Genomic DNA, 56545 nt, shown 5'->3' on the forward strand with positions numbered 1-56545 from the left:
GAACCAAAGAAGATGAACAAGGAGTACAATGACAATTGCACTTGGTAATGTCCCTGCTAAACTTTGTAGTGGTGATTGAATCGTATTAAAGATAAATTCATGAACACTTGTACCAGCTAATTTCACTGCTAATTGAATACCTGCAACTACTGTTAAGATAACAAATGCTGGAACTATAGCTGCGAAAGATCTTAAAACTGCTGGTGGTACTCCATCAGGCATTTTAAAAGTAATGTTTCTTTGTACAAAGAAACGGAATACTTCAGTAACAAGGAGTGCCACGATAATTGCTACAAATAACCCTTGTGCACCTGTCCAAGCTAAGTTCAATCCGCCTTCTTTCGGTGTTGTTGGCGTAAGAATAATTAACGCACCAAATGAAATAATACCTGCTGACAAACCATCAACGCCGTAAGATTTTGCTAAGTTATAACTTGTTGTAAATGCTATGATTAGTGCTAGAATCGCGAAAGAACCAGTCCACATTCCACCGCCGACTTGTTTCCACGTTTCACCAAACAAACCTTTCATGAAATCTTGGAAAGCTTCAGACGGAAAACCATTAATTAGTGATGCCAGTGCACCAACTAAAATAAGTGGCATAACTGCAATAAATCCGTCACGGATCGCAGCTAAGTGACGTTGCGATCCGATTTTACCAGCGACAGGAACAATATATTTCTCCATAAATGCAATAAACTTTTGCATTTCGCTTCCCCCCTAATTATTTTTTAAGTGTTAATGCGTGATCTAAAACTGCTTCTCCATTCATCATGCCGTAGTGCATTGGATTGATAACGTCGATTCCAACGTTTCTCTCGTCAGCAAGCGTTTTCATTGAAGAAAGCATGTAACGAACTTGTGGTCCTAGTAATAATACATCTGCTTGATCGATATTCGTTTTTACTGCATCCCCAGATACAGCCCAAATCTTTCCTTCTAGACCGCGAGCTTTTGCAGCCGCTTCCATTTTTGTAACTAGTAAACTTGTAGACATCCCTGCTGAGCAACATAATAAAATATTCATTTGAAAATCCCCCTTGTGTAGTATAAAAAATTTATGTTTATTTATTTTTCTTTACGCTATTTATTAATGCAATTTGCGTGCCAACTTTTTAAAACCACTAAAATCAGTGCTTTTTCGAGCATTTTCTTTGTGTGTTAACGCTTTCAATTAGTGTGTTACTCAAAAAACACACAGTGTGTTATAAAACAACACGCTTTTAACACATAACTGTATGAAAATAGATTAGTGTTTAGTTGTCTAGTTATGTTTAACATAAAAAAACACTAAAAAATTTTTTCATCGTAGAAATCTAGTAAAAAAACAACATACTCTTGAACATACTCTTCTATCTTTTGTCCAAGCAAACTCTACTAGATTACATAAAATAGAATAAAATCACACACTTTGAAAGGAGATTCCTATGCCAAAACATAGAAAAAAGAACCAAATGACGATTTATAAAATAACATGCTGTAAGAAAGATAAACGTTCTGAATTAAACTCTGACAAGTTTGAACTAGAAGCGCAGGAAATAGAAAATAAGCAGGACAAGCATGGTAAACAAGAAGAACAAGATGCACAGGATAAGCAAGTACAATCAGAAAATGTAATTATAGTACCCACAGATTCACACAGCTTAGATGTGTGGGATGAAATTTCTCTAAAGGAAATACAAGCTGGTGAGCATACGAAGTTATTTGAAGAAAAGAGTAATTATCAAAATATTAATTTAGTCCAAGTAAATGATGTTCGCTTATACTTGGACAAGCAACTACAATTTAGTTCCGTTGATGAGCAAATTTATCATGAAGCGCTTGTACATCCGATTATGGCAAAAGTCATTGATCCAAAACGTGTTCTCATATTAGGTGGTGGCGATGGTCTTGCCTTACGAGAAGTTTTGAAATATGAAACTGTGCTACATGTAGACCTCGTTGACCTAGACGAAGCAATGATTAATATGGCACGTAATGTCCCAGAAATAGTATCTTTAAACAAAAACGCTTTTTTTGATAATCGAGTGAACGTGCACGTATGCGATGCAAAAGAATTTCTAAATTCACCTTCATCTTTATATGATGTAATCATTATTGATTTTCCAGACCCAGCGACAGAGTTGTTAAGTACTTTATATACAAGCGAACTATTTGCTCGTATAGCTACATTCTTAACAAAAGATGGTGCTTTTGTCTGTCAATCTAATTCACCTGCTGATGCACCTCTAGTATATTGGAGTATCGGTAATACAATTGAACACGCTGGATTAACTGTGAAGAGTTATCATACAATAGTCCCTTCTTTCGGAACTGATTGGGGATTTCATATCGCTGCTAATTCTGCCTATGTACTCGATCAAATTGAACAATTATATGTAGTACCAACTCCTCGAACATTGCCTGCTATTCTTTTTCCTTTATTTCAATTTAAAGAAGAACATCTAGAACAACGTAACCATGCTCTTTTAAATTCAGAATCGAACCTTATCCTACATCAATGCTACAAACAAGAAATGGAGTTTTGACGATATTATAGTAAGGAGTGCTACCCTATGGAATATTCTACTTTTGGCAAGCATATAATAGTAGATTTGTGGGGAGTGGACTTTTCCCTATTAGATGATATTCACTTTTTAGAATACCATTTAGTTAACGCTGCAAATTGCTCTGGTGCTCATGTTTTAAACGTAAGTACAAAAGAATTCCATCCGCATGGCGTTACTGTTTTGGTTTTACTATCGGAAAGCCATCTTTCCATTCACACTTACCCGGAACAAAATTTTGCAGCTATTGACTGTTATACTTGCGGTACAACCGTTGAACCACAAATAGCGATTGATTATATCGTAAATATATTAAAACCGGAACGGATGCATATAAAAAGATTAATTCGTGGTATAGGAGAAATTGTTACTGCCGATTAATTATAACTCTTACTCATCCGAAAAAAGGAGGATTGTAAATACCATCAGTGGGATGAACATTCCACTGATGGTACAGGCACATACATAAAATGAAATTTTAATTAGTGGGAGTTTTACTGCCCGTTAATTCGAGATAAAAAAACCTTGCATAAGCAAGGTTCATTCATCCACCGACATCTTCCTATATAACTCTACAAACTCACTCGCTAATTCTTTCACCGTAATTGCATTCATTAAATGATCTTGCGCGTGTACCATTAAAAGAGTAACTTCGGTCTTTTCGCCACCAGCTTCTTTCTGGATAAGCTCCGTTTGTACGCGGTGCGCCTCTTTTAATTCCTCTAGTGCTTCTTGTAATTTAGCTTCAGCTTCTGTAAACTCCCCACGCTTCGCACAATCAATTGCTTCCATTGAACAACTTCTCGCGTTTCCCCCATGCAAGATTAAATGAAAAGCTTTCGTCTCTATCGTATCCATTTTAGTTCTTTACTCCCCCTTTTCTTCCGCCAGTTTTTGTTTATCCCATATTTTTAAGAACGGTAAATAAATGAAGAATGCTAGCGCAAAGTTAACAAGTTGCAAAATAACACCTGAAATTTTCCCGCCCGATCCTAAATATCCACTAAAAAGAATAGGTGTCGTCCAAGGTACAGCGGCCCCACTTGGACGTGCGACCCATCCCCATTCCATTGCAAAGTAAGAAACAATTGTTAACACAACTGGAACTAATATAAATGGAATTAGTAAAAGTGGGTTCATCACAATCGGCATACCAAAAGTTACCATCTCATTAATATTAAATATACCAGGTGCAATTGACAATCTCCCTAAACTTTTTAATTGTTGACTTCGTGCAAATAGTAACATTCCGACAACTAGAGCAAGCGTTGCACCAGAACCGCCCATATAAATCCATAAGTCAAAAAACTGTGCCGTAATGGTATTTGGTACATCTTGCCCAGCTTGAAAAGCAACTCGGTTTTGATCCATTAACGACAACCAAACAGGGCTCATTACACCACCAACAATAGTAGCACCATGAATTCCACAAGACCAAAGAACATGAACTAGAATAACTGCTATTATTGCGCCCCAAAGACTAGCACCAAGTACACTAAGTGGTTCCTGTAAAATTTGTCCTACGATATTATGGATACTGCCAAAAGAAGTGTTTTCTATAATTAAGCGCAAAATCCAAATAACCGTTACAACAATAAATCCTGGAACAAGTGCTGCAAATGAACGTGTCACAGCTGGTGGAACAGTCTCTGGCATCTTTATAATCATCTTTTTTTGTACAATAAACCGATAAAGTTCAGTAGATATAAGTGCAATAATCATTGCCACAAATAACCCTTGGCTTCCCATTAATGCAGCTGGGATTGCACCTTCTACAAGTACGCTTTCTTTTGTACTTGGTATAATATATGCAACTTGAAATGGAGTCGCAAGTAAAAACGTCACAAGCGACAATGCCCCGGATGCTAAAGCATCCACTTTATAATACTCACCAAGCCTGTAAGCGATTCCAAAAACAGCTATTAAAGCCATTATATTAAAAGTTGCACTAACTGGATACCCTAAAGCTCTCTGCCAATTCTCACCAAACAAACCTGCCATAAACTCGTTATATCCCGGTATCGGCAGTGCACTAATAATGAGGAAAAACGATCCAATAATTAAGAAAGGCATCGTTAAAATAATTCCATCTCGAATTGCTTGTAAATGCCTCTGCTCTGCAACCTTCCCTGCTACCGGCATTACATACTTCTCTAAAAACCGTATCATCTATCCCACTCTCCTCATGGTTTCATTGACAAAGCTGCTTGCAAGATAGCTTCTCCATTACAAAGTCCGTAATGAACGGATTGAATGACATCAACAGGTATCCCTTTCTCTTTACATAATTCTTTCATTTTCGGTAATAAATAACGTACTTGCGGTCCAAGTAAAAGGACATCAGCTTTATCAATGTGACTATTTACTTCAGAACCTGATACTGCCCAGATTTTTACCTCTATCCCTCTTGCCTCTGCTGCTTTCTCCATCTTTGTAACAATCAAACTGGAAGACATTCCCGCTGCACAGCAAAGTAAAATATTCATCCCGCTTCCCTCCCCCTTTTTCTAAACCTAACTTACGGTGCACCCCTTGCCACCACTAGGTTACAAATATATATGTCTAGATTTCCTGCTGTATGCCGAGCTTAAAAACAAAAATTTCTTCGTTTTCACGCTATTCCATTTATCCGTATTCTCCTAGTAAAGAGGACTCTAACTCGCTATAATGATTCAGTATGATTTTTTTAATTGATAGGAGGATATATTTATGAAGGCATATCGCTTTCCACTTATTTTATTATCTTCTATCCTAATTGGTGGTTTCATTGGTTATTTCATGGGTGCCGATGCAGTTGCTTTAAAGCCGCTTGGTGACATTTTCTTAAACTTAATGTTTACGATTGTTGTACCTCTAGTGTTCTTTAGCATCGCATCGTCTATTGCTAATATGGATGGATTAAAACGTTTCGGTAAAATTATGTCTAGTATGGCTGGGACTTTCTTATTTACAAGTATTTTAGCTGCTATTTTTATGATTATTGTCGTGAAAGTATTCCCGCCAGCACAAGGTGTTGTACTAGAACTAACACAACCTGACAAAGCCGGCAAAGCTGTTAGTGTTGCAGATCAAATCGTCGGTATTTTAACAGTATCTGACTTCTCGAAGTTACTATCTCGTGAAAATATGTTAGCTCTTATTTTCTTCTCTATCTTAATGGGGATTGCAACTTCAGCAGTTGGCGAAAAAGGAAAGCCATTCGCTACATTCCTACAAGCTGGTGCAGAGATTTCAATGAAGGTTGTATCTTTCATTATGTACTACGCTCCAATCGGACTTGCTGCTTACTTTGCAGCATTAGTTGGTGAATTCGGACCACAACTTCTTGGAACTTACTTCCGAGCAGCAATGGTATACTATCCAGCTTCTCTAATTTATTTCTTTGTATTTTTCACATTCTATGCATACCTTGCAGGTCGCAAACAAGGTGTACAAGTATTTTGGAAAAACATGGTCTCTCCTACAGTTACATCACTTGCAACTTGTAGTAGTGCCGCAAGTATTCCAGCGAACTTAGAAGCAACGAAGAAAATGGGTATTTCTTCAGACGTTCGTGAAACAGTTGTCCTTCTTGGTTCTACACTTCATAAAGACGGCTCTGTTTTAGGTGGCGTATTAAAAATTGCTTTCTTATTCGGTATTTTCAATATGGAATTCGAAGGACCGAAAACATTAGCAATCGCACTTGTTGTTTCTTTATTAGTAGGAACAGTAATGGGTGCTATTCCAGGCGGTGGTATGATTGGTGAAATGTTAATCGTATCTCTATACGGTTTCCCGCCAGAAGCACTGCCAATTATCGCAGCAATTAGTACAATCATTGATCCTCCTGCAACGATGTTAAACGTAACAGCAGATAACGCTTGTGCGGTAATGACAGCTCGCCTTGTAGAAGGTAAGAATTGGATCAAAAACAAATTTGCTTAATAGCTAAAAAGAGGATGCTCTAAACGAGCATCCTCTTTTTGTCGTTATTTGTTGATAAGTTGATATCTCCTCTCGCCACAAATTTGTTAAAATCTTCACAAATATTCCACATCCATTATCCATTCTCCGTACTATAATCATGTATGGAAAAGGAGATGGACACGATGACACAAAGCGCACCTGAATTTAAAGTTTTGCAAAGCATTGCATTTCTCGCTGTCGTTTTGCAAAGTTCCTTATTATATACAATGAATCAAGGAAATGTCTTACTTGAGCAATCCCTCATTATGGGCATGCTATTTAATCTTGCAAAATTCTCAGCACCAGCATTCATATTTATCGTTGGATTTCACTTAATTCGTCACTATACGAAACAATTAGTATATAAAGAATATATTGCTGAAAAAGCGACACACTTACTCATTCCTTATTTCTTTTGGTCTATTCTTTACTTATTAACAACAAACGATCTTATTACGTTACAAAGTGGAATAAAAAGTTTATTACTCGGAACAGCCGCGCCCCATCTTTGGTACGTTATTATGATGTTCCAAATTCACTTATTGTTCCCTTTACTATGCACACTTTTTTATTGGTTTCAAAAACGAACAGAAAATAAAAAAGACATATATAAATATATGACCTTTTTCGCGTGCCTATATTTTCTATTAATGTGGTTCTCTTCTCACTATATTTTTAATGGAGAAAAATTAACAAGTTCAACAATTTTACATTATACAGATCGATCATTTCTATTCTACTCATTCTATTTCGTTATGGGTGGCATTGCCGCTGTAGCACTAAAAACTTGGCGTCTATTCGTCATGAAACATATCCCGCTTATAACAATATTATTTTTCATCTTATTTTTATTCATCAATTATGAGTTGTTTAGTTTTTATGGAGCAAACTCTATTCATTTAACTGTTTCTACCTATTTAAAACCATCTATGTTTTTATATATCGTCTGCGAAATTATCATACTGTATGTGTTATCTATTATGATAGTACAGCGTCGTGGTTTCTTATATAAAACGTTACGTTTCATTGGAAATTACACGTATGGTGCTTATTTAGCTCACTTATTCTTCTTGCAACTATGTACAAAGTTTCTTTCTTTATTCACACTGCAAGAAAATACTATATTATATAGCCTATTACTATTTGTGTTGACGGCTATTATCTCTATTTCAACAATGGTCATTTGTAGCACAATACCATTTCATACTTGGATTACAGGGCCTTCTCCTACAACAAAGATGGAATGGACGAAGGTTGTATTCCGAAAAAATCATAAAAAACTATTCAAACCATATATTTGATATAATAATATGCATATAAAAAAGAAAGCGAGAGACACCTATGATTAATCAAGTTGGACAAATTATGCTATATGTAAATAACCAAGACGCAACAGTACAATTTTGGACAGAAAAAGTAGGGTTCCAAATCATTGCGGAAGAAAATAACGGAAACGGATTCCGCTGGATTGAAATTGCACCGGCGAAAGAAGCAGGAACAAGCATCGTCCTTCACGATAAAGCGTTAATCGCGAAGATGCAACCTGAACTAAACCTTAATACACCTTCACTTATGTTCTTCTCAAATGACTTAGACCGTCTATATAAAGATCTTTCTGAGAAAAATGTCACAGTTGGACAGGTTGTAGATTTACCTACTGGTAGAGCATTCAACTTTGCTGATAATGAAAATAATTACTTTGCAGTAATGGAACGTAAATAAAAAAGAAGCTATCCGAAAAAATCGGATAGCTTCTTTCATTTTAAGAAACTTGTTCTACATTCGTTTCTCTATGCTGTATATGGCTCGTGATCCAAGCAATTCCACCGGCAACAACGAGATAACATAACAATATTAAAATTTGCATTTGTAATTGCGACCAATCTCCTAAAGAGATAACATCTTGTAATCCTCTAAGAGAATGAGACATTGGGAGAAACTGTCCAATTTTGCTAAGAACAGCTATGTTTAATTCTCCTGGGAAAGTCCCCCCGCTTGTCGCTAATTGCAAGACAAGAAGCGTTACCGCTAAGAACTTTCCAACAAGACCAAATACTGTTACTAACATAAGAATAAATGTCATGAACGTAAAGGAAATAACAATACTTGATAAAACAAAGAGTGGCACACTTGCGACTTCTAATTTCATAACACCTAGCACAACTACATCTACGAGTAGCGCTTGAATAAGTCCAATTAAATATACCAATCCTAGTTTATTAATAAAATGTACCGTTCCGCTTACCTTCATATTTTGTCTGCGGCCAAGCGGTAAAATATTCGATGCCATAATTCCGCCAACATAAAATGCAAGTGATAAGAAATATGGCGCAATGCCTGAACCGTAGTTAGGAACGTCAGAAACTGTTGACTTCACTAACTGAACTGGCTCTGAGAACATCGTATTACGTGCATCATCATTACGAACATCCGCTATCTTCTCTGCGCCCTCTCCCAATTTCGTAGAAAGTTCTTTCGCACCATCATCAAGTTTAACAAGTCCATTTGTTAATTTACTAGCACCGTTATTCAGCTCCGTTCCACCACTTGCAAGCTGATTTACACCTTCTTGCAATGATGTAAATCCATTTCCCCACTTCGTAAATCCATCAGCCAAATTCGATGCACCATCTGCTATCTTTTTCGTTCCAGCAGTAGCTTCATTTAACTTAACTCCGAATGTATTTATGCCTTCTTCAATCTTATGTTGACCGTCAGTAAGCTTCTTCGCTCCTTGTGTCAATTGTTGTTGGCTATTATTTAAAGTACTTGTTGCTTTAGCTAGTCCATCAGACGTAGCAACAATTTTTTGAAAAGCGGGATCTTGCTGCACTTCTGGATGATTTTTCACGTACTCTTCTAATTGTTGTTTCACATTATTTGCCGCATTGTCCGCTTTCGCTTGCCCTTCAGCAAGTTTTTCATTTCCATTCACCCATTCATTTGTACCAGCACTTAATTCACTAACTCCTGATTGTAACGTTTTTTCACCTTGTGCTAATAACTCCATACCACTATGAAGTGATGTCGCTCCTTGACTCAGCTCATTTGCTCCCCCAGTTAAAGCAGCTTGACTGCTGGATGCAAGCTTGTCACTTCCTTCTTTCAATTTCGATGTCCCATTACTTAAACGATCAATACCATCCGCAAGCTGATTCGCTCCATTTTTTGCATCGGTCGTTCCTTCATGTAACTTCCCAGCACCATTACTTGCATCACTCAATCCTTGTGCCAAATCTTGAAACTTTGAAAAGACACCTTCTGTATAAGATTTCGTAATACTGTTTGAGATTTTTGTTTTCATATTTTCAACAGCTGTCGTTCCAATTTGAGCTGCTACAAAGTTTTTACCTGGATTTACTTTGTACTGCAACTTTGCCGGCTCTGGTTTCTCATCCATAAGTGTACTTACCTTTTTAGAGAAATCTTCCGGAATCGTAACAACCATATAATATTTATCTTCTTTTAACCCTTCATCTGCATTTTTTTCTGATACGAAATGAAAAGCCAGTTCCTTATTCTCTTTTAAATTTTTAACAAAATCGTCTCCTGCATGAATTATTTTTTCATCCATCACAGCACCCTTATCTAAGTTCACAACTGCAACAGGTAATTTATCTAATTTCCCGTACGGATCCCAATATCCAGCTAAAAAGAATCCTGAATAAATTAACGGAACGATTAACAAAAAAATTAAAGCGATACGTCCATGTTTATGGTGCCACATCGCTTTCCAATCTTTAAATATAAGTTTAATTCCCTTCATGAAACATACTCCTTCTCCGAATTTAACACCATTAGAATGGTTTAACAGATTTACTATACACGTCACTTTCCATACTGTATAATACATCTTTAATTATCAATTCATTCCTTTTGGTCTATAGAAAGGGGATTCGAAATGGAACTGCTCCAGTTAAAATACTTTCAGACAGTCGCACGACTAGAACATATGACAAAGGCAGCTGAAGAATTGCATATCGCGCAACCTTCACTCAGCAAAACAATTGCTAGACTTGAAAAGGATTTAGGCGTCCCTTTATTTGATCGCCAAGGCCGACAGATTACTTTAAATTCTTTCGGAAAAGTATTTTTAAAACGGGTAGAACGTATTTTTCATGAATTAAGTGAAGGGGAACGAGAAATTAAAGATTTAGCCGAATTACAACAAAGCTCTATTACACTGGCCGTTTCTATTCCAAGAATATTACCGGAACTACTTGGCTCTTTTTTACTAGAACATCCTAACGTTAGATTCCAACAATTTCTTGCATCTACTCCTTCTATGAAACGACAACTAGATAATATAGAAATTGACTTTTGTATCTCCTCTGTGCCAATTGCAGGTGAGGAGATTGTTTGGGAACCACTTATTACAGAAGAAATTTTCTTAGTCGTCCCTTCAGGCCACCGTTTATCCGGCCGAGAAAATATCCACCTGCATGAAGTAAAAGACGAACCGTTTATTAGTATGAATACTGGCTATGGATTTCGGCACTTAACGGATGAATTTTGTAAAGAAGCTGGTTTCACTCCGCATATTGCTTTTGAAGTAGATGAACCGACAGTGATTAGCGACCTCATTAAGCAAGGGCTCGGCATCGCTTTTGTTCCAAGTTTAACTTTATTAAAAAACTCTACTTTAGCATCAAGCAAGTTGCGTATTATTGAACCCAATTGTCAGCGAACCATCGGATTAAGTTGGTCCAAAAAACGTTACTTATCAAAAACAGCTCAGCAATTCCGTGAATTCGTAATTGACTACTTTTCTAATATTAGGACGTAAAATTATATGAACAATAAAAGGTGCCACCCTCATATGGTGGCACCTTTTATTGTTCACTCTTTTTTAATTCCATTTCAGCTAAAAGTGGTAGTACATTATCAAAAATATGCGTATTATTATTTTCACCTGTTACATATCCACCGTAATATCTACTAAATACGTTGTCATTTCGGAATGTGGACATATGATCATACAATTCCTTCGCAAACTTTGTATCACCTGTTTGTAGTACGTACAAAATCGTTAATCCGTACGCGGCCGGCGATTCATAATTCACAGTTTGTTTTCCCGTTTCTAAATTGTAACGACCGTATAGCTTTCCATCCTCTTGGAACTTCTTCTTTATAAATTCCAAATAAGCATCTGATGAAAGACCTCCTAAACTCCGATGATATGCAACGTATGATTGGTCAATAAGATTCACTTCTTTATCGTACGTAAATGTACCATCTTCTTTATACTCTTTTGGGAATGCCCAGCCATGCCTTGGATAATCAGCTAAAAATTGAACGACCTCCTGATATTGCTGAACAGAAACTTTGCCGTACTTCTTCATATAGGAGAATGCACGCGGATTTATGTATGATGTTGTTACAAAATTATTTTGTTTCCCTGCATCTGCATCATAATAATCAACATAATAATTATCTTTTTTATTATAACGAAGTACAGCATCACTTAATTGATCAGCAAGGTTTTTATAACGCTCTTCCTTATACATTTCATAAGAACGATATAATTGTTCTATAATACGAAGATCATCTATAAGTGCATTTGTAGCTGACTGCCTCTCTCCCTTTTCAGAGAGTTTCCATAAAACGATATGATTCTTATATACGAAATTATCTTGAATAACCTTTACTTGCTCATCAAATAACGCCTGGTCATCTTTATCAAGTGTATATTGTAACCATAATCCCGCCGATTCTGATAAAGCTTCACGTCCCTTTGCTTCACCCGTACCTGCCTTAGTATCTACTAAACGATACGTGGCAAGCGTTCCATTTTCATTCACCATATGTCTTAAAATAAAATTTTCTGTACGGTTTCCTTGTAAAGCTGACCAAAATACAATTCCACCTAAAGCGATTAAGAAGATAACTCCAATCCCTATATATAAACGTTTCCGCAATCTTTTCACCTCCCTAGTAAGGCTAACCTTAATTTTATCAGAACATACATAAATTTAAAAAAGACAATCTATTAGATTGTCTCCCACATTTCTATCCCCCGCAAACCTCTTTAGAAGGTTTATATAGCGATTGTACAAGTCGATCATATTCACGACGTGTAATCTCTTTATTATATAGCTTCAATAATAAATCTCTATGCTCTTTTGAAAATGCCATCTTTTTAATGACTTCAGGATACATAAAACACCCTCTCCATTTCACATAAACTTCTTCATTCCGAAAACAGAACTTATGTTCGCATAAAAGATTATAAAATATTCCTGCGCAAAAAACAAACAAAACATGAGCAACTATTCATTTCTTTCTATTCAAAATATTACAACATTATATTATCATATTCACTTTTTAAATACATATATATTTTTGGTAGTTTTTTTGAATAAATCTTCCAATTCAATCAGAAAATAATGGCAAAAAAGAAGAGGAGTTTACATATGGATACGGTAACATTAGCAAGAGCATTTTTTGGTTCTTCATTAGCATTCCACATTATCTTTGCAACACTTGGTGTCGGACTTTCATTGATGATTTTTATAAGCGAAGTACTCTATCACTGGAAGAAAGACTCCGACTATGCCATTATGGCGAAAAGATGGACAAAGGCGTTTGCTATTCTTCTCGGTGTAGCAATTCCAACTGGAACAATTGTTGGTGTACAAATCTCACTTCTTTGGCCTGGTTTTGCCAAAATTGTCGGGCAAGTTATTTCTGTTCCCTTCCAAATTGAGATTTTCGCCTTCTTTTTGGAGGCTTTATTCATGTCGATTTACGTATATGCAGCTGATAAACTTCCTCCATTTATGAGATTAATCTCGCTATTTTTCGTCATGCTTGGTGCCACGGCATCCGCCGTGCTCATTACATCAGCAAATACATGGATGAATACACCCGCAGGCTTTTCAATGAATCCAGATGGATCTGTTTTTAACGTTGATCCGTGGAAAGCTTTCTTTAATCCGAGTTTTGGCACAAGTGCATTCCATGTCGTTATTACGGCTTATGCAACTGGTGCGGCTGTCATTGTTTCTATCGCTGGATTTAAATTATTGAAGAAAAATTTAAGTACACGTGAAATTGCTTATCATAAAAAAGGGCTACTATTAGGGCTTGTCGTTACATTTATTACAGGCGCTACGATGTGGCTTTCAGGACATGAATCAGCGATTGCCTTACATAAACACTCACCTGAAAAACTTGCATCTGCTGAAGCTTTATTTGAAACGACATCACACGCACCGCTATCCATTGGCGGAGTTGTGGATCCTAATACACTTGAACTAAACTATGCACTTGAAATTCCAAACATGCTTAGCTTATTAGTGGGACTAGACCCTAACACTGTCGTAAAAGGTTTAAAGGAATTCCCACAAGAAACATGGCCACCATTTTATACACATACACTGTTCAACTTAATGGTCGGCACTGCTGCGTTTACCTTTGCAGTTGCAGCAATTGCGCTCTTATATTGGTACTTCGTTTACCGAAAAAAGGGAACAGAACTACCGAAGTGGCTACTTTTGGGGGCTGCCGCATGCGGACCAATTATGATGCTCGGTATTGAATTCGGATGGATTTTCAGTTGTAGCGGTCGTCAACCATGGACAATTTATGGTATGCAGCGTACCGTCGATGCATCTACACGCGCTGATTTCGTCGGTCCTTTATTTATTTTGTTCATCATTTTATATATTGGACTCGCTATTTTAACAGTCTTTGTTCTACGGACATTCTTTAGAAGACATCCATTAAAGAATGATTTACAACACCAAGGAGGCGATTCTCATGCATGAGGAAAGTATTGCAATCATCATCTTATGGGCCCTTATTTTCGTATACAGTATATTAGGGTCCATCGATTTTGGCGCTGGTTTTTGGGGCATGGTATACGCAAAACATCCAACGCTCGCTGCCAAACTTGCGAATCGGTACTTATCACCTACTTGGGAAGTAACAAATACGTTTCTTGTTTTCGTCGTTGTCGCATTTCTCGGCTTCTTTCCGAAAGCGGCCTTTACCCTTGCGACAGTAATGTTCGTACCAGTTATGTTAATTTTAGTGCTCGTTGCAGTACGTAGTACATTTATGGTGTTTGCTTACTCCTTGCCGAAATATCAGTACCTTCTTCGGGTTATTTCAGGTATTACTGGTCTCTTAATTCCAGCACTATTAATTACCGTTTTACCCGTTACAGAGGGAGCCTATATTACAATGTCTGAAGGGAAAGAAGTACTCCTGTATGGAAAACTTCTTTCTAGCCCGGTTATCTATTGCTATATGCTCTTCGGAATAACGTCTGAACTATTTCTCTCCTCTCTCTTTCTCGCTGATTTTGCGAGAGAACAAAGTTCAGAAGATACGTATAGAATTTATAGAAGAAATGCCATCATCCTTGGTCCTGCAACGCTCGTTACGGCGATCATTGCCCTCGTTGTAATGGATCCAGAAACACATTGGCTTATGCAAGGATTAATAAAGCAATTCCCGTGGTTTACAGTTTCTATTGTTTTATTCGTTATCGGATACTCGTCCCTTTGGTGGACAAACAAAAAGTACAATACACTAGGATACCCTCGCATTGCCGTTTTAGCTGTCGTCGCTCAATATGCATTTGCAAGCTACGCTTACGGCGTCGCGCATTTACCGTATATTATTTATCCTGACGTAACTGTATTTACAAGCTTTACAACGACAGAAACGTTCTATGCACTTCTCATTCTATACGCAATTGGGATTGCAATTTTATTACCAGGATTTATTTTCTTCTGGAATTTATTCTTGAAGGATCGTACTTTTTTGAAGGAAAAATAATATAGCCTTGGAGTCTGTTCCAAAAGGTATTTTGGGATAGACTCCTTTTTCATGTTTTGTCGGTAAATCGATATATTTTAATAATCGCTGATATATTTTCAGTTGCGCCGATATATTTCAATAATCGCTGATATATTTTCAGTTACACCGATATAAGTCTCATTTACTACCTTACCACCCAATCAATTTATAGACTCCTATCACAATAGTTATTTCACTACTAGTGACACTTGTCCTTTAGCTTGAAAAACACATATTCGCTTCATCTCGTTATACGTCTAGTTCTTCTTATTTTTTGCTGAATATACTACCAATATAAACTTGAGACAAGCTACATCTGTTCAAGGGGAAATAGAAAGGTAGGCAAAATATGAGCATTGAAATATGGATTACTATTATTGTATTCTTCTTAACGATGATTGTTATCTTTTGGCGGCCTCGTGGTTTAAATGAGGCATGGCCAGCAGCAATCGGTGCTGGCATTATCCTGATTACTGGACTTGTGTCAAAACCAGACGTCATGGACATTATAAGTAAAATTGGCGGTGCCTCCATAACAATATTAGCGACCATCGTTATGGCCGTTATATTAGAAAGCTTCGGCTTCTTCCATTGGTCCGCAGCAAAACTAGCAAATTTAGCAAAGGGTTCTGGTCACCGTTTATACTGGTATATTCAATTACTATGTTTTCTTATGACTCTTTTATTTAATAACGACGGTAGTATTTTAATTACAACTCCAATTTTAATTCTTCTTCTAAAAAATCTTCAATTAAAACCTCATCAGCAAATTCCTTATTTATTAAGTGGCGCTTTAATCGCTACGGCATCTAGTGCACCAATTGGTGTAAGTAATATCGTAAATTTAATCGCATTAAACATCGTCCATATGACTCTTTATATGCATACTGCTATGATGTTTGTACCTGCAACATTAGGCTTATTATTTATGTCATGGCTTATGTATACAGTTTTAAAGAAAAAACTTCCGAAAAAATTACCTGTTTCTTCATATGATATTGAAGAAATTTTCTTCACGAAAAACTTCCATCCACTAAAAGGAAATAATTCTGTTGATACGAAACAAAAGCGTACAAGATTCATGTTAAAAGTATTAGGTTTCGTCTTCCTTATGCGCTGCCTTTTATTCGTTGCATCCTTCTTATCGATTCCAATCGAAATTGTTGCTGTACTCGGTTCACTCGTTCTTCTCATCTGGAGATGGTACTACTTACGAACAAACCCTGTCGATATTTTGAAAAAGACACCGTGGCACATTTTAATTTTCGCTTTCTCTATGTACGTCATTATTTACGGGCTTCACAACGCAGGATTAACAGCGGCGCTTGTAAATTGGCTTGAACCAGTTGTAAGTCAACATCTACTCTATGCTAGCTTTGCAATGGGTGGACTCGTCTCCCTCCTCTCTAACGTCTTCAATAACCATCCTGCACTTATGATTGGTACAATCACATTAACAGAAATGGGACTAGACCCAGTCACATTAAAAACTATCTACCTCGCAAACATTATTGGTAGTGACATCGGTTCACTATTACTACCAATTGGTACACTAGCTTCACTCATTTGGATGTATATTCTGAAACAAAACAAAATTAAAGTAAAATGGAAAGACTATTTAAGTGTATCCCTTATCGTTATTCCTCTCACAACAGTCGTCACATTATTCCTCTTATACTACTGGGTACACCTCTTCTTCGCCTTATAAAGTGAAACTTTAATCAGTGCGGGTTTTGTTCATCCCCCACTGATTATTAGTTAAACCAATCGGGCTTTTACGGGCAGCCCGACCCCGACCTAACTTCTTTGCTTCCGCTGAATTTTGAGGAGGGGGTCTTACTGCCCGTTAATGCGGGATAAACGACAGAAGCCCGCTTTGCTACCGTCTTAGCAAAGCGGGCTTCTTCTATATTTAAGTTAGGTACTACAGTGTGATCAATCAAGTAAAGAGGTGTAACGTGTTATTGGTATAAATGACTACCAGTGTCTTTAAATTCTTTCGCTTTCTCTTTCATCCCTTTTTCAATTGCTTCTGTCGTTTCTAAATCATTTTCTTTCGCATATTCACGAATATCATGTGAAATTCTCATACTACAAAACTTCGGTCCACACATGGAGCAGAAATGAGCCGTTTTCGCACCTTCTGCTGGCAATGTTTCATCGTGATATTCCATCGCACGTTCAGGATCTAAAGATAAATTAAATTGATCGCGCCAACGAAATTCGAAACGTGCTTTTGAAAGTGCATCATCACGCTGATGAGCCGTTTTATGCCCTTTTGCAAGATCAGCCGCATGCGCTGCAATTTTGTACGTAATAACACCCGTGCGTACATCATCTTTATTCGGTAAACCTAAATGTTCTTTCGGCGTTACATAACAAAGCATCGCCGTTCCAAACCAACCGATCATCGCAGCTCCAATTGCCGATGTAATATGGTCATAACCTGGTGCAATATCTGTCGTTAGTGGCCCAAGTGTGTAAAACGGCGCGCCCTGACAAATATCAAGTTCTTTCTCCATATTCTCTTTAATTAAGTGCATCGGTACGTGTCCAGGTCCTTCGATCATAACTTGCACATCATGTTTCCAAGCAATTTTGGTTAATTCACCAAGTGTTTCAAGCTCAGAAAACTGTGCTTCGTCATTTGCATCTGCAATCGAACCTGGACGTAATCCATCTCCGAGAGAGAACGCAACATCATACTGCTTCATAATTTCACAAATCTCTTCAAAATGAGTGTATAGGAAGTTTTCTTTATGATGGAATAAACACCACTGTGCCATAATCGAACCACCACGTGAAACGATACCTGTCGTACGCTTTGCCGTGATTGGAATGTAACGAAGCAATACACCAGCGTGAATCGTAAAGTAATCCACGCCTTGCTCAGCTTGCTCAATTAACGTATCACGATATACTTCCCACGTTAAATCTTCTGCAATTCCGTTTACTTTTTCCAGCGCTTGATAGATCGGTACAGTCCCAACTGGTACAGGCGCGTTACGAATAATCCACTCACGCGTCGTATGAATGTTTTTACCTGTAGATAAATCCATAATCGTATCCGCACCCCAGCGCGTTGCCCACGTCATCTTCTCTACTTCTTCTGCAATAGAAGAAGATACAGCAGAGTTTCCGATATTTGCATTGACCTTCACGTGGAAGTTACGCCCAATAATCATCGGCTCTGCTTCCGGATGGTTAATATTCGCTGGTAAAATGGCACGGCCTTCCGCGATTTCCTTACGAACAAACTCCGGCTCTACACCTTCACGAATCGCAACATATTCCATCTCAGACGTAATAATGCCATTACGTGCATAGTGCATTTGCGTAACGTTTGCACCTTGCTTCGCTCTAAGCGGCTGGCGATCCATTTGCGGGAAAACAGATGTATGCTTCGAAGCCACTTTCACACCGTCATCCTCTGGTTTCACTTCGCGCCCTTCGTATGCTTCTACATCACCACGCCCCATAATCCAAGAGTGGCGCGGTGTTGGAATACCTTTTTCCAACTCGACCTTATACGCAGGATCTGTATAAGGACCGCTCGTATCATACACACGGATTGGCGGATTTGGAACGCCATTCGTTTCGCTTTGTTCAATCTCACGCATCGGCACTTTCATACCTTCTCGTGGTCCATTCACATATACTTTTTTACTCCCTGGTAAACTCGATTTCAATTCAATTTGCTCAGCTGAAACAGATTGTTTCATAAATTTTGTTGCCCCCCTGTTCGTGACAAGGACGAGATATGGCCAGCGCATGCCAAAATAAAAAGAGCCAGGTCCATAAAAAAATAAGGACCTGGCTCATAAAGACATCATTATGTAAAGCCATTAACTTCCCTACGCTGGTACGAGCCAGATCAGGTCCAAAGGGTTAAGAAGTTCACGCGCTTCTCTCTCAGCCTACGCATACGTTAGGCACCCCTAGTTTATCACTGATTTAATTTTCAATACTTTCCCATCATACACTATAATCTGAAAAATTCAAAGTTTATTTCTTTTGTTGTTTATGGAATCATCCACGTTAAATAATATGCCTGCACATACGTCATAATACCAACAATAATTACGAAGAACAAACTATGCTTCACTGTAAAACGGAACAAATCCGATTCTTTTCCAGCAAGACCAACTGCTGCACAAGCGATCGCAATCGACTGCGGGGAAATCATTTTCCCTGTTACACCGCCTGTTGTATTTGCTGCAACGAGAAGCACTTCAGATACGCCGACTTGCTGCGCTGTAATGGCTTGTAAATTCGAGAACAGTGCATTCGCAGACGTATCAGACCCTGTTAGGAATACGCCAATCCAGCCTAAGAATGGTGAGAAGAACGGGAATAGTCCGCCAGTTCCGGCTAATGCTAACGCTAACGTAGAAGATAGACCAGAATAGTTTGCGATAAATGCAAATCCTAGTACGAATCCGATAGATAGAATTGGCATTTTTAATTCGTTTAACGTTTCTTTAAATGTCACTACTGCATCTTTTACATTCATTTTCAAAATAAACATGGAAATGATACAAGCAATTAAAATTGCTGTTCCAGTTGCCGATAATACATCGAACTTCAGAATTGCCTCGTAAGGCGTTGGTTTATTTACAATTGGTTCTGCTTTCATTACTAGATTATGCAGACCTGGAATTTCAAACTTAAATACAAGACTTGCTAAAGCCCCTCCTGGAGCGAATAATGCCTTAAAGAAACTTTGGCTCCAAATGACTACCATAACCGTTAATACGATAAATGGAGACCATGCTTTTACTACTTTTCCAAACGTTAATTTCGGCATCGATGCTGCTGTCGTTGTTGCTGCTACTTCACTATTTGCTTGCTCGGATTGATAGATTTCTTTCGGCTGCCAAACTTTTAAGAACAGCGCTAAACTAATTAAACTTACAAGTGCCGATGTAATATCCGGAAGTTCCGGCCCTAAAAATGTCGCTGTAATGAACTGCGTAATTGCAAATGAACTACCCGCTACAAGTAACGCAGGCCACGTTTGTCTTATCCCTTTAAATCCATCCATTAAAAATACGATAAAGAATGGCACAAATAATGATAGGAACGGTAATTGATGTCCAGCCATTTGTCCAATTTTATGTGGATCAATACCTGTTACTTGTCCAGCAACTGTAATCGGAATTCCCATCGCTCCGAACGCCACTGGTGCAGTATTTGCAATCAAACAAAGACCTGCTGCGTATAAAGGATTTAACCCAAGACCCGCAAGAAGCGCTGCTGTAATCGCTACTGGTGCTCCAAATCCTGCCGCTCCTTCTAAAAATGCTCCAAATGAAAATCCAATTAAAATAACGAGTAGACGATGATCATTCGTAATCGATAATACCGATGCACGAATCACATCGAATTGACCTGTTTTCACAGAAATTTTATATAAAAATACCGACATAATGATAATCCAAGCAATCGGCCATAACCCGTACAAAAAACCGTACCCGGTTGCTGCCATTGCCATCGTGAACGGCATTTTATAAGCGAATAACGCTACTAAAACTGTAAGTACAACTGTAATAAATCCTGCCACATACCCCTTCATGCGAAAAATCGCTAAAGCTAAGAAAAAAAAGATAATCGGAATAAGTGCGACTGCTGCTGAAATCCAAATATTACCGAACGGATCATAAACTTGTGTCCATGTGTTCATTGTTCTCTCCCCCTAAAGAATCCCCTTTTAAATAGAATAACCTCATCAATAGACTATCAGGTCATCATACCTTTAAGCCTAAAATAAAAAAACGTTTAAGAAAACGTTTTCAACAACTTTCATTTATACTGTACCATAACAATTTCCATTAAAAAAGATTTTTTTGAAAATTTTATCATTTAACAAAAAAATCTTACAAAATCGTCATGTTCCTGTAATGTTCATCGATAGAAAGCTTGCAAAAATTATTGCATAATAATAGTATAACAACGGACATTATTTATGAGGTGATATATATGAATGGAAACAAAATATTAGCTGCTTTATCGTACTTTAGTGTACTATTTGCCCCTATCTTATTCCCAATTATCGTTTGGATTGTGGGGGACGCTGAAACAAAGCCACATGCAAAACGTGCTCTATGGACACACATCATTCCAAGTATCGCTACATTTATCGGCGTAGTCATTTTAGGAATTATGGGCATGGGATCTGACCAAGCAGATATAACACTTGGAATTGGATCAATGATTGTCTTAGCTATTTGCGGAATCATCAGCTTATACTACTTCATCTGGAACATTGTAAAAGGAATTAAAGTACTGAAAGCTTAATTTTAAACAAACGTTTGTTTAAAAAAGGACCCTTGCAAATTGCAAGGGTCCTTTTCCCGATTCGTTCACTTTATCTTCTGCGTTTCTTCTTTTTTCTCATCATTTTCTTTCGGCGCGTATTCACTTTATCCGCTATAATGTGAAGCGTACTTGCCACAACAATTCCCATTAAGAACGTTACAATTTCAACCTCATGTTTCTTCGCAATTTCTATTAAATTACCATCCAGTGCGATTACATTTAATAGGAATAAAAATGGAGAAAAGACGATTAACATGTACGCAATACGAATCACATCACCAAGTATAATCGTATGCGTAAAGAAAGATCGATGTGGCATTACTTTCTTATAAGGATACCAAAATATACGTAAGAAACCCCATTTGTTATAAGCATTACTGTACGTATCTAAATCTGGTGTTAAAAATGAAGTACCTACTAAAAAACCAATTGCAAAAGTTAATAAAAAATCAAAATTTGTTAATCCATACGAAAAGAGCAAAAACAAAACAACCGGAAGGGATATTAAGTTTATTTTCGTATGCGTTCTTCCTGATGGCATAATGCACTTCCTCGCTTACGTTCGTCCTGTCACCTTATGACAGGTTTCACCTATTGACCTAATTTCTGATCGATAAATGCTGTGTCTATATCCGAACCAAACCATTCTGCCAACTTCACTCGTGCCTTATCTTTCACATCTTCATTGACGTATAACGACACCTGTATTAGTGCGGCCGTTAACGCCCCTAAATCATCCGTATAGCCAATTCCAGCAATGAAATCTGGAATCGCATCAATCGGTGCAATAAAATAAGCAAGTGCTCCAATTACAATAATTTTCACTCGTTTTGGAACATCGGGTCTTTGCAAAACGTAAAACAGTAATAAACTTGTATAAATGACCGACTGCCCTGCTTGCTTTGCAACATGTTTTACTTTCTTCCAAAACGCTTCAACTGAAAATTTTTGTTTCATGAAAAAGCCTCCCTATTTTTAAAAAGAAATAAGCTACAATATGTTATCAGTAAAAGTTCATGGAAATTACACAAAACCTATCAATGAACTTTCATTGTAACAAACAAACCGAAAAAGAACAAGTGTTCGTTAATTTTTACACGATTTCCTTCATATAATAGATTTCTAGATAACCCTTACCCATCTTCGTTTCTTATTTCTCAACAAAGAAAATTTTCACTTCTACTTAACATTCTGCTCTATCTTTGTTATATTTTCTAGTTGACGGACATATAAACGAATGTTAAAGTTTTCTCTGGTAGTGACAAATCTTATACAAAAAATGTAAAATGTTATAGTGTTTCTCAGAAATGAATTTTGTTGTATAATACAGAAATGACGTTATGCTTATGAGCAACAAAAGAAACCAAAAGGGTATGCATAGTTATAGTCGTATATGGGTGAATATAGAACCTTTAATTATGGCCAAGAAAACTATGTATTTTTTATTTTAGCATTTTTCGCTCCAAAATCGACCAAGCCTGATAGAGAAAGGGTGGAAATGAATGAAAGAAACCTTGAAATCACAATTTCAAAATGTGCGTTTCACTGTATTCGTAGCTTTAGCCTTATGGCTGAAAACTTACATTATTACACGTACAAGCTTTGATTTAAAACTTGAATCTTTCATGCAAGAATTCATTTTATTCCTTAGCCCATTAGCAGCATCATTACTGCTTGTTGGTCTTGCATTATTTGCAAAAGGGAAAAAACGTAACTATATAGCACTAGGAATTAATTTTATCTTAACAATCGTTCTTGTTGGTAACGTAATGTTCTACGGATTCTACAATGACTTCGTTACTTTACCAGTACTCGGACAAACATCTAACTTCGGAAGTTTAGGTTCTAGTGTGAAAGAATTATTTAACTACAAAATTATTCTTGCATTTGCAGACATTATCATTTTCTTCGTTCTGTTGAAGAAAATGAAAAACTTTGCACCTACAGAGCGTGTAGCACGCCCGATGCGTTCTCTATACTTCGTATCAACAGTTGCTATTTTCTTCGCAAACTTAGGGCTTGCAGAAGCTGAACGTCCAGAACTATTAACACGTTCATTCGACCGCGTTATGCTTGTTAAAAACTTAGGATTATATGTACACCAAGTATACGATCTTGGCTTACAAGCGAAATCAAGTTCACAAAAAGCATTCGCTGACGGTAGTAAATTACAAGAAACAGAAAACTACGTGAAAACAACACAAAGTAAACCAGATCCAAATATGTTCGGTACTGCAAAAGGGAAAAACGTAATTGTTGTCTCTCTTGAGTCATTACAAACATTCTTAATTGGCGCAACAGTTAACGGACAAGAAGTTACACCATTCTTAAACCAATTTACGAAAGAAAGTTATTACTTTGATAACTTCTTCCATCAAACTGGGCAAGGTAAAACATCTGATGCTGAATTCCTAGTAGATACTTCTTTATATCCACTAGACCGCGGTGCTGTATTCTTCACACACGGTAACAATGAATATACAGCAACTCCAGAAATTTTACGTCAGCAAGGGTATCACACGTCGGTATTCCACGCAAACAACGCAACATTCTGGAACCGTAACATTATGTATCCAGCACTTGGTTATGATCGTTACTACAACGAGCTTGATTACAAGATTACGCCGGAAACAAAATTAAACTGGGGATTAAAAGATATCGAATACTTCGATCAATCTATTGATATGTTGAAAGAAGTGAAGCAACCATTCTATACTCGCTTCCTTACTTTAACGAACCATTACCCATTCACTTACGATGACAGTACAAAATTAATCGACGAATATAATTCTGGTGATGGCGTATTTGACCGTTACATGGTAACTGCTCGTTACTTAGACGAAGCAATGAAACACTTTATTGAGCGTCTAAAAGCAGAAGGTATTTACGACAACTCCGTAATCGTATTCTACGGTGACCACTACGGTATTTCTGAAAACCATAACCGTGCAATGGCACAGTTCTTAGGAAAAGAAGAAATCACTGCATTTGACCATATGAACTTACAAAAAACACCGATGTTTATTCACGTTCCAGGTCAAAAAGAAGGTAAAACAATTTCGAAACCAACTGGTGAAATTGATATTAAACCAACTATTCTAAACTTACTTGGTGTAGATTCTACGAATGACGTTCGATTCGGTCATGATGTATTCTCACCTGATAATAAAGGATTTGTTGTTCTTCGTGACGGTAGCTTCGTTACAGATAAATACATGTACACAAACAGTACATTCTACGACCGTGCTACTGGCGAAGTAGTACAATTACCGAAAGAAGAATCTCAACCACTAATTGATCGTGCCCAAAATGAATTGAACATGTCTGATAAAATCATTGAAGGTGACTTACTTCGCTTCTCTGAAAGTAATAAGATCAAAACTGGTGAAGTAAAAACAGCTATTAAAGAAGAAAAGAAGAGCGCTGAGTAATCTCAGCCTCTTTTTTTATTTTCTTCCATACAACTACTTATATTCATTAACTTTAAAATTACATAACCTTTACCAAATATTCACATAGTGTTAATGAAGAATCTCTATAATAAAATATGTAAACAAGGTTCTACATATTTCTTATCTCTCATCTTTCGTAAGATCCCTTAAAGAAATGTGTAAATCTTTTGTTTCTACTTTCTTATAATTGTCTTTCAACATGTTTTGTTTCCATACACAAAGCATTCAACGAGACAATGTCCCTATGAAAGATAGCTACCCTCCTTGTGCAGCATTCCATAAGAATGTTGCTTTTTTTTATTTAAAAGCAGGATTCTCATTTCTTATTTTCGAATTTGTATATACAAAATGCTGTAAAGTGAAACTTTAATCAGCCCTCACCAATCGGGCATTTACGGGCATATGTAGAGAATTACTTACATAAAAATTACTATAGTGATTCTTATCTCGCATGAATGAAAGTTTCACGTTACTTACGAAAGGATGGGACGGAAATTGGCATACGAAAAATTTGTACTTTGGAATGATGAAGTTATTGATACAACAAAACAACAAACGTACATAGAACTTGAAGAGAGAGGTTCGCAGTTCGGAGATGGTGTCTACGAGGTTATTCGCCTATATAAAGGAAACTTTCACTTATTAGATCCGCACATAACGAGATTATATCGATCCATGGAAGAAATAGAATTATCGCTCCCTTTCTCAAAAGCTGAACTCATCACTTTACTTTACAAATTAATTGAAAGAAACCATTTCCACGAAGATGGCACAATTTATTTGCAAGTATCTCGCGGTGTACAAGCTCGCACACATATATTTTCATATGACAACCCTCCGACGATTTATGCCTATATTACAAAAAAAGAAAGACCAGCGTTATGGATCGAATATGGTATACGCGCTATATCAGAACCCGATACTCGATGGCTACGCTGTGACATTAAATCATTAAATTTATTACCAAACGTACTAGCTGCTACGAAAGCTGAACGGAAAGGCTGTAAAGAGGCACTTCTCGTAAGGAATGGTATTGTAACGGAAGGAAGCCATTCCAACTTCTTTTTAATTAAAAACGGAACTCTTTACACACATCCAGCCAATCACCTTATTTTAAATGGCATTATTCGTCAATATGTCCTTTCTTTAGCGAATACTCTTCACATACCTGTACAGGAAGAACTTTTCAGCGTTCGTGACGTTTATCAAGCAGATGAATGTTTTTTCACAGGCACAACGATTGAAATTTTACCAATGACCCACCTTGATGGAACCGCGATTCAAGATGGGCAAGTTGGCCCTATCACCAAAAAACTGCAAAAATCTTTTAATAAAATCTTGTTACAATCCAATATGTCATCTTCTTAAACACGAATAATTTCTGTCCTTTCATATTCAATATATGCATTTAAATGGAAATCAAGGTGTAAATTTATGCCTTGATTTTTTCTTGTAATCTTTTTGTCATATTCAGATTCCCACATAAGCCTTGACAGTAATCGACATGCTCTTTAGAATTTTTAACAGTTGGTAAATATTTCTTCACTACATTACAGACAGAAAGGAATCGACAAATTATGAAAAAGTATCTTGCCGGTCTTGCGGCAGTGTCTGTAGCAGGAGGAGCAGCACCTACACTTGATAGTGTTCAAGCTGCACCTGAACAAAATACACAAAAAGCTGCTACAACTGTCCAAGCTTCTGCATCAAACAACTCATCTTATACGGTAAACGCGAGCGTATTACATGTTCGTGCGGGATCAAGCACTTCTCACGACATCATCTCACGCGTTTATAACGGTCAATCACTAAACGTGATTGGCGAAGAAAATGGTTGGTTCAAAATTAACATTAACGGAAAAACAGGCTTCGTTAGTGGCGAATTTGTATCAAAAAGTGGAGCAACAAACAACAATGTAAGCACAGGTGGAAACAATAAAGTTACTGCTGATGTATTACGTGTACGTACAGCTCCTAACACTTCTAGTTCTGTTTCTGGGCGTGTATATGCAGGACAAGCATTAAACGTAATTGGACAAGAAAATGGTTGGGTGAAAATTAACCATAATGGACAAGTAGGTTATGTAAGTGGCGAATTCGTATCTGGCGTTTCTTCTAATGCGGGTTCTTCAAACAACAACACGAATAATAACAATAACAACCAAGAAGTAAAACCAGCAAGCGGAAACTATACAGTAAATGTATCTTCCCTTCGTGTTCGTACAGGTCCTAGTACTTCTCACACAACTGTAGGTTCTGTTACAAAAGGACAAGTAGTACAAGTTGTTGGCGAAGTTCAAGATTGGTTCAAAATCAATTACGCAGGACAAACTGCTTATATAAGCAAAGACTACGTAACAAAAGGCGGTTCTAACGAAAACGTTACAGAAGGCAACAAACAAGAGCAAAACAATAATAATGGAACTATTCAAACTGGCGGTTCTTATGTAGTTAACGCTACATCTTTACGTGTTCGTACAGGCCCTGCTGCTTACCATAGTGTAATTGGTGGCGTTTTAAACGGTACAACATTAAACGTAGTTGGATCTGAAAACGGTTGGTTTAAAGTAAATTACCAAGGAAAAACAGGCTTTGTTAGTAGCGAATTTGTAAAATTCGTTAAAGGTGGCACTACTACTCCTGAGCAACCAAAACAACCTGAACAACCTAACCAAGGCGCAATTGGCGACTACTACATTAATGCTTCTGCACTAAATGTACGTAGCGGCGAAGGTACAAATTATAGAATCATAGGCGCACTTCCACAAGGTCAGAAGGTTCAAGTAATCTCTGAAAACTCTGGATGGAGCAAAATTAACTACAACGGTCAAAATGGTTATATCGGAACACGTTACCTATCTAAAACACCAGTTGGAGGCGCAGTAGATAATAAGCCTAACAATAACCAAAATAACAATCAAAACAATAATACAGGCAATAATAGTGGCGACAGTTCTTCCGTACTTGCATATGCAAAATCAATGCAAGGTGTACCATACGTTTGGGGCGGAACTTCTGCTAACGGCGTAGACTGCAGTGGCTACATCTACCACGTATTTAAGAAATTTGGTCATAACATTAGCCGTCAAAGTGTTGCGGGATATTGGAGTAGCCTACCACAAACTTCAAATCCACAACCAGGTGACTTAATTTATTTCCAAAACACTTATAAATCAGGTCCTTCTCACATGGGTATTTACCTTGGGGGCGGATCATTTATCCAAGCTGGAGATAAAGGTGTAGCAATCGCTTCATTAAGTAACTCTTATTGGAAGAGCCACTTCTTAGGATACACGAAAGCACCTTAATTTAATAGTTTCAAAGCCTTCTAGTTTACTAGAAGGCTTTTTGCTATAAGTTCAACATATTACTCCCTTTCTCCTACCTTCTCTCTATAAAAATAATGTATCTATTCTTCCATTTCATACACTTTATTCTGCAAAAATAATCCATAACGTTATCATAATGTATATATTCTCATAAAAAACATAACCTATTTCATGTCTATTTATTTCATATGTGTTTTTTTGAAGAATTTTCTTTTTATTTAAACTTTTCATTAGACGTTTGACCTCCGATGTCCATTATGATAAGTTACTTAAGATGTTATATTCGTAAACGTATAGACAACTGGTTTATACACTGTTTTTACTATGAGGAAGGAGCATACACTGCATGAATCTTTTATGGGGAATTGGCGGCGTGATTGGGGTATTAGCAATTGCTTTCTTACTATCTTCCAACCGCAAAGCTATTAATTGGCGCACAATTTTAATCGCGCTAGCATTACAAATGTCATTTTCATTTATCGTATTACGATGGGATGCTGGTAAAGCAGGTTTAAAACACGCTGCTGACGGCGTTCAAGGATTAATTAATTTTTCTTACGAGGGAATTAAGTTCGTTGCTGGGGATTTAGTCAACGCAAAAGGACCTTGGGGATTTGTATTCTTTATTCAAGCACTACTTCCAATCGTATTTATTAGTTCATTAGTAGCAATCTTATATCATTTTGGTATTATGCAGAAATTTGTTAGCGTCGTTGGTGGTGCATTAAGTAAACTTCTTGGCACTTCTAAAGCAGAAAGCTTAAACTCAGTAACGACTGTATTTTTAGGACAAACTGAAGCTCCAATCTTAATTAAACCTTACTTAGCACGCTTAACAAATAGTGAATTCTTCACTATTATGGTAAGCGGTATGACAGCTGTTGCCGGATCAGTTCTTGTCGGCTATGCAGCAATGGGTATTCCGTTAGAGCACTTATTAGCAGCTGCAATTATGGCAGCTCCATCAAGCTTATTAATTGCAAAACTAATCATGCCAGAGACAGAAAAAGTAGATAATAACGTTGAACTTTCTACAGAACGTGAAGATGCAAACGTTATCGATGCAGCTGCACGCGGTGCATCTGAAGGTATGCAACTTGTTATTAACGTAGCAGCAATGTTAATGGCTTTCATCGCATTAATCGCTTTATTAAATGGTCTATTAGGATTAGTTGGATCTTTATTCCATATTAAACTTAGCCTTGATTTAATCTTCGGTTACTTATTATCACCATTTGCAATCTTAATTGGAGTTTCTCCAGGTGAAGCTGTACAAGCAGCAAGCTTTATCGGTCAAAAACTTGCAATCAACGAATTCGTTGCATACGCAAACTTAGGACCACACATGGCAGAGTTCTCTGACAAAACAAATCTAATTTTAACATTCGCAATCTGTGGATTCGCAAACTTCTCTTCTATCGCAATTCAATTAGGTGTAACAGGAACGCTAGCTCCTACTCGCCGTAAACAAATTGCACAATTAGGGATTAAAGCAGTTATCGCTGGTACACTAGCGAACTTCTTAAATGCAGCAGTTGCAGGTATGATGTTCCTATAAACTTATATAGAGTCTTCTCTTTCTACAAGAGAAGACTTTTTTCATGCAATCAAAACGTCTTTTATGTATCTGTTAATCACTTTATCCCAAATATAAGTACATTATGATACAATAATGTTTAGGTCTTTTTATTTTTCTGATGAAACTAGAGATACTACTTGTGGTTGCCCTTCAAAAGAATTTAACGACATGGTCAATTTCTTAATAATTGCGCATACTACAAGTATCTATGGATGAAATAGCTTTAAGGAGGAAAGTTTTGTGAAAGATAAGTTCTATAAAATCCTCTCTATGTGGATTTTACAAATTGTATTTTATTTTACTACTGTACATGTGACGAATTATGAGCATGCGCTCATTTTTACAATAATATACGTAATGGTAAATGTACTATTCTTATTTTTAGCTGACAAAACAGCATTTATTTTCTTCATACTAGGAACCATCATTTCCGTATTTTATTTATTTTATCAAGCATGGCTTCATTTATGGAGTACATCAGTTCAATGGCAATATATGATTACCCACTTCCTGATGGCAGCTAACTTCTTCATTGTATACATAACAACTCACCTATTGAAAAAAGTGATTCATGAAAATAAAACTTTAACTGAGCGTGTGAGAACGTTGGAACAATATATTGGAGAATCAAAATTACTAACAAGACAAGAATTCGAGAGACGCCAAGCGCTATTAACGACTGCAATGAATCGTCGTAATGAAACAGGCTTTATTGTTTACTTTGATTTCACTTCCTTTAGTAAATATACGAAGGAAAGTGTTATGGACCGTGTAGCTTCCTTATTAGTTGAAACCGTAAGGAATGATTTTGACCTTGCTGCTGAATATGATAATAATACACTAGTTATTTTATTACAAAACACAAATGAAGCTGGTGCTGACATTGTAATGAACCGCCTAAAGCCAAAAATGGAGCAATGGCTTGCAGCTGAAGCAATCCGAGATATAAAAATTTCACGCGAGCAAATTGGAAACAAAGGACAGACATTGTTATGATGACTCTCGTTATACTTCTTTTATTTCTTCTGTTTTGCGTACTCGTTTTTTGGATCAGTATCACATTTTCAATTAAATATGTACTTATTTTTACGGCCTTTCTATTCTCTGGCTTACTCGTTTACTACTCTTTCTTAACAATCGCGGGCTTAATCCATCGAAATAGTAAACGAAAAGATCGTACGCTAGAACATTATCCGAGCGTCGATATTTTCATACCTGCTCATAATGAAGGGGTCGTTATTAAAGATACTTTAGAGGCAATGGCGAAGATTGAATATCCAGGAAAGCTAACCATTTATTTATTAAATGATAACTCTCAAGATGAAACACCTGAAATCGGCGATGATTTCGACAAAGCTTATGCCCACATTCGTCACATTCGTGTTCCGTCCGGTGAACCGAAGGGTAAATCACGCGTATTAAACTACGGCCTTAGTATTTCAGATGGTGAATACTTCTGTGTTTACGATGCAGATAACCAGCCTGAACCACACGCACTGCGAATGCTTGTAGAGCACGCTGAAACAACTGAAGATGCTGTTGGAGCTGTTGGACATGTTCGTACAGTAAACGAAAAAAGAAACTGGCTGACGCGAATGATTTCACTAGAATTTCAAATCTTCCAGCTCCTTATGCAATCTGGACGCTGGTTACTATTCCAAACGGGCTCACTGACAGGAACAAACATGCTTCTTCGTCGCTCCGCACTAGAAGAGCTTGGTGGCTATGACCCTTATGCAATTGCAGAAGATGCCGAATTAACATTACGAATTACACAAAAAGGTTATCTCTTACCAATAGTCCCAGAATCAGTTACTTGGGAACAAGAACCAGAGCATTTAAAAATCCTTATTAAACAACGTACACGTTGGCTCCAAGGGAATTTATACATTTTAGAAAAAATGTTCTCGTCATTAAGCTTCTTTAAAGGAAAACTGCTCGTTCATTCCTTACAACAAGTTCTAGTGTATGTTGTATTTTGGCTATTCCTAATCATTTCGAACGTTTGGTTTGTAATTGGGCTACTCGGGATATTCCAAATTCAATATAGCATTCCGCTACTATTTATGTGGTATGTCGCATATATTACATATGTTTCACAATTATTTAGTGCCCAGAGTGTCGAACGAACCTTTACACCGACTAATATTTTTATTAGCGTTATTATGTACTTTACGTACGCACAGCTCTTTACGTACTTATTTATTCGTAGCTTAATCTTATACTTACGTGCAAAGAGTAAGAAACAAGTCATCGGCTGGGATAAGACAGTTCGATTCAAAAAAGATAAATAATAAAAATAAGCACAGAGCGCCGTATGCCCTGTGCTTATTTATTGCCGTATAAATTATATATCAGACAATACCCCTTAGCTGAAAGTAATTTCACGTCCATCCCCCAACGAACGATCGACCTTCATTTATATACGAAAAAGTGATTGCTATTTTTGTAGAACCAATTGCTTCTCTTGCTGTTCTTTGCGCGTTTCAGTCTTAGGTTCCGTGCTTTCTTGGACACTACGATGTGCCACACGTTTCAAACAAATATGCTTCCACTTTCTTTCGTAACGTTTCATTATTCTAGATGTCCCCCTTGAATGCGCTTTAAAACTATTTGAAATCGCTTACAGGAAATAATATAGCACATATACATAAAAGTGACAACACATTTCCGACATATTTTTGACAAAAATACGAATAGAATTCGTAAGGTATCGAATGTTGTCGAAACTTATCGTTTTTTCTTCATATAAAAGGCATACTACTTATATGATAAAGTATTTTATTTCCCTTACCCGCATTTCAAATTCCTTCTATATAAAGTGAAACTTTAATCAGCACTCACCAATCGGACTTTTACAGGCAGCCCAACAAATAGAGGGATTAAAAAAAGAGCTGATATAAAATCAGCTCTTTTCCTTCTATTATTAATGCCGCTTCATACGTCCTTCTTTTTGTAACTCTTTAAATAATGCTGCCATCATAAAGAAAATAACAAAGACGAATGGGAATGCCGCAATGATAGCTGCTGTTTGTAATGCTTCTAATCCGCCAATATATAATAAGGTTGAAGCTATCGCGGCTAGAACGATACCCCAAATCATTTTAATACGATTTGGTGGGTTTAAACTACCATGTGTCGTTAACATCCCTAAAACGAATGTTGCAGAGTCTGCAGATGTAATAAAGAATGTAGAAATAAGAAGAATCGCTAAAACAGATAAAGCTGATCCAAAGCTTCCCATTTGATCAAACATAGCGAATAATCCTACTTCTGTTCCCATCTCTTTAATTTTTTCAAAGACATGTGCATCACTAAACAGCTCCATGTGAATACCAGTCCCGCCGAAAACTGAGAACCAAAGTGCACCTATTACGGTCGGTACAAGTAACACACCGATAACAAACTCACGAATTGTACGACCTCGTGAAACACGAGCAATAAACGTACCTACGAACGGTGACCACGCAATCCACCATGCCCAATAGAAAATTGTCCATGACTGAATCCATTGATTTCCGCCTTCATCCAATGGACTTAAACGGAAACTCATACTTGGCAATTCTTGAATATAAGAACCTATTGTTGAAGTGAAGTAATTCATAATAAAGTTTGTTGGACCTGCAAATAATACAATGATCATAAGTGCAAATGCAAAAATAATGTTCGTATTACTTAAATATTTAATTCCTTTATCAAGACCTGTTTGTGCAGATAACATGAAAAGAACTGTTACGATTGCAATAATAACTAACTGTGTCGTTAATGAATTCGGAATAGATGTTAAATAGCTAACACCACCTGCAATTTGTTTTGCACCGAGACCTAACGACGTTGCAACACCAAACACAGTTGCGAAAACAGCTAACACATCAAACGAATGAGCAATACGTCCGTGTTCCCCGCCCTTAAATAACGAACCTACTGTTGCACTAATCGTACTCGCTTTTCCTTTTCTAAAGGTAAAATAAGCAATACATAACGCTACAAACGCATATAGTCCCCAAGGATGTAATCCCCAATGGAAAAATGAAAAACGCAGTGCAAGGCGTGCACTTTCCTCAGTTGCACCTTCTCCAAATGGAGGTGCGTATAAATGGTTTAATGGTTCGGCAACGCCCCAGAAAACTAAGCCGATACCCATACCAGCACTAAATAACATAGCAAACCATGTCATATAACTATAATCAGGTTCGTCATCATCTTTACCTAAACGAATAGAACCGTATTTCGAAACAATTAAAAAGATAGATACACCTAAAATAATAGAAACGGAAATAATATAAAACCACCCAAACTTACTAACTAATGCAGTTTGAATTGCGGTTGTTACATTTCCTAAGCTACCTTTTCCAATAATAGATTCGGGAATAATCCCCCAAATTGTAAATGCAATACATAATGTTAATGAAACGATGAATGTTTTTGTCAGTTTCCTCATCAAATCCCCCTTCGTAGGTTTCGCTTTTATAAATAACATAAATTCCGATATGTAAAATCGGATAGAAAACTATAATTTTGCGGTGATTTTCTTACTTTCACCTTCACCAATTAGAATTCTTATGGACAGCCTTACCTTTCGTATAACCTTTTCACTCTGCAAGAGCTACAAGATAGAAATACTACTGTCAAATTGTGTGAGAAAAATGCGGATAGGAATGTATTTTCCTAAAAAAGGATGTGTTACATATGTAAAAAAGGGCAAATTTCTTCCTTGCAACCCTTTCGTTTTGTAACAATTATGCGGTTTTTTTGCTAGTATATAGCACGTGTTTATAGATTCACAAACAAAATGTTTATGTTTATATAACTATATTACCCATAAAACGGTAAAATACTCAAGGAATGTAATCGTTTAGTAAACATTATGTAATATTCCTGTAATATTTTTATTTACGGCGAAAAAAATATGTTGTATTAAATATTTTGAATATAACTAGAAACCTATGATTCATATAGAATGAAAAACGCTTTCCTATATTTTTTGTTATATTACAGGATGTTAACGACTTATTACGAATGGTTTGTAATTGTGTGTTTTCCCTAAATCCGAAAAAATCTGTTGCTATAATGAGGACACGAAAACAAACGCAATGGAGGCTATCATGAAAAAATTAATTGGAATAGCAACAGCAGCAGTTTTTGGTCTTGGGATTTTCACATCATCTGCTAATGCAGAAACTGTTGTAACAACAGACGTACTAAACGTACGCGAAAACCCTACTACGGAATCAAAAGTTGTCGGTAAATTACTAAACGGTAATAAGATAGATGTTCAAAATACAGAGAACGGATGGTCAAAAGTTACTTTAGACGGTAAAGACGCATTCGTAAGTGCAGAGTTCACAAAAAGCATCTACTACGTAACAGCTAACGTATTAAACGTACGTGCTGAAGCGAACACAAACTCAGAAATTCTTGGAAAGTTGAAGAAAGACGATGTAATCGAAACAACGAACCAAGTACAAAATGAGTGGTTACAATTTGAATATAACGGGAAAACAGCTTACGTTCACGTTCCTTTCTTAACAGGTACAGCACCTGTAATTGAGAAACAAGAAACGGCTGTTCCTGCTAAAGCTGAAGCACCAGCTAAGGCTCAAGCACCTGCAGCACAAGCAAAACCAGCTGCTAAGCCTGCTGTGAAAGCGGCTGAAACTAGCGAACCATCTGGTGGTCGTGAGTTAACAGTTGTAGCTACAGCATATACAGCTCACCCGAGCGAAAACGGTGGCACATATGGCGGCCGTGTATTAACTGCAATGGGTCATGATTTAACTGCGAATCCAAACATGAAAATGATCGCTGTTGACCCGAAAGTAATCCCATTAGGATCTAAAGTATGGGTAGAAGGTTACGGAGAAGCTATCGCTGGAGATACTGGTGGTGCAATTAAAGGTAACCGTATCGATATCTTACTTGGATCAGATAGTGCTGCTCAAAAATGGGGACGCAAAACTGTTAAAGTGAAAATTTTAAAATAACCAATGACTGCTAAATTACAAGCCGGTTCTCTTTATTGAGAGCTGGCTTTTATTTATTTATAATACATATAAGGAGGCTATGCCCATGAATGTACAAGCAAAAGTAGACTGGATTGGTACGCCAAAACCGTACATATATAAAGATGACGTAACATATAACGCTACTTCTATTGATTTCTCACTCGCTGGCGATGATAACCGCTATAAGTTAATTGTGCTCAAGTCTGAAAACAATACACATTACAAAATTGTGCAATATGGAATAAAACCAGGTTCTCAAAAGCCATTTCCTATCGACATTCCATTTGAACAAAATATGTTGCCAATTATAGAGCAAATATTACATGATTCGTATGTACAAGCGATATTAAAGGAAACGCACTCATAATCGTAAAAAAAGATATCACCTCGCCGGATTTTTCGGCTAAGTGATATCTTTTTTATTTTCCCTTCATGAACAAAATTCAAGAAAAATATATCAACGATTTTTCAATTATATCTATCATAACTTACGATATATCAACGGTTTGACACAAAATATCGATTTAGCTACAAAAAAGAGGCTGTTCAAATATTGAACAGCCTCTTTCATATTAACGAGTTGGACCAGATACATCTTCTGATTTCAACGTATTATTTGCACCAAGAGAATAATACAACATCTTTCCATTTCCATTCACAGTTACAATATGTTCGTTATTAAAACTTTTGAACTTCACAGATCCATCACCGTAACGAATATGATACTCTTCATATGTCGTTACTTTATATTTCGTATCACTTTGACGCTCTACATTACGAACTTCCATCGTTAATAAGTCTTCCGTAATTCCTTTTTTGTGTAAATACTGTATATAATCACGGTCTTCCTTATACGATTTCCCGCTCTTATCATAATTATTTTCAATTAAACTAAAATCATTTAATGAAATTGCACGTACGTTATCATAAATATGATTTCTTACAAATTCGCCCACTGCTGAATTTGATGTTTCTTTCGGGAATTTTAAGTAATACGTGCTTTGGTCTCCAATTTTAATACTTTCAGATTTCATCACACCAAAATCAGTAGTTTTCTCTAAATGTACTTCTACTGTTTCATCTGTGGATACAGGGCCAAGTTTATAACTTCCATAACTTAATTTTCCACGTTTTTTCCCGTTCACAAATACAGTTGCATCACTTTCATCAGAAGAAATGCTTACATACTTGCCTTCAAGCGATAAATCCACTTTCACTTTCTCGCTCTGCTCATCCGCTAAATCTACTTCTTTCTCTGTTTCTAATTCAGTAAGTTCTGTCTTCGCCGTTGCCTTTACAACATATGTACCTGGGAAGTATGGCCCCAACTCTTTCGAATTTTTATCACTAGAAAGTTCTGCTTCTTTTTTGTCATTCACATATATTTCTGCATTCTTTGCAGTTGTACTTACATTCACATAATAAGATTTCATGCTGAACTTATACTTTGGATATAAGAACCACTCTTTTCCCTCTTCTACTATTTCCCCGTCTTTAAATGCAGGTTTATCTTTTGTTAACTTTTGATCTACTGTCTCTTTCTGTAAATAAGACAACAATTGTTTGTTGTAAGAAGGATTCTCTTTTAAATAACGCATGTACGCTTTAATATCCTCTGTCTTAATCTTTAAACTTGAATCATTTGCTTTCACAAACTCATCAATTGCGTTAATATCTTTCTTTTGGAATGCTTCAATCATTACATTTACTTGCTTTTCTTTTGAAAACTTATATGCTCCAAATTTATATGCCCCAAATAATAAAATAACAATAATAGCAAAACCAATGATTAAAAATAAATTTTTCTTACTTTTCACTGGTTTTGTCTCGCTTTGTAATTCTGTATATGAAGCAGCAGTGTTATCAACGATTACTTCTACTTTACTCCCACACTCAGGACAAAAGTTCAAATGGTCTGCAACGTTCTTTTTACATGTTCCACAAAACTTCAACGTGCTCTCCTCCTATTTTTTAGCTAATTTCATTCCAGCAAATGCTGCTACATATGTCACAATCAAGCTAAACAAAGTTAAATATATAAATGAATTTTGCATAGATAATACCGTTCCACTTGTTCCAAATAAACCTGTTACAGTTCCTGAAACATTAATTTGGAACTTAGAAATCATATTCATTACAATCATCATAATTGTGTAAGAACCACTGCATACCGCTAATGTAATATATATATTGGCAGTCGATAATTTAGCTAACTTTCTTCCCGCTCTAAACATAAAGAACAATGGAATAATAAGCAGTAATAAACCATAATGGAATACGTTATTCACTTTATCAAATTCTGCAAGGCTTTCCTCATTTGCTCCTTTTGAAATCAATATCTCTCTAAGCTCTACGCCATTTACAGAGACGCCTGATATAAATGAAAATGATAGTGTGCTCTCATATGCTTTTGATTTCTTACCAATTCCAGTAAATTCTTTACTAAGTGCTGGACTTGATACTTCTAACGGCGCAAAATGAGCCATACTCCATAATTGAGGTGTTAACTCTAATGCTAATAATGTACTTTCTGATTTTAAAGTTGTTATTTCTTTTAATGGTTCAATACCATCTTCCTTACTTACTAACGCCATAATACAAACCGCTACTGCTGTTACTAAAAGTCCTTTTATCATAGCTGAAACACCGTAATAAACAGACGCTCCATATGGCATTAACTCTTGAAATGCTGCTGCCATATTGTTTTTGCTTGTATGAGCAATAAATCCTAATAAAGTAAATAATGTCCCACATACAAAACCACTCAATAAACTCTTAATCGCTGAATAGCCAACCGTAATCTTACCTGCTTCTGAGAATGGAATTGCAAAAGATTGTGATGCTATAAAACTTATAATGAATAAAAAGACGCCATAAATAATACCAACTGTTGATGCCATAAAAATTTGATCTTTAATCGTTTTCGCAACATGCTGCTTCCCTAACCAAATTCCTGTACCAGCGAAAATAATAAATGGAATGATTAATAGTAATGTAAATGGAGTATGCCAAGATAAAGAAAATATCAATCCACTATCGTCGTTAGCTGTAAAACCAAGTAAATGATAACTTAACATCGTAGAAGTTGCACTCGAATAAAAATTCGGCAACATATCTAATTCTTTCGCAAATTTGCTAAACATCTCACTTATTATAGAAGAAAATAATAAACTACCAATCCAACCAGCAATTAACATGAGAATACTTGCAACAGCCCCACCAATAAAACCTTTTTGTAAAACGGCTTTATCTGCTTTAAATTCAACTTTAGGAGCACCATCCATTGTAGGCAATTTTACAGAGTGTTCTTTTTTCTTCGCAACAAATAAAGAATACCCACACTTTTGACAATATAAATTTTTTTGAGCATTTTCATTGCCACAACCTTTGCAGTATTTTGCAGTATCTTTTTCTAATGTTATTGCATCTATAGCTCCTGCAATCTCCATACTACCTTCATTTGGACAATAATTTACTTCTTCACCATGTTGTTTTCCACATGTGCGACAATACATTTAATTCACTCCCCACTTTGCTTAATTCCACAAACTGGACAGTAAGTAGAGTTTTTATCGATATGCTCATTACATGAAATACAATTTACCGTTTCACCTTCATTTTCTACTGCTAACATTGGGTTAGGCTTTCCACACGAACCACAAAACTTATCATTTATTGATAAAGGTCCACCACATTCACATGTAGCTTTTTCACCTTGTTGTTTTTGCAATTCAACAATGCGTTTTCTTGCTTGATAAATAGCTACATCAAATTCTTGAACTGGAGCAATCATTTCTTTTAAGCTCGCTTCATTTACTCCATTTCCTCTTAATTGAACGTACACTTGCTGTCCAACCTCTAATAGAACCTCTGCTTTTTTCTGCATTTGCACTTGCATTCCCTTTTTCAATTGAGCAATTTCTTGTGCAACTTGCAACTTCATTTTCCCTTGTTCTATTCCTTCTTGTAACTTATTCATTCCACTACCTAACTTCGTCTGTAAATCTGACAAATCATTTCTCCTCCTATACGTATATATTAATATATGAAATTAACATTTTATATATTACCATGATTTTCAAGTTATGTAATCCAAATTTCATTTTTTCTGTTTTGAGCATTTTTTGTTTATAATGGTAAAGGAAAGAAATATGTGTACGGAGGAATATTATGCTGCAACACTCAATTACGAAAGATGAAATTATGATGATTGCGAATGAGTTCGTTCAAGGACTAGATCCACAGCAAACAGCTGATCAGGAACATGTCGCTACAGCTCGGCACCTATATCGTAGTGGTGTTGTCTATAACGTTGACTTTGATGGTTATACACTATCAGGAACTGTAGATGCGGAAGGCAACGTATATAGCGTTCATATTCCGATTCGTAACGTCGCTGAAAGTTATTGTGATTGCTTCGCACCAACACAATGTGAGCATATGCTTGCTGTATTACTATCTGCAGCGTCTAGTTTCGGGCAAGTAGGAGATGTATTAACTTTATTTAAAAATAATACGAAACCTTCCCTTCCTCCTATTCGAACTGCAAGACAAGTATTGCAATCATCAGCTTTTGAAGAAACGGATTATAAAAGTTGGCAATCGTATTTTGAAAAAGAATATGAATCATTTAAAAAAGAACAAGCTCGGCTTACTTATAAACAAATGTATTTTCTTATGAGTATCTTTACAGATTTCTATACGAAACTTGAGCGGAAAGCTCCGCGTGTCATTGCGATACATGAATTATTCAGATTACACGCAGCACTTTACTGCTTTCAAAAGTTATTAGAAGAAATTCAGGCATTCGACGCAAACAAAACGTATTCTTATCACCAACCTGTTAATGTCATTCGCCTATTTGTAGACAAAGTGGAATCCATCGTTCGGGACTTACAATCAGAAGCGATTCCTTCAGAGTCTGAAATAATTTTACAAGAAACAGCTCGTCTCGTTCATGAAGTATTCTTCTCTACCGACACTTATACGCAAGAGCGATTTTTCATTTATCGTCACATATGGAGTGAACTTTTAAACAATAAAGAGAAAATACAAGAAGAAGAAAAACGAATCGATACGAAAATCAATCCACTATCCAAAGCGTTAGCGTCTTCCCATCTTCTCTTTTTGAATGACGAAGATCTACTAGCGATGGACTTACTAAAAAAACAGCCTGCTTCTGTTGTGAGTCTATACTTCTATTGGTTAGAAGAACTATTAAGTGCCATGCAGTGGAATCGTGCAAAAAATTGGCTTTCCTTTACGTATAAACAAGTAAAGAAAACGATCCAAGATCACGAAAATACGATTTTTATAAAAGATGTCGTTCGGCTATTTGTAATCATGTATGAAACATATGCAACACATACAAATGAACAAGCTGGTTTCGAAATGATCTTACAAGAACTATTACCGTATAGTTTCACAAACTATGAACAGTACGTACTCGCGAAAAAACAGTATCGCACATGGGCAGAACTTCATCTCCTATATGGATTTGAAGCAATTGAACTGTTAAAAGAGCCACTGAAAGATATTGAAAAAGAAGCGCCAGAAGCGGCACTTCCGCTTTACCATCTTGCTGCTGTAGAGGCGATTGAAGAACGAAATCGTAAATCATATAAACGCGCAGTTCGTTACTTAAAGAAATTACGTACATTATATAAACGATTAAAACGCACCGATGAATGGGATGCTTTCATTATTCACATTGCCAATCTCCATTCACGTCTGCGTGCACTACAAGAGGAATTACGGAAAGGAAAATTAATCGATGATCAATCAAACTGAAGTAACAATTAGGCTCCAGCATGTTAGTCAAGGTTGGTTCCTTTGGGGAGAAGATGACAGCGGTACTCCATTATCCGTAACAAGTTGGAAACGAAATGCATTCACATGGCACTCCACTTCTTTCTACGGTACGTTTCTAAAAGAAGCAACCTTCGAAGGAAAACAAGGTGTGCTGCTAACAAATGCACAAGCCTTTGAATACATTGCAAACAAACCGATGAATTCATTTGCACATATGCAAATAAACGGACCTATTACAGCCCTTACGAAAGATGCAAATGAATTATGGGATGCCTTTACGAGTGGTAGCTTCGTACCAAATATGAATCATTGGTCCAAACAACCATCTTGGAAAGTTCAAAATACACCAATTGAAGATGACACATTAGCATCTCTTTTCTCAGCAGCAGTTAATGAAAGCATATTACAAGATAATCGCTCAAATGATGGCTGGGAAGATGCAAAAAGACTATATGAACATTACGACTTTACGAAAAGACAATTAGAAACAGCACTACATGAAGAAGATTGGCTTCGAAAAATTGGTTATATTGAAGATGATCTTCCGTTTACAATCGGACTAAGACTGCAAGAACCACAAGAAGAATTTGAAATGTGGAAGCTTGAAACAATTGTGACACCAAAGCGCGGGGCGCATCGCATATATGTATATGAAAACATCGATTCCTTACCGAAAAGATGGCACGATTACGAGGAACGGATTACAGAAACACAAGAAGGTTTTAGTAAGCTCATACCGTGGTTAAAAGAAGGAGATACGTTCCGAAATGAGCTCTTTGAAACCGAAGCGTGGAACTTCTTAACAGAAGCAAGCAATGAATTACTTGCAGCCGGCATTACAATTTTACTACCATCATGGTGGCAAAATTTAAAAGCAACAAAACCGAAATTACGTGTCCAGTTGAAGCAAAATACAGCACAAACACAATCGTTCTTCGGTATGAATACGCTCGTTAATTTTGACTGGCGCATTTCGACGAACGGCATTGATTTATCGGAAAGCGAATTTTTCGAACTCGTTGAACAAAACAAACGTCTATTTAATATAAACGGTCAATGGATGCGACTAGATCCAGCCTTTATCGAAGAAGTAAGGAAACTAATAAACCGTGCCGATAAATACGGACTAGAGATGAAAGATGTCCTGCAGCAACATTTATCAAATACGGCTGAAACGGAAATTGTAGAAGATAATAGCCCGTTTACTGATATTGAAATCGAACTAGATGGATATTATGAAGAGCTATTCCAAAAGCTACTTCATATTGGAGATATTCCAAAAGTAGACGTCCCTACTTCACTAAACGCAACACTTCGTCCGTATCAACAACACGGTATTGAATGGTTATTATATTTACGAAAGCTTGGATTTGGAGCATTGCTAGCTGACGATATGGGACTTGGGAAAAGTATTCAAACAATCTCTTACTTACTATATATAAAAGAAAACAATCTCAAAACAGGCCCTGCATTAATCGTAGCACCGACATCTGTTCTTGGAAATTGGCAAAAAGAATTTGAGCGTTTCGCACCGAATTTACGTGTTCAATTACATTACGGAAGTAATAGAGATAAGGGCAATTTATTTGAAGATTTCCTTCAATCGGCAGATGTTGTATTAACATCTTATGCATTGGCTCAGCTCGATGAGGAAGAACTGACTTCATTATGCTGGGATGCTGTTATTTTGGATGAAGCACAAAATATTAAGAACCCACATACGAAACAGTCGAAAGCAGTACGAAACTTGCAAGCAAATCACAAAATCGCTTTAACTGGTACACCGATGGAAAATCGCCTCGCTGAACTTTGGTCCATTTTCGACTTTATTAATCATGGATATCTCGGAAGCTTAGGGCAATTCCAGCGCCGCTTCGTCACACCGATTGAAAAGGATCGTGATGAAGGAAAAATCCAGCAAGTTCAACGGTTTATCTCACCATTTTTACTGCGCCGAACGAAGAAAGATCAAACAGTTGCGTTAAATTTACCAGATAAACAAGAACAAAAAGCTTACTGTCCTCTTACTGGTGAACAAGCTTCCTTATATGAACAACTTGTTCAAGATACACTGCAAAATGTCGAGGGATTAAGTGGAATTGAAAGACGCGGCTTTATATTACTTATGCTGAACAAGCTAAAACAAATTTGTAATCATCCTGCTCTTTATTTAAAAGAAGAAGAACCACAAAATGTCGTTGAACGCTCCATGAAAACAAAAACGTTAATGGAGCTCATCGAAAATATAAAAGATCAAAATGAAAGTTGCCTCATCTTCACTCAATACATCGGTATGGGGAACATGCTAAAACGTGTGCTAGAAGAAAAATTCGGCCAGCGTGTCCTCTTCTTAAACGGTAGTGTACCGAAAAAAGATCGTGACAAGATGATTGAGGAGTTCCAAAACGGAACGTATGACATTTTCATCTTATCCTTAAAAGCTGGCGGAACAGGACTAAACTTAACCGCTGCCAACCATGTCATTCACTACGATCGTTGGTGGAATCCAGCTGTGGAAAATCAAGCAACAGACCGCGCATATCGTATCGGTCAAAAACGATTTGTGCATGTTCACAAACTCATTACAACAGGAACGTTAGAAGAAAAAATTGATGAAATGCTAGAAAGAAAACAATCTCTAAACAATGCGGTCATCACAAGCGATAGTTGGATGACTGAACTATCAACAGACGAACTAAAAGAATTACTTGGTGTATAAACATAAAACACAAAGAGCTAATCTCATAATGAGATTAGCTCTTTTTTCTATTCCAAAACCAATTACTTATTATAATCCCGGTTAATCCGCCGCACGTATCAAGCAATGAATCTTGCCACATTGGTGTACGGTCCCCCGTATACCATTGATGGATTTCATCAAATGTTGCATAACCTGCCACGAAAAGAAGAGCATATATAAAACATCTTTTCCTCGAATGACCTGATCGATGAAAAGCGTAATAAATCAATGAACCTAGCATAAAGAACACCATAAAATGAGCACCTTTACGAAGGAAAAACTCAATAAATCCGCCTACACCTTTATTCGCAATACTAACAGGGGTTCCTCCACCATAATCGATAGATACCCATGAAAAATGCTCTTTCACAAATTCAACATTTACATATTGTTCAATATCTGAACGCATATCCTGCTTTTTATATGGTTGTGCCGAAGAATAGAAAATCAGCCCCATCCATAGTAATACAGGAATCCAAAATAACCATTTACGATTCATTATCCAGAATTCTCCTCTCTTAATCTTTTAAGGGTACCAAAAAAAAGAAAAAATTTCACGCCAAAACATGACATTTGTACCCTATTTATAAAGTGAAAGGAGGTGATACACATGGCAATTGAAACAATCGTAATGGATTTAACTTTACGTCTTGTCTTAAACAACGGATTAGATAAGAACGGCAAAACAGTTTTCAAGAGCAAACAATTTAAACGTGTTAAAACAAATGCGAGCTTAGATCAAGTACACAACGTAGCTCATGCTCTCGCTTCCTTACAAGCATCACCACTTCACGCTGTACAACTTGTAAGCACATCAGATCTTTCTAAACTATAAAGTAAAACTCAGATCAGTGGGGATTTTATTTATCCCCGCTGATTATTAGCCCGCAATTTAACCAGCAGACCCGAATCCCGTAAATAGCGGGATAAATACAAAGGAGGAAATAACACATGCAAGTACTAGAGTTGATTTTCGCGAAAGAAGATGGAAAAACAGTCGTTTTTTCTATCGATACGCCTATCACACCCATCGATGCACAAGTCGTAAATCAAGTAATGGATACAATCCTTGCCTCATCTGTATTTTCATCCATTGATGAAAATACAAGAAAAAAGGGAGCTCGCCTTGTAGAAAAAAATGTATCTGAAGTTCCAATTACTCTATAAAATAAAAAAGACGAATCTGCATCATTTTGCAGATTCGTCTTTTTTCTTCGGCATTTCAATCGGAATAAAAATCTTTGAAAAACCGACGCATACGTACTTATAATGTTCTTCACCTATATCAAACTCAGTCGTATATGTTGAGAAGAATATATAATCATTTCGCTTCGTATAATGATCAATTAATAACCCAACTTGTGGCTCAACATACTTTTTCGCTAACTTTTTACCGGCCGATGCCAAGTCGCCAAGGAGACCCTCTTCATTCTCTTTTTGAACTTCATCTAGCTTCTTACTCACATCATTTCGCTTCATAAACTGCTTCGCTGCCCATTCTGTATATTCCCCTTTACTCGGATTGCTGTTTGCTAAATATACTAGGAGAATGACAACTAAAGCCATAATAATATACTTTTTCTTCATACTATATCACCGCCTACTCTTTTCTATTTTCATATATATGTACAAGCGATGCAAATTAGAAAGACTATCACCTATTGATTGTAAACGAATAGCCAAAATTTACAATATGAAATAGAATATTAACAATCAATTTACTTAATTTATATATAATTATATTCAGAACGAAAATTATAAGGGAGGATATAGAATTATGGATAATGAAAACAACATTTTTATTTCTAGTTCTACAATGATGCTTGAACCATGTAAACACCCTTATTACCGTACAAAAATTATCGACAGTAGCGGGAACCATCTTTACTCCTGTCAAACTGCTCTCCAACTTATACAGAAATCTTGTCTAACAAATATTCATTCTACTTATCAAGGGAGACGTAATGCCGTAAAAACAAAATTTAAATTTAAACAAAACGTTCCAATTCCGATCAACCATAGAGAATATATTTGTGCTTTCCCAACAGAATCTCCTGCTTCTCCAAATTGTATTTGGCTTTTCTTCAAACATATTCATACAATAGAGTTTTTCCAAAAAGCTAAACAAGCTAAAATTCATTTTTCAAACGGAGCTACCGTAACGATACAAATTAGTTCCCATAAGTTAAGTCAGCAATTATGGAAAGCTGGATATGTATTATCCCAGATGAACATGCAAGATTCATCACCTTAATAACAAATAGAATGGAAGGTAGTATTTCCTTACCTTACCTTCCATTCTATTTGCTATTTTTATCCTCTTACACTATCTCGCATTTTCTCGAGTGCTTGCCGATACATCCATCTTACTTGATAATATGTCATTTCCGTCTCTAAAGCGATTTCTCCCATCGTCTTTCCTACAAAAAAACGTTCAAAAATAATATACTTCTCCTTCTCATCTAACACACTCATAAAATCCTTCACTCTTATTTCAACATCTTCAAAATGAAAGATTTCTTCATACTCACCTACACATACACATCTTTCTTGCAAAGTAGATTCTTTCTTCAATCTTTCTAATATATAACCACGCACCGTTACAAGTGCATATGCAGGGAAATACCCCTTCTCCGCATCAAATCTTTCATACGCATGCCAAAGACCAATTAAACCACATTGATAATACTCTTCATGATCTTGACGAATACCTAGCTTCTTTATTTGATTTACAATCATCCCTTCATACAAAACAACTGTCTCTGTAAAAGTCGCTGGCTTCACACAGTACCCGTTTCTAAAAGGTATACCTTTCTAGTATTCCGCGGTACTTTCACAATATAAAAATAAGGGAAAGATTTCACTGTGAGTAATTTCAAATACTACCGACGGAATTTGAAATTACACTATGTAGTATTTGAAATTTTGTTGGCGGTATTTGAAGTAAGGGTAAAAATAAAAAAGGTGACTCTCTTGAAGAGTCACCTTTTTAAAATAATATGTTATGCACCAAAGCCGCTTACTAAACCTCTTACAACGCCGAATGCAATTGTTAGGATAAAGAAGATTACAATTAAAATCGTAGCTTGTTTCTTACTTAAACCAGCTACAATGTGTAAGCCTAGTCCTGTTAGAATGAGGCTCCAAATATTAAAAATTTCAATTGAAGAGGCAATTCCATGTGCTACTGTCCCTTGTTCAAATAAAGGAGCTAAACTTGTATAAACATCAGTGCCATTTCCATCAAAAATAAAGCCTAATCCTGCATTTAACAATCCGCCGATATAATAAACCAGATTAGCATATAAGTAAATCGATAGTATTTTCATGTACGGTGTATCATTGCTCATAAACATCATAATAATTTTATAAAAACCTGCCGCAATAAAGAGACCTATAGGTGTTCCTAATAGACCAACAAGTGCGCCTCCACCAAGGGTAAATCCTTTTACCATTGCCCCTTCTTCACCATTTAATTCTTTTGCCAATTCTGGAGTACTAATTAATGTTAAGTAAGACACTGCTGTTGCTATAATCGTTCCTAATATAACAAATAAGAAAAATACTCCCCAAACCGGACTTTTCGTCTTCATTCTCTCAAACTGCTCACCTGGAGAAGTAATCATTCCTAATAATGATGGCTTCTTCGCACCTACATCTTGCGTATTAATATTTGCTTCCATTATAACGCCTCCTTCTATTTATATAACCCGTTCTAACGGGCGGTTCACTTCCTCGCAAGAGGCTACGAACCGCCCACTAGAACGGTAATGTGTAGTTCTACTACACTATTAATTACTCATAACGCAATGCTTCAATTGGATCTAATTTCGCAGCTTTGTTTGCTGGAATTAATCCGAAAATAATACCGAGTGTCATCGAGAACAGTACGCCTCCAACGACAACTTCCCATGAAACAAGTGGTGGCCATTTTGCGAATGTAGAAACGATATATGCTCCGCCATACCCAAGACCAATTCCGATCAAACCACCTAGAAGTGTTAACATAACTGCTTCAATTAAAAATTGTAATAAAATTTTACTACGCGTTGCTCCAAGTGCTTTACGTACACCAATTTCACGCGTACGCTCCGTTACAGATACAAGCATGATGTTCATAACACCAATTCCACCAACGACTAATGAAATACCAGCGATACCACCGATGATCATCGTCATAATGTTAGTAACTTTAGAAACATTTTCTTGGAATTCTTTTAAATTAACCAGTTCATATTTACCCGGAATTTCACTTGGCTTACGGCTATTTAATACATCAACAGCTTGTTTCCCTGCTGCTTCTAAATCGTCTACATTTTTAGCTTGAATTGCGATACTTTGAATTTCATCTGTTCCGTATAAAACAGGCCATAACGTAAGAGGGATTAACGCTTCTTCCATTTCAAATCCCATAAATTCATTATCAGATGTATACACACCGACAATTTGCATCGGTTGTCCTTTCATCTCAATAATTTGTCCTACTGGATTTACGCCCTTAAATAACGTCTCTTCTGTTTTTGTACTAATCATCACAACGTTATTTGCATGAGAAATATCTGATTCATTTAAAGTACGTCCCTTTACGACCTTTACTTTATTAACCGCAAAATATTCATTATCAAGACCAATAACATTCAAATTTGCTTTTTTATCATTTACATCAAGCACCTCTGAATTCTGGTTTGTCGTAATAACATGTGAAACATCTTTCACTTGTTTTACTTCCAAAATATCCTCTTCCGTTAACTTCGGCATTTCAAATCCACCTATAGCAAACTCATCATTAATATCTGGTTTAAATTGAATTGGCATAAGGTTATTACCACCAGAACCTGCGAATTTCGACTTCAGCATCGCTTCCCCGCCTTGCCCAATTGCAACGACAGTAATAATCGAACCTACCCCGATAATAATACCAAGCATCGTAAGAGCTGAACGTAGTTTATGAGCTAAAATAGAAGATAGGGCAATTTTTATACTATCTAGTAAACTCATACCGCACACCTTCTATCTTCTGTAACTTTCCCGTCTCGTAGTACAATGCGGCGGGAAGAATACGCTGCTACTTCCTCTTCATGCGTAACCATAACAATCGTCGTACCTTCTGCATTAAGCTTCGTGAAAATATCCATAACTTGCTCACCAGACTTCGTATCAAGTGCACCAGTCGGTTCATCAGCCATAATGAACGTTGGATTATTTGCAATCGCTCTTGCAATCGCTACACGCTGCTTCTGTCCACCGGATAACTCATTTGGTAAATGATGCACGCGATCCGCTAATCCAACTTTACCTAACGCCTCCAAAGCACGCTTGCGACGCTCCGCTTTCTTCACGCCACCGTATACGAGCGGAAGCTCAACATTTTCCACTGCGGAAAGACGAGGCAGTAAATTAAAATGCTGGAATACAAAGCCAATATATTCATTACGAATTAAAGCAAGCTTTGACTCGTCTGCTGTTAAGATATTCACGTCATTTAGCATATATTCGCCTTCTGTTGGACGATCTAAGCAACCAATAATATTCATAAGCGTCGACTTACCAGAACCAGACGGTCCCATAATCGAAACGAACTCACCGCTCTGAATCGTTAAACTAATACCATGCAAAATCGGCACCGCCAATTTTCCTTGATAATACGTTTTAGCAATATTATTTAACGTAATCATTTCTCTTTCACTTCCATTCCGTCATACACATCGTCGGAAGGATTTTTAACCACCTTTTGCCCCACTGTTACGCCTTCTACAACCTCTGTCCAGTCTCCATCAGTAGAACCTTTTTTCACATTTTGTTTACGAAGCTTCCCTTTATCCTCAACATAAACAAATGCATCATCGCCTTTTTCTACAATGCTCTTACTTGGAACAGCAATCATCGTCTTATTCTCTAAGTTTACTTGCAGAGAAACGTGATAACCTGGAGATAAACCATCTTGACTATCAAGGCTAGCTTTATATGTATACTGAGACATATTTTGAGTTGCTTCACCCATGCCGCCAGCTTGCGCCATCTCTGCACTCGTAGGGAACTCACTTACCTCTGTAATCTTACCTGTCCACTTCTTCTTATTATTTGCTTTCGCCGTTACAGTGAATGTTTGATCCTTTTGAATTTGTGACTTCTGAAGCTCAGTTAACGTACCTTGAACTTGGAATGGGTCTTTAGAAGCTACTTGTAAAAACGATTTTCCTTGACCACCTAACGCTTGAGATGAACTTTGTGCCGCATCTTTATCTAACTTTTGAACAACACCAGCGAAATTACTATAGATCGTAAGCTCTTTCTGCTTCTTACTTAACTCTTCTTTCTGCAACTTTCCTTTTTCTTTCTCAAGATCAGTTGTCTTTTGAGCTATCTCTAACTCGTTTACTTGCTCGTCCATCGGATCTGTTACTTCTTTCCCAGCTCCGCTATCTTTCGCCTTCTTAATTTCTTTCTTTAACGAATCAATCTTCTTTTTCCCTTGATCATAACGCATATCCGCCATCTTCTGATCAAGCTCAGCTTGCTTCATTTGAAGGTTAATCTCTTCATTGTCATAAGAGAATAACTTCGTACCTTTTTCTACCTCTTGCCCTTCTTTTACCTCAATATCTTTCACTTTTCCTTTGGCCGGATCTGCATAAAAACTTTCAATATTACCAGGCTTCACCTGACCAGAAATTAACTTTGTATTATTCAGCTTACGCTCTGTCACTTTCTCAAAACTTACAGCATCAGACGTTGTTGATGCACCCTTCTTCTTACCTTGCATAACAAAAATATTAATTGCCGCTACAATAACAATTAGTGCAATAACCCCAATAATAATCCATTTCTTCTTCTTGTTTGGAGTACGAACCGTATTTGGTAACATATTCTCTCTCCCTTTATAAATTAATAGTTTAATAAATAACATAATTGTATAAAACTTTCTGAAAATAAATTGTATATTATTACAATCTTTTTACAAAGTTTTACACATCCATTTATATTGTAACAAAAATTCCAATGATTAGAAATATGACATTATATCTTTTAAGATAGATTTAAGGAAAGATTATATTATATAGAAAAAGCCATCCAAAATAATAATTGGATGACTTTTCAAACAAAATATTACGCTACTTTAGGATCTTTTCTCTCATGTCCACGTTGAACAATAAATAAGAAGATTGTTGATAAAACCGCACCTGTTAATAGTAAGATGAAACAACCATCCCAGCCAGAACGATCAACAATAACACCAATTGCTGCGTTAGCTACAAGACTTCCGCCTACATAACCGAATAGACCACACATACCAACTGTCGTACCTACTGCAAATTTCGGTACTAATTCCATCGCACTTAAACCGATTAAGAACTGTGGTACATAAATTAAACAACCAATAATAGAAACCGCAATACTTACAACAAGTACGCTAGTTGCTTGCCAATATATAAACGTACCAATAACAACTCCAACCATACTAATAATACATAATGGCATACGTTTTCCTTTAAATAATTTATCACTTAAAAAACCAACGATTAATGAACTTGGAATTGCCATACCTTCAAAGATTGCATATGCCGCATGTGCTTCTGCTTTTGAAAATCCTTTAACTGTCGTTAAATAAAGTGGAACCCAGTTAATAACGCCGAAACGAATTAAATAAACAAAAGCATTCGCAATACATAAGAACCATACAAATTTATTTTTCACTACATACTTCATTAAAATTTCTTTTGGTGACATCTTGTTAGCATTATCTGCTTTTTCAAGATTTTCATAGTCATTACGATACTCATCAATTGGAGGAAGACCTTCAGATTCTGGTGTATCCTTCGCATTAATCCAATGCGTAAGATTGATAGTACGTACCACATCGCCTTGACGTACTACGACTACGACATCCTTTGCTGAAGCAAAGAAATCACTAATACGCTCTGGTGTGTAATACAGGCTTAATAAATACGTTTGAAGTGCTGAAATCATCGGATCCATGCCATTCTTTCCGTATACATTTTCCCCATACTGGAACAAGTCACCTACTGCAAAAGTACGCTTATGTCCATTCAAGTACGTTACTTCTCCAGTAAATACTTGTTCTTTGCTCTTAACGTCACCTGGCTCTATTCGAATTCGGTCAAAGAATGAAACAATCGTATGCAAACGAACTTCATCCGTTACAACAATTTCTCCCCACTTTTCATGTCTTACTTTCACTTCAATTGGAAGAGATTCATTCACCCTTTGTAAAACGGCTTGTTTATCATTTACAATGTTGATTCGATTATATATTTGCTTCTCCATAACATAAAACAAAACAAGAGAAACAATCATACAAATGACAAACATAAGAATTTGAAATGATAGCCTTTTCATTTCTGCCTACCTCCAAGATAAAAAAACGTTGTTTCGAAAATACCGCATAATTGTTTCATAAATGTATCATTTAACCGCTTTCAAGTTTTTTATGTCTTCCATTCTTCTCGGAAGCAAAAATGTAATGAATATTGTAGTACCTATTTCTTCACTACTCTCAATACGCATGCTTCCGCCCTGCTTATTCATAATCTCCTGACAAATATACAAACCATAACCATTCCCGTAACTAGAAGGAAGTGCTTTTCCTTTCGGAGACTCATTCCACTCTGCAAGCACCACTTCATCTATACCGATCCCATCATCATGAACAAAAACCTTCGCCTCCTGCTCATTTACAATTACATTCATACGAATGTGCGAAGCATCACTATACTTAATTGCATTATCAAGCACATTTAAGAAAATTTGCTTCGTCTTATCAAAATCCGCAACAACATGTACATCCGTTAACTCATTTATCACTTCAATTTCAAACTGATTTAGGCGAGGCTTCACAATTGAAACTGCTTCTTCTGCCAATTCCTTTATATTCACAACTGTAGGAGACACTTCAAACGTACTCTTCCCATATTTCGAAGACTTAAGCAGTTCCTCTACAAGTGATAATAAACGCTCACTTTCCACAGATACATAACGAAGACTTTCCTGTACATCTTCTTTCGATTGTAACTTCGGAATTAAATCAACATAACCGATAATTGCCGTTAGCGGTGTTTTTAGCTCATGCGTAATGCGGTCTAGGAAATCTTTCTGCTTCTCTTTCTCCTCCTGCAATTGCTTAATATGCAGTTCAATTCCATCAGCCATCGCGTTAAAAGATGCGGAAAGCTGAGCAATTTCCACGTACTCATTTAACTCAATCTTACTCTTATAATCACCATTCGCGAGCCTCTGTGCCATTTGTCTCAACTGATCAATTGGTTTATGAAGAGACTTCGCCAAACGAATCGCAAAGAAAATACCGGTAGCTACTAGGCAAAGGGACGCCATTAAGAATGTCCAGCTCACATTTGTTAAAACTTCCTTCTCACCCGTTAACTCATTTATAAAACGAATACTTCCAATGACATCGTTTCCATAATATACTGGGCTTGAAAACAAAAGAATGGGAGCGGGATCCCCCTCCTCAAAGACATAAGACTTCTTTCCCTTCAAGGAACTCTCAATGTCGATGTTACGGTGAAGCAATGCTCCTTTTTGTGTATCTGCAACAACATCACCATTCTTCCCGATCATCTGTACACGGACATCCATACGCTTCGCTAAATACGACGCAATTAAAAGTGAATTAGGACCAAGCGTATCCACTTCTGCTTCCTTCTCTAAATAATTCATCGTATAAATTTGTGCTTCTACACTTAACTTTTCTAAAGAATCTGCTGCGTTATGATACATATTCTTTTCTAACGTAATATAAACAACTGCATATAAAAGAACAAAAATCGGAATTAACAGCCCAACTATTCCAAACACCATATTTCGCTTTAAAGACATACCATCACCACTTAACAATCCAGTTTATAGCCAACGCCATAAATTGTCTTAATATATTCTCCGCTCGTCCCAAGCTTCTTTCGAAGTCTCTGCACCATAATATCAACTGCTCTCGTATTTCCGATATACTCAAATCCCCATACTTTCTCAAGCAACTCATCCCTCATAAACACACGCTGCGGATTTGAAACAAACAACTGACATAAATTAAACTCTCGGTACGTTAACTGAATCTCTTGTCCACTCACATGTACCTTTCTTTCCTTAGGACAAATCACTATCTCTCCAGCCTCAATTACTTCATGACTTACAGCCGCCTCCGTCTTCTTTACACGCCGCGCCATATTCTTAACCCGAAGAATAAGCTCCGCATAATTAAACGGCTTCGTCACATAATCATCAGCACCAAGCTGCAATCCAAGCAACTTATCATTCATCTGACTCTTTGCCGTTAACATAAGCACCGGAATATCCCTATCCCTCTCACGGAACAAACGAAGCAACTCATACCCATCCGTATCCGGAAGCATAACATCCAAAATCAATACATCCGGCCCTTCATTCCATCGCTCTAAAGCTTCTCTCCCATCAGCCGCTGCCAATACTTCATAACCTTCCATCTCCAACTGCATCCGAATCAAATTACGAATACTCGATTCATCATCAACCACAAGTATTTTCATCATTCTCCTCCTTCCATCATGTATTATAGTACAGTTTAGTATAGCAAAAATCCTATAAAAAAAGAGAGGGTATTGTCGAACATATTTTGTCGACGATACCCTCTCTTTCACTTATTATATTTATTTAGCATATCCATTCGGTTGCTTTTGATGCCAATTCCAAGCATGCTCAATAATTGTTTTCACATTTACATACTTAGGATCCCATCCTAACTTCTCTTTCGCTTTCTTAGAAGAAGCAACTAAACGTGCTGGATCGCCCGCACGGCGCGGTGCTACCTCAGCAGGAATTTCATGATTTGTAACTTCGCGAACTGCATCAACGATTTCTTTTACACTGAAACCATTACCATTTCCTAAGTTATAGAAATCACTCTCTCCGCCGTTCTGCAAGTCTTTAAGCCCTAAGAAATGAGCCGCTACTAAATCTTCAACATGAATATAATCACGGATACAAGTACCGTCTGGTGTATTATAATCATCACCAAACATCATAATCTTCTCGCGTTGACCTAAAGCCACTTGCAACACAAGAGGAATTAAATGTGTCTCTGGGCGATGATCCTCTCCAATAATACCACCTGGAGTTGCACCAGCCACGTTAAAGTATCTGAAAATCTTATAACGTAAATTAGAAGCTTGGCTATACCAATGAAGCATCTTCTCGATTGCTAACTTCGTCTCTCCATACGTATTCGTAGGATTTGTCATCGTTTCCTCAGTAATAAGATCCACATCTACCTCACCATACGTTGCCGCAGTAGAAGAGAAAATGAACTTATCTACCTTAAACTCATCCATTACCTCTAATAAACAAAGTGCACCATACACATTGTTATTATAATATTGAAGGGGCTTTTCCATACTAACTCCAACTAAAGAATCAGCTGCAAAGTGCATAACTGCCTCAATATTTTCTTGTTTAAAAACATCCCTTAAAAATGTTTTATCACGAAGGTCGCCATTATAAAACTTCGCACCTTCCGTAATTGCATCTTCATGACCAGTTTGTAAGTTATCTACTACTACTACTGATAAACCTTCATCTACTAGTTTTTTAACAGCGTGAGAGCCGATGTATCCGGCTCCGCCGCAGATTAGGATTGAGTTCATTTTCTTCCTACTTTCTATACATCTAACCTTGTAAATTAAGAGTCATTAACTCTAATAGATTAAATCATAAGCATTTAGCTCAACGTTTTTTTACAATTCACTATCCATGTATCCATTTTTATTATTTGATTGCCATTTCCAAGAATCTGCACACATCTCTTCTAATCCGCGTGTTGCCTCCCAGCCTAATTCACGCTTTGCTTTCGATGCATCAGCAAAACATACTGCCACATCACCTGGGCGACGTTCTGTAATTTTATAAGGAACTTTCTTGCCCGAAACTTTTTCAAACGCTTCAACCATCTCTAGTACACTATAGCCCATACCTGTGCCCAGGTTATAAGCATCTACTCCTGTT

Annotated in this window: 50 protein-coding genes, 2 pseudogenes and 1 riboswitch; of the genes and pseudogenes, 23 read left to right on the plus strand and 29 right to left on the minus strand. The window is 36.8% G+C overall.

The window, feature by feature from the left end:
- The coding region (locus MR170_RS14580; RefSeq protein ID WP_242308526.1) for a PTS sugar transporter subunit IIC at nucleotides 1-708 on the minus strand (708 nt) is incomplete at its 3' end.
- Nucleotides 709-724: 16 nt separating this feature from the next.
- The gene (locus tag MR170_RS14585) at nucleotides 725-1027 is read right to left on the minus strand and encodes a PTS sugar transporter subunit IIB (protein ID WP_001023569.1); all 303 of its coding nucleotides are present in this window, start codon (nucleotides 1025-1027) and stop codon (nucleotides 725-727) included.
- Between the two features lie 400 nt (nucleotides 1028-1427).
- Here MR170_RS14585 and MR170_RS14590 point away from each other — a divergent pair, with 400 nt between their 5' ends.
- On the plus strand, nucleotides 1428-2528 hold the full coding sequence (locus MR170_RS14590) for a polyamine aminopropyltransferase (protein ID WP_242308527.1): 1101 nt from the start codon (nucleotides 1428-1430) through the stop codon (nucleotides 2526-2528).
- Nucleotides 2529-2555: 27 nt separating this feature from the next.
- Nucleotides 2556-2927 (plus strand): adenosylmethionine decarboxylase, encoded by a 372-nt coding sequence (gene speD / locus MR170_RS14595; protein WP_242308528.1) that lies wholly within the window; start codon nucleotides 2556-2558, stop codon nucleotides 2925-2927.
- A gap of 159 nt (nucleotides 2928-3086) precedes the next feature.
- On the opposite strand, the gene MR170_RS14600 is transcribed toward speD, so the two are convergent.
- The 3 genes from MR170_RS14600 to MR170_RS14610 are packed head-to-tail and all read right to left on the minus strand — an operon-like array spanning nucleotide 3087 to nucleotide 5032.
- Entirely contained in the window at nucleotides 3087-3404 is a 318-nt protein-coding gene (locus tag MR170_RS14600) for a PTS sugar transporter subunit IIA (protein WP_000379645.1), read from the minus strand.
- A 9-nt stretch (nucleotides 3405-3413) separates the two neighbouring features.
- Nucleotides 3414-4715, minus strand: a complete 1302-nt coding sequence (celB, locus tag MR170_RS14605; RefSeq protein ID WP_016079718.1) for a PTS cellobiose transporter subunit IIC — start codon at nucleotides 4713-4715, stop codon at nucleotides 3414-3416.
- Between the two features lie 14 nt (nucleotides 4716-4729).
- A complete protein-coding gene (locus MR170_RS14610; protein WP_016079717.1) occupies nucleotides 4730-5032 on the minus strand; it encodes a PTS sugar transporter subunit IIB in 303 nt (100 codons plus the stop codon).
- A 223-nt stretch (nucleotides 5033-5255) separates the two neighbouring features.
- Here MR170_RS14610 and MR170_RS14615 point away from each other — a divergent pair, with 223 nt between their 5' ends.
- The 3 genes from MR170_RS14615 (at nucleotide 5256) to MR170_RS14625 (ending at nucleotide 8216) form a co-directional block, all read left to right on the plus strand.
- Nucleotides 5256-6473, plus strand: coding sequence for a dicarboxylate/amino acid:cation symporter (locus MR170_RS14615; RefSeq protein WP_000649376.1), 1218 nt, complete (start codon nucleotides 5256-5258; stop codon nucleotides 6471-6473).
- A 164-nt stretch (nucleotides 6474-6637) separates the two neighbouring features.
- Complete coding sequence (locus MR170_RS14620; protein WP_016079715.1) at nucleotides 6638-7795, plus strand: acyltransferase; 1158 nt, start codon at nucleotides 6638-6640, stop codon at nucleotides 7793-7795.
- Nucleotides 7796-7835: 40 nt separating this feature from the next.
- A complete protein-coding gene (locus MR170_RS14625; RefSeq protein WP_242308529.1) occupies nucleotides 7836-8216 on the plus strand; it encodes a VOC family protein in 381 nt (126 codons plus the stop codon).
- 40 nt (nucleotides 8217-8256) lie between these two features.
- Here the strand turns inward: MR170_RS14625 and MR170_RS14630 are convergent, their stop codons facing one another.
- Complete coding sequence (locus MR170_RS14630) at nucleotides 8257-10260, minus strand: YhgE/Pip family protein (protein WP_242308531.1); 2004 nt, start codon at nucleotides 10258-10260, stop codon at nucleotides 8257-8259.
- Nucleotides 10261-10395: 135 nt separating this feature from the next.
- Between MR170_RS14630 and MR170_RS14635 the strand changes: the two genes are divergently transcribed.
- Nucleotides 10396-11280 (plus strand): LysR family transcriptional regulator, encoded by an 885-nt coding sequence (locus MR170_RS14635; RefSeq protein ID WP_016079713.1) that lies wholly within the window; start codon nucleotides 10396-10398, stop codon nucleotides 11278-11280.
- Between the two features lie 46 nt (nucleotides 11281-11326).
- Here MR170_RS14635 and MR170_RS14640 read toward each other — a convergent pair whose 3' ends face one another.
- Entirely contained in the window at nucleotides 11327-12412 is a 1086-nt protein-coding gene (locus tag MR170_RS14640; protein WP_242308532.1) for a transcriptional regulator, read from the minus strand.
- Nucleotides 12413-12503: 91 nt separating this feature from the next.
- The gene (locus tag MR170_RS14645; protein WP_000283180.1) at nucleotides 12504-12653 is read right to left on the minus strand and encodes a hypothetical protein; all 150 of its coding nucleotides are present in this window, start codon (nucleotides 12651-12653) and stop codon (nucleotides 12504-12506) included.
- A 254-nt stretch (nucleotides 12654-12907) separates the two neighbouring features.
- On the opposite strand from MR170_RS14645, the gene cydA reads away from it, so the two are divergent.
- From cydA to MR170_RS14660, 3 genes are all read left to right on the plus strand, one after another.
- Nucleotides 12908-14263 (plus strand): cytochrome ubiquinol oxidase subunit I, encoded by a 1356-nt coding sequence (cydA, locus tag MR170_RS14650; protein WP_242308533.1) that lies wholly within the window; start codon nucleotides 12908-12910, stop codon nucleotides 14261-14263.
- The gene (locus MR170_RS14655) at nucleotides 14256-15281 is read left to right on the plus strand and encodes a cytochrome d ubiquinol oxidase subunit II (protein WP_000544183.1); all 1026 of its coding nucleotides are present in this window, start codon (nucleotides 14256-14258) and stop codon (nucleotides 15279-15281) included. The genes cydA and MR170_RS14655 overlap by 8 nt, the downstream gene beginning before the upstream one ends.
- A 370-nt stretch (nucleotides 15282-15651) precedes the next feature.
- Nucleotides 15652-17010, plus strand: a complete 1359-nt coding sequence (locus MR170_RS14660; RefSeq protein ID WP_016079710.1) for an arsenic transporter — start codon at nucleotides 15652-15654, stop codon at nucleotides 17008-17010.
- 253 nt (nucleotides 17011-17263) lie between these two features.
- Here the strand turns inward: MR170_RS14660 and thiC are convergent, their stop codons facing one another.
- On the minus strand, nucleotides 17264-19024 hold the full coding sequence (gene thiC, locus MR170_RS14665; RefSeq protein WP_242308534.1) for a phosphomethylpyrimidine synthase ThiC: 1761 nt from the start codon (nucleotides 19022-19024) through the stop codon (nucleotides 17264-17266).
- 112 nt (nucleotides 19025-19136) lie between these two features.
- Nucleotides 19137-19252: riboswitch (TPP riboswitch) on the minus strand.
- 71 nt (nucleotides 19253-19323) lie between these two features.
- The gene (gene lldP, locus MR170_RS14670; RefSeq protein ID WP_242308535.1) at nucleotides 19324-20985 is read right to left on the minus strand and encodes an L-lactate permease; all 1662 of its coding nucleotides are present in this window, start codon (nucleotides 20983-20985) and stop codon (nucleotides 19324-19326) included.
- Nucleotides 20986-21281: 296 nt separating this feature from the next.
- On the opposite strand from lldP, the gene MR170_RS14675 reads away from it, so the two are divergent.
- Complete coding sequence (locus MR170_RS14675; RefSeq protein WP_016079707.1) at nucleotides 21282-21599, plus strand: magnetosome magnetite crystal formation protein family; 318 nt, start codon at nucleotides 21282-21284, stop codon at nucleotides 21597-21599.
- A gap of 70 nt (nucleotides 21600-21669) precedes the next feature.
- Here MR170_RS14675 and MR170_RS14680 read toward each other — a convergent pair whose 3' ends face one another.
- Both MR170_RS14680 and MR170_RS14685 read right to left on the minus strand, forming a co-directional pair.
- Nucleotides 21670-22161 (minus strand): metal-binding protein, encoded by a 492-nt coding sequence (locus MR170_RS14680; RefSeq protein ID WP_001139059.1) that lies wholly within the window; start codon nucleotides 22159-22161, stop codon nucleotides 21670-21672.
- A 50-nt stretch (nucleotides 22162-22211) separates the two neighbouring features.
- Nucleotides 22212-22577, minus strand: a complete 366-nt coding sequence (locus MR170_RS14685; protein ID WP_016079706.1) for a YkvA family protein — start codon at nucleotides 22575-22577, stop codon at nucleotides 22212-22214.
- A gap of 545 nt (nucleotides 22578-23122) precedes the next feature.
- On the opposite strand from MR170_RS14685, the gene MR170_RS14690 reads away from it, so the two are divergent.
- From MR170_RS14690 to MR170_RS14715, 6 genes are all read left to right on the plus strand, one after another.
- Nucleotides 23123-25051 (plus strand): LTA synthase family protein, encoded by a 1929-nt coding sequence (locus MR170_RS14690; protein ID WP_000665343.1) that lies wholly within the window; start codon nucleotides 23123-23125, stop codon nucleotides 25049-25051.
- Between the two features lie 504 nt (nucleotides 25052-25555).
- Entirely contained in the window at nucleotides 25556-26440 is an 885-nt protein-coding gene (locus MR170_RS14695) for a D-amino-acid transaminase (protein WP_080117270.1), read from the plus strand.
- Nucleotides 26441-26649: 209 nt separating this feature from the next.
- Nucleotides 26650-28380 (plus strand): C40 family peptidase, encoded by a 1731-nt coding sequence (locus MR170_RS14700; protein WP_242308536.1) that lies wholly within the window; start codon nucleotides 26650-26652, stop codon nucleotides 28378-28380.
- 367 nt (nucleotides 28381-28747) lie between these two features.
- Nucleotides 28748-29959 carry a NupC/NupG family nucleoside CNT transporter gene (locus tag MR170_RS14705; RefSeq protein ID WP_001051018.1) on the plus strand — a complete coding sequence of 404 codons (1212 nt, stop codon included), beginning with the start codon at nucleotides 28748-28750 and terminating at the stop codon, nucleotides 29957-29959.
- Nucleotides 29960-30220: 261 nt separating this feature from the next.
- Nucleotides 30221-30976, plus strand: coding sequence for a GGDEF domain-containing protein (locus MR170_RS14710; RefSeq protein ID WP_242308537.1), 756 nt, complete (start codon nucleotides 30221-30223; stop codon nucleotides 30974-30976).
- Nucleotides 30973-32274, plus strand: a complete 1302-nt coding sequence (locus tag MR170_RS14715) for a glycosyltransferase family 2 protein (protein ID WP_000988755.1) — start codon at nucleotides 30973-30975, stop codon at nucleotides 32272-32274. The genes MR170_RS14710 and MR170_RS14715 overlap by 4 nt, the downstream gene beginning before the upstream one ends.
- Nucleotides 32275-32906: 632 nt before the next feature.
- On the opposite strand, the gene opuD is transcribed toward MR170_RS14715, so the two are convergent.
- Nucleotides 32907-34421 carry a glycine betaine transporter OpuD gene (opuD, locus tag MR170_RS14720; RefSeq protein ID WP_029443628.1) on the minus strand — a complete coding sequence of 505 codons (1515 nt, stop codon included), beginning with the start codon at nucleotides 34419-34421 and terminating at the stop codon, nucleotides 32907-32909.
- A gap of 664 nt (nucleotides 34422-35085) precedes the next feature.
- On the opposite strand from opuD, the gene MR170_RS14725 reads away from it, so the two are divergent.
- Together MR170_RS14725 and MR170_RS14730 are read left to right on the plus strand one after the other, a co-directional pair.
- The gene (locus MR170_RS14725; protein ID WP_242308538.1) at nucleotides 35086-35964 is read left to right on the plus strand and encodes a cell wall-binding protein EntA; all 879 of its coding nucleotides are present in this window, start codon (nucleotides 35086-35088) and stop codon (nucleotides 35962-35964) included.
- A gap of 85 nt (nucleotides 35965-36049) precedes the next feature.
- Complete coding sequence (locus MR170_RS14730; protein ID WP_242308539.1) at nucleotides 36050-36352, plus strand: DUF3910 family protein; 303 nt, start codon at nucleotides 36050-36052, stop codon at nucleotides 36350-36352.
- Between the two features lie 205 nt (nucleotides 36353-36557).
- Here MR170_RS14730 and MR170_RS14735 read toward each other — a convergent pair whose 3' ends face one another.
- The 3 genes from MR170_RS14735 to MR170_RS14745 are packed head-to-tail and all read right to left on the minus strand — an operon-like array spanning nucleotide 36558 to nucleotide 39997.
- Entirely contained in the window at nucleotides 36558-37937 is a 1380-nt protein-coding gene (locus tag MR170_RS14735) for a zinc ribbon domain-containing protein (protein WP_043935838.1), read from the minus strand.
- A gap of 12 nt (nucleotides 37938-37949) precedes the next feature.
- A complete protein-coding gene (locus tag MR170_RS14740; RefSeq protein WP_242308540.1) occupies nucleotides 37950-39500 on the minus strand; it encodes a zinc ribbon domain-containing protein in 1551 nt (516 codons plus the stop codon).
- Nucleotides 39501-39505: 5 nt separating this feature from the next.
- Complete coding sequence (locus tag MR170_RS14745) at nucleotides 39506-39997, minus strand: zinc ribbon domain-containing protein (protein ID WP_001281749.1); 492 nt, start codon at nucleotides 39995-39997, stop codon at nucleotides 39506-39508.
- Nucleotides 39998-40155: 158 nt separating this feature from the next.
- Between MR170_RS14745 and MR170_RS14750 the strand changes: the two genes are divergently transcribed.
- Nucleotides 40156-41775, plus strand: coding sequence for an SWIM zinc finger family protein (locus MR170_RS14750; RefSeq protein ID WP_242308541.1), 1620 nt, complete (start codon nucleotides 40156-40158; stop codon nucleotides 41773-41775).
- The gene (locus MR170_RS14755) at nucleotides 41759-44515 is read left to right on the plus strand and encodes a DEAD/DEAH box helicase (RefSeq protein WP_242308543.1); all 2757 of its coding nucleotides are present in this window, start codon (nucleotides 41759-41761) and stop codon (nucleotides 44513-44515) included. Before MR170_RS14750 ends, MR170_RS14755 begins: the two co-directional genes overlap by 17 nt.
- Nucleotides 44516-44549: 34 nt before the next feature.
- On the opposite strand, the gene MR170_RS14760 is transcribed toward MR170_RS14755, so the two are convergent.
- Entirely contained in the window at nucleotides 44550-45035 is a 486-nt protein-coding gene (locus MR170_RS14760; RefSeq protein WP_023523524.1) for a VanZ family protein, read from the minus strand.
- A gap of 111 nt (nucleotides 45036-45146) precedes the next feature.
- On the opposite strand from MR170_RS14760, the gene MR170_RS14765 reads away from it, so the two are divergent.
- Entirely contained in the window at nucleotides 45147-45371 is a 225-nt protein-coding gene (locus MR170_RS14765) for a DUF1659 domain-containing protein (protein WP_000963861.1), read from the plus strand.
- A gap of 116 nt (nucleotides 45372-45487) precedes the next feature.
- A complete protein-coding gene (locus MR170_RS14770; RefSeq protein WP_001197593.1) occupies nucleotides 45488-45703 on the plus strand; it encodes a DUF2922 domain-containing protein in 216 nt (71 codons plus the stop codon).
- A gap of 21 nt (nucleotides 45704-45724) precedes the next feature.
- Here the strand turns inward: MR170_RS14770 and MR170_RS14775 are convergent, their stop codons facing one another.
- Nucleotides 45725-46123 (minus strand): DUF4359 domain-containing protein, encoded by a 399-nt coding sequence (locus MR170_RS14775; RefSeq protein ID WP_000731400.1) that lies wholly within the window; start codon nucleotides 46121-46123, stop codon nucleotides 45725-45727.
- Between the two features lie 190 nt (nucleotides 46124-46313).
- Here MR170_RS14775 and MR170_RS14780 point away from each other — a divergent pair, with 190 nt between their 5' ends.
- Nucleotides 46314-46790: a competence protein ComK gene (locus MR170_RS14780; RefSeq protein ID WP_242308545.1), complete on the plus strand. Its 477-nt coding sequence runs from the start codon at nucleotides 46314-46316 to the stop codon at nucleotides 46788-46790.
- Between the two features lie 59 nt (nucleotides 46791-46849).
- Here the strand turns inward: MR170_RS14780 and MR170_RS14785 are convergent, their stop codons facing one another.
- The 11 genes and pseudogenes from MR170_RS14785 to MR170_RS14835 form a co-directional block, all read right to left on the minus strand.
- Nucleotides 46850-47320 carry a sigma-70 family RNA polymerase sigma factor gene (locus tag MR170_RS14785; RefSeq protein ID WP_242308547.1) on the minus strand — a complete coding sequence of 157 codons (471 nt, stop codon included), beginning with the start codon at nucleotides 47318-47320 and terminating at the stop codon, nucleotides 46850-46852.
- Between the two features lie 218 nt (nucleotides 47321-47538).
- Entirely contained in the window at nucleotides 47539-48219 is a 681-nt protein-coding gene (yknW, locus tag MR170_RS14790; protein WP_242308548.1) for a YknW family membrane protein, read from the minus strand.
- A gap of 112 nt (nucleotides 48220-48331) precedes the next feature.
- On the minus strand, nucleotides 48332-49534 hold the full coding sequence (locus MR170_RS14795) for an ABC transporter permease (protein ID WP_000054363.1): 1203 nt from the start codon (nucleotides 49532-49534) through the stop codon (nucleotides 48332-48334).
- Nucleotides 49531-50211 carry an ABC transporter ATP-binding protein gene (locus tag MR170_RS14800; RefSeq protein ID WP_000631624.1) on the minus strand — a complete coding sequence of 227 codons (681 nt, stop codon included), beginning with the start codon at nucleotides 50209-50211 and terminating at the stop codon, nucleotides 49531-49533. The genes MR170_RS14795 and MR170_RS14800 overlap by 4 nt, the downstream gene beginning before the upstream one ends.
- Nucleotides 50208-51401: an efflux RND transporter periplasmic adaptor subunit gene (locus MR170_RS14805; protein WP_016079689.1), complete on the minus strand. Its 1194-nt coding sequence runs from the start codon at nucleotides 51399-51401 to the stop codon at nucleotides 50208-50210. Before MR170_RS14805 ends, MR170_RS14800 begins: the two co-directional genes overlap by 4 nt.
- A 242-nt stretch (nucleotides 51402-51643) precedes the next feature.
- A pseudogene (locus MR170_RS14810) lies at nucleotides 51644-52372 on the minus strand (MFS transporter); the annotation flags it as partial.
- A pseudogene (locus MR170_RS14815) lies at nucleotides 52355-52894 on the minus strand (DUF3919 family protein); the annotation flags it as partial. The pseudogenes MR170_RS14815 and MR170_RS14810, both read right to left, overlap by 18 nt.
- 66 nt (nucleotides 52895-52960) lie before the next feature.
- Nucleotides 52961-54391, minus strand: coding sequence for a HAMP domain-containing sensor histidine kinase (locus MR170_RS14820; RefSeq protein WP_242308550.1), 1431 nt, complete (start codon nucleotides 54389-54391; stop codon nucleotides 52961-52963).
- An 11-nt stretch (nucleotides 54392-54402) separates the two neighbouring features.
- Nucleotides 54403-55074, minus strand: a complete 672-nt coding sequence (locus tag MR170_RS14825; protein WP_000699553.1) for a response regulator transcription factor — start codon at nucleotides 55072-55074, stop codon at nucleotides 54403-54405.
- Between the two features lie 120 nt (nucleotides 55075-55194).
- Nucleotides 55195-56187 carry a UDP-glucose 4-epimerase GalE gene (gene galE / locus MR170_RS14830; protein WP_242308552.1) on the minus strand — a complete coding sequence of 331 codons (993 nt, stop codon included), beginning with the start codon at nucleotides 56185-56187 and terminating at the stop codon, nucleotides 55195-55197.
- Between the two features lie 90 nt (nucleotides 56188-56277).
- A partial coding sequence (locus MR170_RS14835) for a GDP-mannose 4,6-dehydratase (protein ID WP_242308554.1) occupies nucleotides 56278-56545 on the minus strand: 268 nt, incomplete at its 5' end.

Source organism: Bacillus cereus group sp. BfR-BA-01524 (assembly GCF_022662595.1).
GTDB classification, from domain to species: Bacteria; Bacillota; Bacilli; order Bacillales; family Bacillaceae_G; genus Bacillus_A; species Bacillus_A thuringiensis_S.

Bases quoted from the DNA above. Each gene is read 5' to 3' on its own strand.
- MR170_RS14585 (WP_001023569.1), bottom strand. From the start codon at position 1,027: ATGAATATTTTATTATGTTGCTCAGCAGGGATGTCTACAAGTTTACTA.
- MR170_RS14590 (WP_242308527.1), top strand. From the start codon at position 1,428: ATGCCAAAACATAGAAAAAAGAACCAAATGACGATTTATAAAATAACA.
- speD (WP_242308528.1), top strand. From the start codon at position 2,556: ATGGAATATTCTACTTTTGGCAAGCATATAATAGTAGATTTGTGGGGA.
- MR170_RS14600 (WP_000379645.1), bottom strand. From the start codon at position 3,404: ATGGATACGATAGAGACGAAAGCTTTTCATTTAATCTTGCATGGGGGA.
- celB (WP_016079718.1), bottom strand. From the start codon at position 4,715: ATGATACGGTTTTTAGAGAAGTATGTAATGCCGGTAGCAGGGAAGGTT.
- MR170_RS14610 (WP_016079717.1), bottom strand. From the start codon at position 5,032: ATGAATATTTTACTTTGCTGTGCAGCGGGAATGTCTTCCAGTTTGATT.
- MR170_RS14615 (WP_000649376.1), top strand. From the start codon at position 5,256: ATGAAGGCATATCGCTTTCCACTTATTTTATTATCTTCTATCCTAATT.
- MR170_RS14620 (WP_016079715.1), top strand. From the start codon at position 6,638: ATGACACAAAGCGCACCTGAATTTAAAGTTTTGCAAAGCATTGCATTT.
- MR170_RS14625 (WP_242308529.1), top strand. From the start codon at position 7,836: ATGATTAATCAAGTTGGACAAATTATGCTATATGTAAATAACCAAGAC.
- MR170_RS14630 (WP_242308531.1), bottom strand. From the start codon at position 10,260: ATGAAGGGAATTAAACTTATATTTAAAGATTGGAAAGCGATGTGGCAC.
- MR170_RS14635 (WP_016079713.1), top strand. From the start codon at position 10,396: ATGGAACTGCTCCAGTTAAAATACTTTCAGACAGTCGCACGACTAGAA.
- MR170_RS14645 (WP_000283180.1), bottom strand. From the start codon at position 12,653: ATGTATCCTGAAGTCATTAAAAAGATGGCATTTTCAAAAGAGCATAGA.
- cydA (WP_242308533.1), top strand. From the start codon at position 12,908: ATGGATACGGTAACATTAGCAAGAGCATTTTTTGGTTCTTCATTAGCA.
- MR170_RS14655 (WP_000544183.1), top strand. From the start codon at position 14,256: ATGCATGAGGAAAGTATTGCAATCATCATCTTATGGGCCCTTATTTTC.
- MR170_RS14660 (WP_016079710.1), top strand. From the start codon at position 15,652: ATGAGCATTGAAATATGGATTACTATTATTGTATTCTTCTTAACGATG.
- thiC (WP_242308534.1), bottom strand. From the start codon at position 19,024: ATGAAACAATCTGTTTCAGCTGAGCAAATTGAATTGAAATCGAGTTTA.
- lldP (WP_242308535.1), bottom strand. From the start codon at position 20,985: ATGAACACATGGACACAAGTTTATGATCCGTTCGGTAATATTTGGATT.
- MR170_RS14675 (WP_016079707.1), top strand. From the start codon at position 21,282: ATGAATGGAAACAAAATATTAGCTGCTTTATCGTACTTTAGTGTACTA.
- MR170_RS14680 (WP_001139059.1), bottom strand. From the start codon at position 22,161: ATGCCATCAGGAAGAACGCATACGAAAATAAACTTAATATCCCTTCCG.
- MR170_RS14685 (WP_016079706.1), bottom strand. From the start codon at position 22,577: ATGAAACAAAAATTTTCAGTTGAAGCGTTTTGGAAGAAAGTAAAACAT.
- MR170_RS14690 (WP_000665343.1), top strand. From the start codon at position 23,123: ATGAAAGAAACCTTGAAATCACAATTTCAAAATGTGCGTTTCACTGTA.
- MR170_RS14695 (WP_080117270.1), top strand. From the start codon at position 25,556: ATGGGACGGAAATTGGCATACGAAAAATTTGTACTTTGGAATGATGAA.
- MR170_RS14700 (WP_242308536.1), top strand. From the start codon at position 26,650: ATGAAAAAGTATCTTGCCGGTCTTGCGGCAGTGTCTGTAGCAGGAGGA.
- MR170_RS14705 (WP_001051018.1), top strand. From the start codon at position 28,748: ATGAATCTTTTATGGGGAATTGGCGGCGTGATTGGGGTATTAGCAATT.
- MR170_RS14715 (WP_000988755.1), top strand. From the start codon at position 30,973: ATGATGACTCTCGTTATACTTCTTTTATTTCTTCTGTTTTGCGTACTC.
- opuD (WP_029443628.1), bottom strand. From the start codon at position 34,421: ATGAGGAAACTGACAAAAACATTCATCGTTTCATTAACATTATGTATT.
- MR170_RS14725 (WP_242308538.1), top strand. From the start codon at position 35,086: ATGAAAAAATTAATTGGAATAGCAACAGCAGCAGTTTTTGGTCTTGGG.
- MR170_RS14730 (WP_242308539.1), top strand. From the start codon at position 36,050: ATGAATGTACAAGCAAAAGTAGACTGGATTGGTACGCCAAAACCGTAC.
- MR170_RS14740 (WP_242308540.1), bottom strand. From the start codon at position 39,500: ATGTATTGTCGCACATGTGGAAAACAACATGGTGAAGAAGTAAATTAT.
- MR170_RS14750 (WP_242308541.1), top strand. From the start codon at position 40,156: ATGCTGCAACACTCAATTACGAAAGATGAAATTATGATGATTGCGAAT.
- MR170_RS14755 (WP_242308543.1), top strand. From the start codon at position 41,759: ATGATCAATCAAACTGAAGTAACAATTAGGCTCCAGCATGTTAGTCAA.
- MR170_RS14760 (WP_023523524.1), bottom strand. From the start codon at position 45,035: ATGAATCGTAAATGGTTATTTTGGATTCCTGTATTACTATGGATGGGG.
- MR170_RS14765 (WP_000963861.1), top strand. From the start codon at position 45,147: ATGGCAATTGAAACAATCGTAATGGATTTAACTTTACGTCTTGTCTTA.
- MR170_RS14770 (WP_001197593.1), top strand. From the start codon at position 45,488: ATGCAAGTACTAGAGTTGATTTTCGCGAAAGAAGATGGAAAAACAGTC.
- MR170_RS14775 (WP_000731400.1), bottom strand. From the start codon at position 46,123: ATGAAGAAAAAGTATATTATTATGGCTTTAGTTGTCATTCTCCTAGTA.
- MR170_RS14780 (WP_242308545.1), top strand. From the start codon at position 46,314: ATGGATAATGAAAACAACATTTTTATTTCTAGTTCTACAATGATGCTT.
- yknW (WP_242308548.1), bottom strand. From the start codon at position 48,219: ATGGAAGCAAATATTAATACGCAAGATGTAGGTGCGAAGAAGCCATCA.
- MR170_RS14795 (WP_000054363.1), bottom strand. From the start codon at position 49,534: ATGAGTTTACTAGATAGTATAAAAATTGCCCTATCTTCTATTTTAGCT.
- MR170_RS14800 (WP_000631624.1), bottom strand. From the start codon at position 50,211: ATGATTACGTTAAATAATATTGCTAAAACGTATTATCAAGGAAAATTG.
- MR170_RS14805 (WP_016079689.1), bottom strand. From the start codon at position 51,401: ATGTTACCAAATACGGTTCGTACTCCAAACAAGAAGAAGAAATGGATT.
- MR170_RS14820 (WP_242308550.1), bottom strand. From the start codon at position 54,391: ATGTCTTTAAAGCGAAATATGGTGTTTGGAATAGTTGGGCTGTTAATT.
- MR170_RS14825 (WP_000699553.1), bottom strand. From the start codon at position 55,074: ATGAAAATACTTGTGGTTGATGATGAATCGAGTATTCGTAATTTGATT.
- galE (WP_242308552.1), bottom strand. From the start codon at position 56,187: ATGAACTCAATCCTAATCTGCGGCGGAGCCGGATACATCGGCTCTCAC.